The 57,671-nt window shown below is 54.0% G+C and carries 40 protein-coding genes and 1 pseudogene (1 of these 41 running past the window's edge); 8 read left to right on the top strand and 33 right to left on the bottom strand.

Annotated elements, in window-relative coordinates; translation table 11 throughout:
- Nucleotides 1-624 carry the 3' portion of a glycosyltransferase family 2 protein gene (locus I5192_RS22265; RefSeq protein WP_170399560.1) on the top strand. Its footprint begins 342 nt before the window's first position, so only the last 624 of its 966 coding nucleotides appear in the window; its start codon lies beyond the left edge, outside the window; it ends in the stop codon at nucleotides 622-624.
- Between the two features lie 4 nt (nucleotides 625-628).
- Here I5192_RS22265 and I5192_RS22260 read toward each other — a convergent pair whose 3' ends face one another.
- From I5192_RS22260 to I5192_RS22210, 11 genes are all read right to left on the bottom strand, one after another.
- Nucleotides 629-1,996: an oligosaccharide flippase family protein gene (locus I5192_RS22260; RefSeq protein ID WP_170399563.1), complete on the bottom strand. Its 1,368-nt coding sequence runs from the start codon at nucleotides 1,994-1,996 to the stop codon at nucleotides 629-631.
- Nucleotides 1,997-2,034: 38 nt separating this feature from the next.
- On the bottom strand, nucleotides 2,035-3,105 hold the full coding sequence (locus tag I5192_RS22255) for a WavE lipopolysaccharide synthesis family protein (protein WP_170399566.1): 1,071 nt from the start codon (nucleotides 3,103-3,105) through the stop codon (nucleotides 2,035-2,037).
- A 5-nt stretch (nucleotides 3,106-3,110) separates the two neighbouring features.
- Complete coding sequence (locus I5192_RS22250; protein WP_170399568.1) at nucleotides 3,111-3,866, bottom strand: glycosyltransferase family 2 protein; 756 nt, start codon at nucleotides 3,864-3,866, stop codon at nucleotides 3,111-3,113.
- A complete protein-coding gene (locus I5192_RS22245) occupies nucleotides 3,860-4,180 on the bottom strand; it encodes a hypothetical protein (RefSeq protein WP_170399572.1) in 321 nt (106 codons plus the stop codon). The genes I5192_RS22250 and I5192_RS22245 overlap by 7 nt, the downstream gene beginning before the upstream one ends.
- Nucleotides 4,177-4,923 (bottom strand): glycosyltransferase family 2 protein, encoded by a 747-nt coding sequence (locus tag I5192_RS22240; protein ID WP_170399574.1) that lies wholly within the window; start codon nucleotides 4,921-4,923, stop codon nucleotides 4,177-4,179. Before I5192_RS22240 ends, I5192_RS22245 begins: the two co-directional genes overlap by 4 nt.
- Nucleotides 4,920-5,552 (bottom strand): HAD family phosphatase, encoded by a 633-nt coding sequence (locus I5192_RS22235; RefSeq protein WP_170399577.1) that lies wholly within the window; start codon nucleotides 5,550-5,552, stop codon nucleotides 4,920-4,922. The genes I5192_RS22240 and I5192_RS22235 overlap by 4 nt, the downstream gene beginning before the upstream one ends.
- Nucleotides 5,542-6,177, bottom strand: a complete 636-nt coding sequence (locus tag I5192_RS22230) for a hypothetical protein (protein WP_170567797.1) — start codon at nucleotides 6,175-6,177, stop codon at nucleotides 5,542-5,544. The genes I5192_RS22235 and I5192_RS22230 overlap by 11 nt, the downstream gene beginning before the upstream one ends.
- A 3-nt stretch (nucleotides 6,178-6,180) precedes the next feature.
- A complete protein-coding gene (locus I5192_RS22225; protein ID WP_170399583.1) occupies nucleotides 6,181-7,053 on the bottom strand; it encodes a class I SAM-dependent methyltransferase in 873 nt (290 codons plus the stop codon).
- Complete coding sequence (locus tag I5192_RS22220; protein ID WP_170598694.1) at nucleotides 7,050-8,624, bottom strand: hypothetical protein; 1,575 nt, start codon at nucleotides 8,622-8,624, stop codon at nucleotides 7,050-7,052. The genes I5192_RS22225 and I5192_RS22220 overlap by 4 nt, the downstream gene beginning before the upstream one ends.
- Before the next feature lie 75 nt (nucleotides 8,625-8,699).
- Nucleotides 8,700-9,674: a polysaccharide deacetylase family protein gene (locus I5192_RS22215; RefSeq protein WP_170567801.1), complete on the bottom strand. Its 975-nt coding sequence runs from the start codon at nucleotides 9,672-9,674 to the stop codon at nucleotides 8,700-8,702.
- Complete coding sequence (locus I5192_RS22210; RefSeq protein ID WP_170399594.1) at nucleotides 9,671-10,876, bottom strand: glycosyltransferase family 4 protein; 1,206 nt, start codon at nucleotides 10,874-10,876, stop codon at nucleotides 9,671-9,673. Before I5192_RS22210 ends, I5192_RS22215 begins: the two co-directional genes overlap by 4 nt.
- 651 nt (nucleotides 10,877-11,527) lie before the next feature.
- On the opposite strand from I5192_RS22210, the gene I5192_RS22205 reads away from it, so the two are divergent.
- Both I5192_RS22205 and I5192_RS22200 read left to right on the top strand, forming a co-directional pair.
- Nucleotides 11,528-12,607 (top strand): glycosyltransferase, encoded by a 1,080-nt coding sequence (locus I5192_RS22205; protein ID WP_170399597.1) that lies wholly within the window; start codon nucleotides 11,528-11,530, stop codon nucleotides 12,605-12,607.
- Between the two features lie 375 nt (nucleotides 12,608-12,982).
- Nucleotides 12,983-14,041: an acyltransferase gene (locus tag I5192_RS22200; protein ID WP_170399600.1), complete on the top strand. Its 1,059-nt coding sequence runs from the start codon at nucleotides 12,983-12,985 to the stop codon at nucleotides 14,039-14,041.
- Nucleotides 14,042-14,177: 136 nt separating this feature from the next.
- Here the strand turns inward: I5192_RS22200 and I5192_RS22195 are convergent, their stop codons facing one another.
- From I5192_RS22195 to I5192_RS22175, 5 genes are all read right to left on the bottom strand, one after another.
- Nucleotides 14,178-14,915: an SDR family oxidoreductase gene (locus I5192_RS22195; protein ID WP_170399603.1), complete on the bottom strand. Its 738-nt coding sequence runs from the start codon at nucleotides 14,913-14,915 to the stop codon at nucleotides 14,178-14,180.
- On the bottom strand, nucleotides 14,912-16,237 hold the full coding sequence (locus I5192_RS22190; protein WP_170399606.1) for an FAD-binding oxidoreductase: 1,326 nt from the start codon (nucleotides 16,235-16,237) through the stop codon (nucleotides 14,912-14,914). Before I5192_RS22190 ends, I5192_RS22195 begins: the two co-directional genes overlap by 4 nt.
- Complete coding sequence (locus I5192_RS22185) at nucleotides 16,234-16,656, bottom strand: GtrA family protein (RefSeq protein WP_170567805.1); 423 nt, start codon at nucleotides 16,654-16,656, stop codon at nucleotides 16,234-16,236. Before I5192_RS22185 ends, I5192_RS22190 begins: the two co-directional genes overlap by 4 nt.
- Nucleotides 16,653-18,092, bottom strand: coding sequence for a UbiA family prenyltransferase (locus I5192_RS22180; protein ID WP_223118740.1), 1,440 nt, complete (start codon nucleotides 18,090-18,092; stop codon nucleotides 16,653-16,655). Before I5192_RS22180 ends, I5192_RS22185 begins: the two co-directional genes overlap by 4 nt.
- A 641-nt stretch (nucleotides 18,093-18,733) precedes the next feature.
- Nucleotides 18,734-19,420 carry a VPLPA-CTERM sorting domain-containing protein gene (locus I5192_RS22175; RefSeq protein ID WP_170399615.1) on the bottom strand — a complete coding sequence of 229 codons (687 nt, stop codon included), beginning with the start codon at nucleotides 19,418-19,420 and terminating at the stop codon, nucleotides 18,734-18,736.
- Nucleotides 19,421-20,108: 688 nt separating this feature from the next.
- Between I5192_RS22175 and I5192_RS22170 the strand changes: the two genes are divergently transcribed.
- Nucleotides 20,109-20,801 (top strand): sugar transferase, encoded by a 693-nt coding sequence (locus I5192_RS22170; RefSeq protein ID WP_370644482.1) that lies wholly within the window; start codon nucleotides 20,109-20,111, stop codon nucleotides 20,799-20,801.
- Nucleotides 20,802-20,954: 153 nt separating this feature from the next.
- Here I5192_RS22170 and I5192_RS22685 read toward each other — a convergent pair whose 3' ends face one another.
- The 5 genes from I5192_RS22685 to I5192_RS22145 form a co-directional block, all read right to left on the bottom strand.
- Nucleotides 20,955-21,107 carry a transposase gene (locus I5192_RS22685; RefSeq protein ID WP_255612279.1) on the bottom strand — a complete coding sequence of 51 codons (153 nt, stop codon included), beginning with the start codon at nucleotides 21,105-21,107 and terminating at the stop codon, nucleotides 20,955-20,957.
- Between the two features lie 400 nt (nucleotides 21,108-21,507).
- A complete protein-coding gene (locus tag I5192_RS22160; RefSeq protein WP_223118739.1) occupies nucleotides 21,508-21,741 on the bottom strand; it encodes a hypothetical protein in 234 nt (77 codons plus the stop codon).
- Complete coding sequence (locus tag I5192_RS22155; protein ID WP_223118738.1) at nucleotides 21,738-26,408, bottom strand: MupA/Atu3671 family FMN-dependent luciferase-like monooxygenase; 4,671 nt, start codon at nucleotides 26,406-26,408, stop codon at nucleotides 21,738-21,740. The genes I5192_RS22160 and I5192_RS22155 overlap by 4 nt, the downstream gene beginning before the upstream one ends.
- 3 nt (nucleotides 26,409-26,411) lie before the next feature.
- A complete protein-coding gene (locus I5192_RS22150) occupies nucleotides 26,412-27,422 on the bottom strand; it encodes a glycosyltransferase family 2 protein (RefSeq protein WP_170399623.1) in 1,011 nt (336 codons plus the stop codon).
- 2 nt (nucleotides 27,423-27,424) lie between these two features.
- Nucleotides 27,425-33,871, bottom strand: a complete 6,447-nt coding sequence (locus I5192_RS22145) for a type I polyketide synthase (protein ID WP_223118737.1) — start codon at nucleotides 33,869-33,871, stop codon at nucleotides 27,425-27,427.
- Nucleotides 33,872-34,357: 486 nt separating this feature from the next.
- On the opposite strand from I5192_RS22145, the pseudogene I5192_RS22820 reads away from it, so the two are divergent.
- Both I5192_RS22820 and I5192_RS22135 read left to right on the top strand, forming a co-directional pair.
- A pseudogene (locus I5192_RS22820) lies at nucleotides 34,358-34,456 on the top strand (integrase core domain-containing protein); the annotation flags it as partial.
- A gap of 96 nt (nucleotides 34,457-34,552) precedes the next feature.
- Nucleotides 34,553-35,899: a glycosyltransferase family 4 protein gene (locus I5192_RS22135; protein ID WP_170567812.1), complete on the top strand. Its 1,347-nt coding sequence runs from the start codon at nucleotides 34,553-34,555 to the stop codon at nucleotides 35,897-35,899.
- A 34-nt stretch (nucleotides 35,900-35,933) separates the two neighbouring features.
- Here I5192_RS22135 and I5192_RS22130 read toward each other — a convergent pair whose 3' ends face one another.
- The 4 genes from I5192_RS22130 to I5192_RS22115 all read right to left on the bottom strand — a co-directional run bounded on the left by I5192_RS22130 (nucleotide 35,934) and on the right by I5192_RS22115 (nucleotide 42,086).
- Nucleotides 35,934-37,580 (bottom strand): hypothetical protein, encoded by a 1,647-nt coding sequence (locus I5192_RS22130; protein WP_223118736.1) that lies wholly within the window; start codon nucleotides 37,578-37,580, stop codon nucleotides 35,934-35,936.
- A gap of 3 nt (nucleotides 37,581-37,583) precedes the next feature.
- Nucleotides 37,584-38,663 (bottom strand): DegT/DnrJ/EryC1/StrS family aminotransferase, encoded by a 1,080-nt coding sequence (locus I5192_RS22125; RefSeq protein ID WP_170567817.1) that lies wholly within the window; start codon nucleotides 38,661-38,663, stop codon nucleotides 37,584-37,586.
- Between the two features lie 71 nt (nucleotides 38,664-38,734).
- A complete protein-coding gene (locus I5192_RS22120) occupies nucleotides 38,735-39,790 on the bottom strand; it encodes a glycosyltransferase 61 family protein (protein ID WP_223118735.1) in 1,056 nt (351 codons plus the stop codon).
- A 298-nt stretch (nucleotides 39,791-40,088) separates the two neighbouring features.
- A complete protein-coding gene (locus tag I5192_RS22115; RefSeq protein WP_255612278.1) occupies nucleotides 40,089-42,086 on the bottom strand; it encodes an acyltransferase family protein in 1,998 nt (665 codons plus the stop codon).
- 609 nt (nucleotides 42,087-42,695) lie between these two features.
- Between I5192_RS22115 and I5192_RS22110 the strand changes: the two genes are divergently transcribed.
- Nucleotides 42,696-43,817: an acyltransferase gene (locus I5192_RS22110; RefSeq protein WP_223118734.1), complete on the top strand. Its 1,122-nt coding sequence runs from the start codon at nucleotides 42,696-42,698 to the stop codon at nucleotides 43,815-43,817.
- Between the two features lie 61 nt (nucleotides 43,818-43,878).
- Here the strand turns inward: I5192_RS22110 and I5192_RS22105 are convergent, their stop codons facing one another.
- Nucleotides 43,879-47,676: a PA14 domain-containing protein gene (locus I5192_RS22105; RefSeq protein WP_255612280.1), complete on the bottom strand. Its 3,798-nt coding sequence runs from the start codon at nucleotides 47,674-47,676 to the stop codon at nucleotides 43,879-43,881.
- Nucleotides 47,677-47,854: 178 nt separating this feature from the next.
- A complete protein-coding gene (locus I5192_RS22100) occupies nucleotides 47,855-49,009 on the bottom strand; it encodes a PA14 domain-containing protein (protein WP_223118732.1) in 1,155 nt (384 codons plus the stop codon).
- 763 nt (nucleotides 49,010-49,772) lie between these two features.
- On the opposite strand from I5192_RS22100, the gene I5192_RS22095 reads away from it, so the two are divergent.
- Entirely contained in the window at nucleotides 49,773-51,275 is a 1,503-nt protein-coding gene (locus I5192_RS22095; RefSeq protein ID WP_170399743.1) for a hypothetical protein, read from the top strand.
- Here I5192_RS22095 and I5192_RS22090 read toward each other — a convergent pair.
- From I5192_RS22090 to I5192_RS22065, 6 genes are all read right to left on the bottom strand, one after another.
- On the bottom strand, nucleotides 51,268-52,137 hold the full coding sequence (locus I5192_RS22090) for a hypothetical protein (protein WP_170399746.1): 870 nt from the start codon (nucleotides 52,135-52,137) through the stop codon (nucleotides 51,268-51,270). The genes I5192_RS22095 and I5192_RS22090 overlap by 8 nt on opposite strands.
- Nucleotides 52,118-52,504, bottom strand: coding sequence for a GtrA family protein (locus I5192_RS22815; protein ID WP_170598660.1), 387 nt, complete (start codon nucleotides 52,502-52,504; stop codon nucleotides 52,118-52,120). The genes I5192_RS22090 and I5192_RS22815 overlap by 20 nt, the downstream gene beginning before the upstream one ends.
- Nucleotides 52,497-53,489 (bottom strand): glycosyltransferase family 2 protein, encoded by a 993-nt coding sequence (locus tag I5192_RS22080; protein WP_170399752.1) that lies wholly within the window; start codon nucleotides 53,487-53,489, stop codon nucleotides 52,497-52,499. Before I5192_RS22080 ends, I5192_RS22815 begins: the two co-directional genes overlap by 8 nt.
- Entirely contained in the window at nucleotides 53,486-54,628 is a 1,143-nt protein-coding gene (gene rffA / locus I5192_RS22075; RefSeq protein WP_223118731.1) for a dTDP-4-amino-4,6-dideoxygalactose transaminase, read from the bottom strand. The genes I5192_RS22080 and rffA overlap by 4 nt, the downstream gene beginning before the upstream one ends.
- Nucleotides 54,629-55,049: 421 nt before the next feature.
- Nucleotides 55,050-56,033 (bottom strand): ParB N-terminal domain-containing protein, encoded by a 984-nt coding sequence (locus I5192_RS22070; protein WP_170598663.1) that lies wholly within the window; start codon nucleotides 56,031-56,033, stop codon nucleotides 55,050-55,052.
- Nucleotides 56,034-56,052: 19 nt separating this feature from the next.
- Entirely contained in the window at nucleotides 56,053-57,438 is a 1,386-nt protein-coding gene (locus I5192_RS22065; protein ID WP_170399758.1) for an AAA family ATPase, read from the bottom strand.
- Between the last annotated feature and the right edge of the window lie 233 nt (nucleotides 57,439-57,671).

Raw genomic sequence — 57,671 nt, 5'->3', positions numbered from 1 at the left:
GCGGCCGTCGCCTGTGGTCGCCGCCGTGAACGCTTTCCCGAAGCGTCGGTTTACAATCGGCTTATTGACCAGGAGTGGGATACGCCGGTGGGACAGACCAGAGCCTGTGGTGGAGATGCGCTGATGCGCAGCAAAGCCTTGTCGGCTGTTGGCGGTTTTGATCCGGCCCTCATAGCGGGGGAAGAGCCTGAATTATGTGTCCGCCTGCGCGCAGCGGGTTGGTCGATCTGGCGGCTTGATGAGGAAATGACGTTGCACGACGCGGCTCTGACCCGGTTTGCGCAATGGTGGAATCGGAACCGGCGTGCGGGCCACGCATATGGGGAAGGGGCGGCCATGCACGGGTCTCCGCCCGAACGCCACTGTGTGCGGGAGACCCGATCAGCTCTCGCCTGGGGGGCTGTGTTTCCCCTGCTTGTTGTGACGGGTACACTTGTGACATCTTGGTCGCTCGCGTTACTTTTAGTCTGGCCCGCTCAGGTGCTGCGCCTGGTATCGCGTGGTATGGACCCGACCCGTGCCCTGTTTATAACACTGGGTAAGATCCCTGAGGCACAAGGTGTCCTGGGCTATTGGTGGGACCGTTTCCGCGGACGCCGGGCAAAGTTGATAGAGTACAAATAGGATCTTACCGCCCGGCAAAGGGCAGAATGTCAAAAACGCTTGGGTTCATCCAGATTGTAGCCATTACAATTCCACAGGAAGCAATCAGAAAAGCGAGGTCTTGTTTGGGGTACCACCCACTGTAAGGCCGGATAAAATAGACCAGAAATGGATAGGAAAAAATATCAACGATAACAGGAGCCAAAGCTGCACCGATCAGACCAAACTTGCTGACCATAGGCAACAACACCAAGATACGAGCAATTGCGGTGCCTGTTGTGAATATGGTGAAATCGCGCGAGTTTCCATTCGCCAATAGTATCTTATCGTAGCTCATGATGACCTGCCTTGGGATCATCGCCAGACTAAGAAGCACCAGAATTGGCCCTGCAGCGTGGTAACGGGGATCATAGAGAAAAGTTACAGCTAAAACGCCAACCATAGCCAAGACTGCAGCCATTCCAAGTGTTCCCATGGTCAGTAGCATTCGCGCACGTCCAATACTCTTTCGGTTTGCGTCATTGTCTGCGGGCGGTCGGGTACGATAAAGCGGGAACAATATCCGCTCTAGCAATTGCGTGCTGAGTGTGAGCGGGACAGCGGCAAGCATGAAAGCGATGGTGTAGACTGCAAGATCTTCAAGGCTTACATATTTCCCGAGTACCATTCGGTCACCTTGCTGCACAAAGAAGCCTGCAGCAGTCCCAAGGATAATATACTTTCCGAAATGAAAGATTTCCCTAAAAGCGTCGCGCTCCCAAGCAAGTCTGTTTGCGGGCCCGGGCAAGATTGTATGTGAAAGAACAACACGAACGCTGACCCCAACAAGTGCGCCCATTACAAGCGCCCAAACCGAGTTTAGCCAAAGCGCCATAACAATCATGAATACTGTACCAGAAGTTTGTGACGCTAGTTCCATCGCCGTCAAACGGCCTAACGTGAGATGTCGATTAGCGAGATACATTTTCGTCGACTGGAAACCCTGGATGAATGTTGACATCGCCAAAACCGGAATGATGAGACCAAGTTCAGGTTGTTCATAAAATGCGGCAATCGGATTTGAGATAAGACACGCCACAACCCAAAGCACAGCACCTCGAATGACTTGTAACGTCCAGGCGGTGTTCAGGTACTTGGGATCATCGCCTCGCGGACTCCGTACAACGGACGCACCTATGGCCACGTCAGAAAACATTTCGAGCCCGGCGATGACAACCTGCACCAGGGCCATCAGGCCGAACGCTTCAGGAAAAAGAATGCGCGTCAGGATCAGGTTCGACCCCAGGCGGATCAACTGGCTGCTGCCGAAGCCCATGACACTCAGGGCTGTTCCGCGGATTGCCCGCACCTTCAAACCATCACCGCTGAGAACGGACCGGAGCGCTGCTTTCATGATGGCAGCATCCGGAAATCGGGTTGATTTACCATGCCTTAACCGGTTAGCCGTGTCAGATTGATGGATTCCATGAACCGCAGGTCCAGCGCCTGTTCATACTTTTGTGCAGCCTCTGGCAGCACCTGCCCTGAGTGCAGAAGCACCCAATCTGCAAAGGTTAGCTCGTTGCGGGTCCAGATTGTGTCATAGATGTTGATGAACTCGCGGAAAGTTCCTGTCTGTACTTTGTGCCAGAAGAAATCCGTTGTTGCGTAATCGACGAAGGCAAAGCAGTCGCGATAAGCCGTCCAGCTGTCTTCCAGCGTCCAGTTCAACGGACGTCCAATACGTGTGAGGAACGTTGAAGCGATGTAGCTCTCCGCAGCTCCAATCTGGCAAAGCTCACCGATGGGGATTTGGGCATAGATGTCCGACAACGCCTCGGGCCAGTGTTTGGGCAATGGGTCGGTTCGCAGACCGGGCGTCCAGTAGCGCAACATATCCTCCGCATGACCAAAGACGGTCTGATCTGTGACGTGATAGGGCGCGAATTTGAGCGTTCCGTGACCTACGCCGATGATCCGGTGCAGCTGTTCAAATCCGCCTCCGGCCGGAAAGCTGCGCGCAATGGCCGCGAGGAATCCCATGACATTGGGCCGGTACAGCCGCTGATCAGTGCGGGTTTTCATGATCCAGATTGCACCATTCTTATGCGCCTGGATGATCCCGGCACCGGCGCTGACCAGTTGCATGTTGATGTTGAAGAGCCCCGGGGCCGCGGGCTTTTCGGATAACACCACATCGACCCCTTCGGCACGGATGGGGGCAAGATCGGCCTCAGGCGTGTCGTTCCAGGTCGACAGGATTAGCCGCACACCAGGCATGTTGCGGCGATAAATCCGCAGGGTTTCGACAGTGAAATCATCCTGTATGGAGATCGGCCCCTGCATGACGATTGCCATCGGTTCATCCGTGGATTCAGGTTCGGACTGATTGGCGATCTGCCGGCTCAGCTTGGGGCGCTGCGTATATGTTAGAAAATGATCTGATGACCGGGTGATTTGCTCCAGGCTCCACATCAGCAGGCGCCGGGCGACTTTGACCATCACGGTATCGGTCGTATCCATGATGTTTATCCCGCTAGGCCATTGATGGCCTTTTGCGACACTGGTGCCGCCAGGAAGGCATCAAGATCATCCGGTACGCCGATGCCGTGCATCCCGGCGCCAACTCGACCAATGGAATGACAGGCAATCGCCGCACCTTGTTCGATCATTTTCGTGTAAGCAGGAGCCACATAGAACTCTCCGTTCACGCGGATATTGGCGGCGATCATCGCATCTGCGGCAGCCACAAAATCGCGGCCGTGCGCAAAGTTATATATGCCTACCGTCGCCTCGTTCGAAACGACTTCCTTTTCGACCACCTCGGTAACGCGACCGCTGTCATCTCGGCGTATGAAGGACCATTTGTCATCATCAGCCCACATCGTCATAATCAGCCCATCGGCTGTGCCCATATCGACCAAATAGGCATCAATGTCGGCATCAATGTATTGGTCACAATTGGCGATCATCAGCGCATCGTCATTGTTGATGGCAGCACGATTGAGAAGAACGGTGCAGGCCGCCCCTTCAGTCACCGCATCGACATAGGTGATCGTGCAGCCCGGTGCCCAGCCCCGCAGTTTGCCGGCCAAACCATATTCGCTGTCGTGCTCGCGCAGGATCAGGAAATGGAACTGGTGTGGCACAGACGGCGTCAAGTTGGCGATCACAACCTGGATCATTGGAAACCCGTGGATTGGGATCAGGGGCTTGGGCAGATCATAGCCTACATCAGCAAACCGGCTTCCCCGACCGGCCATTGGGACTACAATGTTCAGCATTCGTATTTGTCTCCGGTCACGCTTGGGGTCTTGACGACAACGGTGGTCACATCGGTGAGAGCCTCAAAATCGGTCGCCTCACCCGGTTCGATCAGGATGATGTCGCCAGCGCCGTATTCTATGCCGTTCATTCGGACCCGACCTGTGGCAATCAACGTCACCTCGGGGGCAATCTTGTGCATATGACGAGCTTCTTTCGCGCCTGCTTCGTAGGATTTCATTGCCACTTCGGCATCTCGAGTACGCAGCACCACAGGATCAAAATCGCCGACAAACCACCCCTTGGTCATGTTTTCCAGACGAAATATCTTCATGAAGCTGCCTCTCGCCGGCGGGCGATCAGTTCCTGTTCATAGTCTTCGACCGCCTGCGGTGTTGCCAACGAAATGTATTGCGCGCGATCGACCTGATAGGTGCCGACCGATTTCTGTAACAGGATCAGCTCGTTAAAGGTTGGGCAGACGAAATAGCCTCCGTTCACATCGGCTCCTTTCATGATCATGGTCTGCGCTGCATCCACGAAATCCTGTCCGCGCCTGAAATAATACACCCCCGCCGTGGCATTGCGGCTGATCGGGCGTTTTTCCGCCGCTTCAATGACCATGCCGTTTTCATCGGTTTTCACGAAAGACCAACGGGGATGAACACTGTCGAACACGACCGTCCCGGCGTCCAGCTTGCGCTTGCGAAAATCAGAGATTGCAGCGGCCACGTCGAATGCCAGTATCTGGTCGGCATTGGCGATCAGAAGCTCATCATCATTGGCCACGTGCTCAACCGCCAGCAGTGCCGTGCAAGCCGCTCCAGCGGTGTCACCTTCCGTGCGGACGATATGACAATTGGAGTGCAAAAGCTGCAAAACCTCGCGCAAGTGAAAGCGCAGATCATCTTCCTTGCGAACGATAAAGACAAACTCCACGCCATCGATCACATTCAGGCAGTCAGTGGCATGTTCGATCATCGGGCGTCCGTCGATCTCGATCACCGGCTTGGCAAAAGGAAAACCGTGATTGCGAAACCGCTCATCGCTGCCGGCCATGGGAACCACGATTTTCATACCTCGCCCTCCTCTACACGAGCAATGGCATCCAGGATGCGATCCAGTTGTACATCATAGACGCTTTGTACCACCAGTAGATGGCAACCTGCATCCTCGGCTGCTTTGATGCCGTTTTGATTGTCCTCAACCACTAAACACTGGTCGGGGTGCAGTCCCAACTTGGCAGAAGCCGTCAAATACATGTCAGGATCGGGTTTCGGCTTGGAGACATCTTCGTTCGAAAGCATCACATCAAGATAACCGTCCAGTGCGCTTTTCTGCATCATCAATTCGACGCTGTTCCGCACCGAATTAGAGGCCAGACCCAGTTTGTAGCCACGGGCTTTGAGGTTTGATAGCGCATATTCATGCACAAAGACCGGATGGCAGTTTACATGCACCTGATCGACGGTAAATTTCTGCTTCAGCGTGTTCAGAAACCCGTGCAGTCCTCGCGGCAAACCTCGTTCTTTGGACAGCATCTCCAGCTTGGTGCGCGTTGGCAATCCGTCAAAGGTCGACAGGTGATCGGCCCGTGAAATCGTGTAGCCAAAATGCTCTAGCGCGCGGTTTAAAGCATGATAATGCCATTCTTTAGCGTCTATCAACACGCCATCCATATCAAATATAACCGCCTCAATTTTCATGATTAAAATACTCCTTGGCCGCTTCCGGGTAATCAGTGCAAATCAGAACATCTTCATGTCTGGAGACATCCCATACTGCGAGGCGCTCCCATACTGGTTCATAGGTGCGTTTGTGTAAGTCAGGTGAAACAACACACACGCGTTTTCCCGCATCCAAATGTCGTGAGATGTCATCGCGATCCCACCAGTCGGTCCAGAATGCGTCCAGCCAGACGCCTGCGGCCTCTGAATAAAGAGGTGGTTCCGGTTCGGCATCAGAATGGCGGGTGAAAACCGGGACCCCGGCGTTGAGCCAGTGCAGCGTGTCCGGTACCGACATGTCGAAGACGAAAGCATCGCGCACTTCAAATTGATCCAGTAGATCCCGGACCATCACCTGCAGACCGTCCGCCTTAATGTTTAGCGCCAGTGTCAGTCTCGGGTCTGCCTTAGCGTGGATCGCGAACATCTCTTCGGCCTGCATGGCACCGGCCTTTGGCGGATCGTGCGCAATGGCCAGATCGCCGCCCAAATCGCGGAGGTCGGTTTCGGTACCGAATCCCAGTTCGAATGATCGGGTGAAGGCCACCGGTGCATTCTTTTCCGCCTCGGTCTTCCAATAACCTCTATGACTTAAAATTTGCATGTCCTACTCGGATTTCACATGAAAACAAGTCTCTGTCTCGACCTGCGTGGGAGGGGACGCGTTTTTCAGACCAGCGCGCCGTAGCATCCGTGTCATTGCACTCCTTCCTGGGTAAATCGGGCGAGAGGTGGAAAATCTGTTGCGCGCTGGCACAACCCGCTGCCCCAGCCAGGAATAGCTCAGCGTGTTAAGCGTCGTAATCGTCAGACCTTTCAGCTTTCTCGGATTGGAGGGAAGCTCTGCGACAGTTCCAAAGAAATAAGACCAAAGCGTGCCCCCAATGATGATGGCCTCTCCACTGGAAGCTAGCACACGGTTGATCTCGGCAAAAGCTGGCGCCAGATCGAAATATTGATGGGCCGACACGCACAGGACGAGGTCGAACTCACCATCATCAAATGGTAAAGCCTCGGCCGAACCCTGTTGCACTTCCGGCGGGTCCATACCTTCGCGTTCACAGAAGATGGCACCCATCTGAACATAAGCCTCGATAGGTTCGACGCCCATTACCTTGGCCCCCTGCAATGCAAAGGACATCAGGTTTGTCCCCATGCCGGACCCAATCTCGAGCACGCGGCGCCCGCGAAAGCGCTCAATGGCAAGCTGAGGAGCGACCCCTTCGAAAGGCAGTGCCCTTTGGCGTTCGGTCCAAAATTGGTATTCGCGACAAGAATCTTCAGCGCAAATGCCAAGCTCTGTCCTGTGCCCGTCCGATCCGACCCATTCTAACTCACGGGCCTTGGCCCGGGACTCTGCCCCGTGATCCTCTGAGGCCTTTCCGAGCGCGAGATCGTGCATAAAGCGGATCAGATCATCGCCCTCGTGACCCAAAAGTGCTTCGCGGATATTTTCAATCGCTTGCACGTCGAATTTCATTTGATACGCCCCAGAACACCCAAGTTTAGGGCTGTATCGTGCACGAGCACCTCAAAAGTATAGGAAAAGGTCGTGGCTCCCTGATTTTCGATTTCCAGCCAGGTCAATATTCCCTGCCAATCTGCCAATACTTCAATTGGGCTCTCAAGTACGTAGTTTAGCACATGGCCTTCTGTCAGGATCGCCTGAAGTGCCGCAGGATTGACCTTGCCATCCAGATTGATCGTTCGATCGTGCCAGTATCCCAGTGTCCCTGTTTGCACCGCGCCAACCCATGTTTCGGCATGCACGTTTGCAGTCACCCAGTCGACAACCTGAAAATGCCCCTGATCGCGCACTCCCGGTACAAGGGCACGGCCCAGAAGGCCTAAGCAAAGTGCCAAAGCTGCCAAGCAAAAAAAACTGAACATTGAAGCATGCCGCTCAGGAGTAATACGTCCCACCACTGTCAACAGAACTGATGCCGCAGCGATAATCGTGAAAGGCGCAAAAGGAGCCAGATAGCGACTTAAAAACCAGCCTGCACCGAAATATAGTCCGTAATAGATGCTGAGTACGGTGGCGAATATTAGGAATGCCACGGTCACATACCGCGCCGGACCTCCGCGTTTCCAGGTTTGGATCACAAACACTGCAACGATGAGCAACACCAACAGCAACGCAATGACTTGAAACGCCGGTATAGATTGCAATACCGCCGGGATTGGAAACATCGGAAAAGTATTTTCAAACAGGATAGCGGGCAACAAATCAACGTTCTTGGCAAAGCCGCCACTCAGAGCCTGCGCAGTGCCGCTGACAGGCACGATGGAACCGAAGTTGACATAGTTGTTGATCAGCCACGGTGCCGCAATGATCAGGCTCAGCACACCGGGTGGAAGCAGGTCGGCGACAACTTTAACGAACCTGTCTCGCTGCACGATCAGGTTATGCAGGCCCCAGACAAGGAAGATAGCAGTCACCAGGAAGGCACCGTCATTACGGGCCAGGAAAGTCACGCCGCAGGCCGCGCCCAAGATCATTCGGTCCGCAAAGGTTGCTCCCGGACCCTTTGCCAACACTTCGCCGAACAGAACGAGCGTCAGCGCAATCATAGCGGTGTAAAGTCCGGTCTCCAGCCCGTTCATCGTATGAAACAGCAACAATGGCCCGAGAAACCAAAGGGCCGCCACGAACCAGGGCCAAAGTGGATTGTCGTCTTGCCCCCGCAACAGATCTCGCGCCAATGCGCGAACTGCAAAAAGTCCACCTACCGATATGGCTGCCGCGATCAGGTGCACGCCAGTCAATCCCAAAACCTTGTCGCCGTTGGTCAGCAGATAAGGAACCGAAAACAGGAACGTGGCCAAAGGCTGCACACCATTGCTCGCGGTTGTGCCGTCTGAGACCGACATCCCCAGGCCGATCGCCATATTGCGGGCGATGGTCAGCATCAGATAGCCGTCTTCAGTCATGAAGAATTGGGCCAGCGCTGGGGTGCCCGCCACAACCGGCCACAATCTATAGGCCGTGCCCAGGATCAGAGACGCCACAATAAGGCGAAATGTGGTTTTTTCGGTTAGAATAGTCATGGCCTAGCGCTATTGCCTGAAAAATGTGTCATCAATATTGCTATTGCTTATAACAAACCCAATTTGCGCGAAACCTCACATCCCCACCATCCGCAATCGAAATCTAGCTGTCCCATCATACCGGCCTATACCGATCCGGGGCAGAGCCTGCTGCGGATCGTCAGGCGCCATATGCCTATCCTCCAGGATCGTGGCGCTGACAAAACCCAGATCATAAAGCATTTTCATTAAGTCGGGCGTGTAATTGCCATTGGGGTAGGCGAAATGACGGATCTCTTGCCCGGTCCAGCCCTGCAGCAGATCGCGCGATCGCGCGACGCTGGCGCCTGCGTCATCAAGTGATATCTGGTCCAGCAATTCATGGCTGTGGGTGTGTGATCCGATGGTTACGAGAGGTTCCGCCGAAAGTTCCTGCAACTGTGGGAGGCTCATGGGTTGAAGCGGAGTGAAGCCTTTGGTCTCCTGACCTGTCTGCGCGATAATTTTGTCGGCTAACGCGTCTCTGTCTCTGGTATTTACCGCCTTCAAAGCTTCTAATACCGGGCCGATCTGAGCCCAACGCAGCTTACTGCGGTCAGGTCCGATCTGCCAGGATCCAATGCCATCCAGTTTGATCTTTGTGGTGCCCGCACTCTGCAATGCATTCATCACACGATCGAACCAGAAGGCCCGGCCGGTTTCGATCTGTTTGGTGGCAACATAGACAGTCACCGGCAGGGCTTCAGCTCGGACAATCGGCAACAGGTGCTCGTAGAGCCCCAATTCCCCGTCATCGAAAGTCAGCACCACACGGCGGCGGTCGCTAGTGGTAGGAGCCAATGCATCGTCCAGAGATACGATATCATAGTCCTGCCGCAGCAGATCGATTTGCGCACGAAACGCATCAACCGACAGCGCAGTCCATGCATCCAACTGCTCTCTGGCCGGCCGGAGTGTGTGATAGCACAGAATTGTCACGGGGTTTCCATGAAACGCCCGACGACGTAGCAACCCATAGACTGGTGGCGTGGTCAGCGCCCAAAGCGCTCCCCGTTTCAAAACCGCCTTCATGACCCGAGGGCCTTGAACAAGGCTTTCAACTTGGCAGCTTCGACAGACGCATCGTGGCGCGCACGCACCCGGTCGAATCCGGCTTGACCCATTGCCTCAAGCTTTTCAGCGGGCATGTCTGCGCAGGCCAGCATCGCCATGGTTAGATCCTTCACTTGCCCGGCCGGTACCAACCAACCTGTTTGCCCATCCTGAACCAGTTCCGGAATGCCCGCTATATAAGTCGAAATGACTGGTCGGTACTCGGCCATGGCTTCCATGATCACAACGGGCAAGCCCTCGGTAAAGCTTGGATGCACCAACGCACGGGCACCGCGCAATTCCGCACGCACCTGATCTGATGTCACCCAGCCGGTGATCCTCACCGCTTGCTCAAGGTTCAGCTGTGCAATGTGATCTTCCAGCATCGCGCGCATCGGCCCGTCGCCTGCCAACACCAGCCGCGCCCCGGGGTGAGCGGCATGTACAGCGGCAAAGGCTTCAATCAGCAGTAAATGTCCCTTTTCAGGGCTGAAACGTCCGACGCTCAGGAAAATCGGCGCATCCGGCAAAGGTGTTGCATCGTTGGCAAAGGCCGTGGCCGCCAACCCGCAATGCACAACATTAACTTTTGACCAGAGCGCGGGTGGCACATTGTACATCATCTGGCTGCCAATGTATGCGCAAGAAGTCACCGCAAACCGCGCCCGGTCTACTTTCAGCGGTAGGGCATGGCGTTTGGGATCATCAAAAACTTCTGACCCGTGCGTTGTGAAGCTGAAGCCCGGGCCGCTCAAAGCCTCTACTAAGGCGGCGATTTCCGCTGAGTTAGAGCCGAAATGCGCATGCAAATGGCTCACTTCCTTCCCCTCGAGCCAGGTCATGATCCGGCAAGCATGGGCGAGGTAGATCAGGTGATAGGGCCAGGGGCGAATGGCCCCCTTCGACATCAAAAACGCCAACTTCAGGCCGCGCAAGAATGCCTGCGGATGACGCAGGCCCCAGACAAGCGCCCCCAGTATCAGCCGGGCGGTTCCATCTTTCAGTGTGTGACGGGTCCGGGCCATCTCTTCGCGGTCCAGCGTATCAACAACATCGCTGTCCCAGCCCCTGAGCGCAAAACGTTCGACCTCGACTCCCATGTCCTCCAGGGCCCGGATCTCGCGACGGATGAAGGTATGGCTGATCGCAGGGTATTGGTTAATCAGGTAGGCTACGCGCATCTGGGACTACACCTTGCCGTGGCCGGAAAGGCCCCGAATGCTTTTGCTTATGGACCGAAACCCATGCTTCATTGCGAATTCCAGGAGCTCCCAGGTTGGGGAGAAGTCAGCAAAGGATACCGTAGCTCTACCTGACCGACTGTAGATACGCTTTGCCAAAGGTCTTCGTACGGGCATTGGTGTGCAAGTCCAAAACCTGTTCCCCTAATTAAAAGAATGTGTCTGTTCATGATCTATTGTCTTCAAAAATTGCCGGCAAAGCCTGGCGTTGGACCATGCATAGAATGAAGCCTCTGAATCCAGAACCCTTTCAAGACAGAAATTTTGCAACTGATGTTACCTTGCTTTGCAAAGCCTCTGCCATTGCGTCAAAATTGGTCACGACACCGGCCCGAATTCGATCCTCGCACAAAGGTCCTCGCTTGATCCGCTCCAGTCAATTTGATTTCTGTCTATGTGGATGTGAAAATGACCGCTATTTGATGTTTAGGTTAGGTCATGAAACCACCAGCTGATTCCCCTTATGTCGATATCACTATTATTAGTATCGCCGTGCGCATCCCGGGAGTGATCTCGATTGACACCTATTGACAAACCCGCAAGGCGGGATCGAGCCGAGCACGTGTTAGATGAAAAGGTTAGCGGCACTACATGACTGATTTGACTGAATTTAAGCCGCTGAGCTGGGGCCTGTTGATTGCAACTAACAAACGCCCTGATATTCTCCGGACATGTATAGAGTTGGCGCTGGCGCAAACACGGGCGCCATGTGAAATCATTGTCATTGACACCAGCCCTGACTGGGAAACCCACGCAAGTGCAATCAAAGCATTGATCGAACCAGATTCAGGCATCCGGATGGTTTATAGGACATGTGACATTGGCTCGACAGCGGTGCAACGTAACACAGCAGTATCAGAGGCGCGGGCCGACATTGTGTTTCTTATTGACGACGACTCCCTGATGTATCCGACTTGTGCTTCAGAAATCATGAAGATCTATGAGGCGGATACAAAGGAGCAGATAGGCGGCGTGCAGGCCGCGCTGTCAGACGCGCCTCCTCATCTAATGGAGAGTAGGGGTCCGCAAAAGCAAGACAATCGACAGGAAGCAATAAAAAGCCGCTGGTTCTGGGTGGGGCGGATAAAGTACTTCATCTGGCGTAAGGTCTTCCTGATGCATCAGGAAGAAGTATTCATTCCATATGAAGGAAAATTTCCTGACCTACCGATACCTGTTGAGGTTCAGGGAATGTCGGTTTGGCCCGAGCGGCTCTTTCACGGCTGTCGCATGACCTTCCGTCGTGAAAGCATTCTTCGTGAACCTTTTGAGAACCTGTTGCGTTCTTATAGCCCCGGCGAGGATCTTGATGCGAGCTACCGGATTTCCCGAACGCAAAGTCTGGTCACGGCAGAAAAGGCGCTTCTTAATCATTATAATATCGCGACGGGGCGAATTGACCGCTACAAGACAACTGTTCTGAGCAATATGAACCAGGCATTGCTGGTCACAAAACACGGAAACGCATTGGCAAAACGGCGCTTCCGCCCACTTCTCCGACGAAAACTGCTGGCCGAGTTCTTGAAAGATATTCTTCAAAAGCGGCTGACCCTCCCGCAGGCCAGAGGTATCCTGAGCGCAATACGCCAGTCCCGCCAAATTCCGAATATGCCCCCTGGTGAACTGGAAGCATGGTATCCGGTGTGTCAACAGCGCATACTCGAGACTTAAATTTGCTGTGGCCTCTTGCTAGAAATTTGGAACGCAACCTAGATTGCTCTCTGTTCTGAAGTTCATAACTCGGATTTTCTGCCCGAGTTTTCCGCCGTCAGTTTTTCGGAAAGCTGAGGCTGTTTCCTGACGGACACCTCGGCTTGAATCCGGGAATGTCTGCCACCAGCTTTCGAACTGATATATTAGGCAACTTAAATTAGAAGAGCATTAAAGGTCGTAAGCCATCGCCTCCAAATTCCCGGTCAAAATGTACGAGTCATCGGGACCATTGAGAAAGCCATTCTATAAACTGGAAAACGACAGCGTCTATAGCACTGAAAGCAAACGTCTGATATATGTAACATCCTGAAAACAAATAAATCATAGCGCCCAATGACAGAAAAAGTGGTTAGCCTCCAATGGCTTCGAGCTCTAGCAGCCTGGATGGTCGTTTTTCATCATTACATTCAGGTATATCGAGACTTTGAGCCTGAAAACAAAATAGAGGCGTTCTTTACTTATCACGGAAGCCTCGGCGTCGACATTTTTTTTGTTCTCAGCGGTTTAGTTATGGCCATGTCCATTTCTCGCGGCCATGTCTCAGCGGCACGGTTTTGTCGGGATAGAGCGACCCGCATCATACCGGCCTATTGGCTGGCGACAGTGGTCTTTTTGGCGGTTCTCCCGTTCGCGAATTGGGACGCCGTAAGTTTCCTGCATGGGTCAACCTTGAGGGACGTTTTGTTTTCAATGCTCTTTATCCCTCATGAACACGCATCTGGGATAGGTTACATCCCAGTTCTTACAGTGGGCTGGACACTTAATTTCGAGATGTTTTTTTACGCAATCCTGGCCGTTGCCTTATTGATTAACAAAAAATGGTCTTTGGTGATCGCCGTAGCTGTAGTTTTAGCGTTGCCAATTGGTGGCCGTTTCGGACTTCCAGTCGGACCAATTGCATCTAACATCGTACTCTTTAATTTTGCTTTTGGTGTTTTGATATATTTGGTTGGAATTAAACTCTTCCGTATGCAGGAATGGCCAAGAACGCGTCGCTATACCATCGCTGCTATATGCGCCAGCGTCGCTTTAGCGTCGTTAGAGTTAAGGTTCCCTTGGTACAAAGAGGCTTTTTCAGTCGCGATGGTTGTTGGCTTTTTTCTCACTGAGGATGTGTTTCTTAAACTGTCGTCAGGTGTAGGCAAAATTGGGCCTCACTTGGGTGATCTATCGTATAGCACCTACCTATTTCACGTGCCCGTTTTGCTGTTGGTTGGAGCCCTAATGGATTTTTCACGTGGTAACGATTTTTGGCTGGTCATCGCTGTTTGTACTATAACGTACATTACATCTTTGCTGAGTTATTACATTGTCGAAATGCGTTTCAGAAGGTGGCTAACGACAACCATCGGAAACGTGCACTTTAAAAGTGGTTTTCGTTCTCTAAAATAGCCCGAACCGTCGTCGCGCACAATTTGTTACCCCCCTGCGGTCTTGATCCCGCGCGTATTCACTTTTGCTAAATCTAGAGAAGCGGAGCGGACCCACCAAGGGCTTTTGCTGGCGCGAACTGCACGTGCACAGCGCGTCAAATATCCATCTTCTTAAATACGCCTTCCGGGATCGCACCAATAATCGCCATGATCACAAACCAGATGCGGCGCACGTAGATGATGTTCCGGCCTTTGCGTAAGCCCTTGAAGATCGCATCAGCCACCTCTTCGGGTTCTGCCGTCAGTTTTTCGGGCAGGTCCATACCTGCGGTCATCTGCGTATTCACGAACCCTGGCAGCACCGTCATTACGTGGATCCCGCGTTTGGCCATCCGGTTGCGCAGGCCGGAGAGATAGGAGGTAAAGCCTGCCTTGGCGGAGCCATAGACATAATTCTTGGCCCGTCCGCGATTGCCCGCCACGGAACTGATGCCCACGATCTGCCCGGAACCCCGCGCATCGAACCGTTCCGCCAGAAGACCCAGAATGTGCGCCGGGCCCTCATAGGTGCTCCGCATCACGCGGGTAGCAGCCTCGATGTCACGTTCATTCTCGATCTGATCCCCCATCAGTCCGATGGCGCAGATCACCACGTCCGGCAAGACAGGCAGAGCGTCGACGAACCCGGTATGCGCGGCACTGTCCAGCACGTCAAAGTCGTGTAGGCTTACCTCCACGTTGTGACGCAAAGCCATATCCGTCCGGGTCTTTTCCAGCGCGGTACTATCGCGTGCAGCAAGTTGGATGTCATAGCCTTCTTTGGCAAAGCGATGCGCTGTTGCACGACCGATATCGGAGCGCGCGCCGAGAAGCAGGACTGTTCCTTTGCTCATAGATCCAGCCTTTGTGATTGATGTGACTGAAATGCCTCCGCTGCACCAAGTTGCGTTCGCATCTGCCGGAATTGCTCAGTACGGGGATCGGAGGCATGCAATGTCTGTGCGCTCATGCGGCTGTCCTTGGCGAGATAAAAACGCCCGCCATGTTCCAACGTGATCTCGTCCAGCTTGCACATCAACGCGATCATCTTAGGCGTGGCGGGGAAGTCGAGGGCCAGTGTATAACCCAGCATGGGAAAGGAGAAGGCGCTATCCTGCGGCCCAAACCGTTTGAGTACGGCAAGAAAGGAACCGGCTTTTTCCTGCGAGGTAGTCTTGAGCAGCGCGTGAAGTCCCTTGCGCGATGTCTCCAGCGGCAGAACGCACTGGAACTGCATGAAGCCGCGTCTCCCATAGATCCTGTTCCAGCCGTGGATGGCATCGAGCGGGTAGAAATAGCTGTCATAATCGAGAAAGCTGGTCCCGGATTTGCGGCATCCATTCCAGTAATAAAGCGCGTTAAAAGCCCGAACCGTGAGGCCGTTTAACGGGCTGAAGGGCGGCGCGAAGGGGACGCTGCGCCGCATCTTTTTCGGGATTTCGAACGGGTAGCGTGCCGCGTCATCAGACAACTCTTCCGGTATGGCATGCTCCCCCAGCATCAGAATGGCTCGCCCAAGGGCATCACCAGATTGCAGGCAATCGATCCAGGCAACCGAATAGGTGGCCTCATGTGCCGCTTCAAAAGCAGTGATGACGGCGTCGAGATTGGGAAGGGCCTGCGCGGTCTGCCGGATCCATGCAGAGGGCACCGCTCTCAACCGGATTCCGGCGCGCAAGATAATACCCGTGAGCCCCATGCCACCTATTGTCCACTCGAACAGCTCGGGTTTCTCATTGCGGCTGCAGCGATGCACGACGCCTTCGGTATCCATCACGTCCAGCCAGTCCACGAAGTTGCGGAAACTGCCATCTTTGTGATGGTTTTTGCCATGAACATCCGCTGCGATCATGCCTCCGAGGGTGACAAATTTCGTCCCCGGCGTGACCGGGGGGAACCATCCATGAGGCAAAAACGCCGGGATGATATCACTGAGCAGAACGCCCGCCTCAGCCACCAGAATTCCGCTTTGCCGGTCAAAGCTGAGCATGTGGTTGAACCTGTGCATATTGACCGTGCTGCGCAAGCCAATCGCGCTGTCACCATAGGCCCGCCCATTGCCGCGCGCGATCACCGCCCCAGCCGTGACAGCTTCGACCAATGCAGTCTCGTTCACAGGCTCTGTTGCCACCCCGTAATGTTTGGGAAAACCGCCCCAGCCCGAAAGCTCTGTCATACCGCCGCCGCCTTTTGGGTATTCTGAAAGACAAAGCGTCGATCGAGGAAATATTTGACGACATAACCCACCGAGAGCCCCAACACAGCGCCAAGTTCACGCATCATATCCGTGTCCCAGATCAGCCAAAACGCTGTTTCCGTACCCCAAAAGATCGCTGTCGTGACAATTCCCATGATCGTGTAGAGCGTAAATTTCTGGCCGTGCGCTTTGAGACCTGTACTGAAATCGGCAAAAATCCAGCGTTTGTCGAGGGTATATTTGACGACGAGGCCCGCGAGCGTGCCGCAAAAGACCGCCAGCGCAAAGCCAGTTGCGTCACTGTTCCACGACAGAACCAGCCTCTGGACGCCGAGGTTGATCACTGTCGCGATCACGGCAAACAAGGCATAGAGAACCGCTATACGTATGATGCTCACAACAGCGTCCCACCAGCGGCGACGAGGATGATCAATATAGCACAGATCCGACTTTGCCGATCTCGTGCAGCAAAGACGACCGGGTCCTCGTGCATTTGGCCACGATGCGCCAACAGGATGACCCGGGAGATCCAGTAGAGCAGGATGCCGCAGATGGCGCCCAAAAATTTGGGGTTTGTGTAAAGCTCCGAAACCGAAGGCGACTGGATGTAGAGCGCCATAACCAGGACGGCCACATAGCCGGACGCTACAGCCATCATGACCAGAACAGGTAGGTCATCGACAACATAGCCTCTCCCGGCAGCTTTGAGCTTGCCGCGCGCAGCACTGTCCATCAATTCCGCCTGCCGTTTCACGATGGCCAGCGACAGGAAGAAGAAAATCGAGAAGGCCAGAAGCCACATCGACAGCGTAATACCCGTTGCCACGGCGCCTGCGATGATCCGCGTGGTATAGAGCGCAGCCAATGTGCCGATATCCATGATCGCTTTGCGTTTCAGCCAGAGCGAATAGAGCGTAGTGACAACGACATAGAGCAGCATAATCCCAATGAAGGCTCTACCGAGAAACAGGGACAGGATCAGGCCCAGTCCCATCAACGCGGCGATCAGGTAGGTGGCATGAGCGATCGGGATTGTGCCCGCCGCGAAGGGGCGCTTGCATTTCGTGGGATGCGCCCGGTCGGAGCGCAAGTCGAGCAAGTCATTGAGAACATAGATGCTGGAGGCCACGATAGAGAAGACCACGAAGGCCAGAAGGCTTTGCAGAAAGGTCTCGGCGTCGAGCTGGTGGGCCGCCAACATCGGCAGAAAGACCAAAAGGTTCTTCAGCCATTGATGCACCCGGATCGCCTTGAGATAATCCCGCAGGCCGGGTTGGGCGGTGGACAAATGTTCAACTTCCAACCCCAAACCGTCAACACGTTGGCGCAGGGGCGCAGGTAGGTTGACCGTGACCGCCCTATTTGCGCTCTCCCAGACCGGCAGATCCGCCTCCGCATCCCCCATATAGGCATAGCCACCGCGCCCGAATTGGTCGGTCAAAAAGGCGGCTTTTTCACTGGATTTGAGATTGCGGACCCCGTTCGAGCCGTAGACGCCATCAAAAATATCAAGATGCTGGGCAATCTCTTGGGCAATCGTCTCGTCGGACGCCGTGACCAGAAAAACTGTTCCCCCCTCCGACCGCCATGCATTGATATAATCGATGACCTGCGGGTCATAAGGCAGCGTCGTGACATCTATATCCATCCGCCCCGCGAGACTGCGTTTGAGCGCCGCCCGCCCTCCAGCCAGCGCAAATGCAGCACCCAGAGGCGCGTGCCAGTCCCGGCTGGTCGCTGACCAGAAACTTTCAAACAACATGTCAGACCGCAGAAGCGTGCCGTCGAGATCGACAGCAAGTATGCGCTGGTCTTTCAACTGGTCCAGTTCCATACTGTTAATCTCCTGAATACGCCACGAGAACAAGCCTCCATATTAAAGTGACACGAGGTGGTATCTCAGACAAACGGAGCATTCTTGGTATCCGGTACAGAATGAGGCAAAAGAACCTATACTAAGAGAAATGGGGGGCTGGACGCGATCGCGTAATTCCGCAAATGCCTGTAGTATCGCAATGTTTCCCGTGATTTAAACCCAATCATTGTATAGGCCATGCCTTGAAGTCCTGCAAGATTGCGTCCTTTATCATCGCCATACTTCATGACGCTCGCAAAAGACCTCCAGCGCCACGACTCGCGCTCCATTGTGGGCGAGAACATGGTCGATGGGTGCGCTCAAGCGCCCCAAGACGGCAAAGCCCCAAGCGGAAGACGGCCATTACAAGCAGAAGCGCTAACACAAACCACCCGCGGGTGAGATTGTCGAATAAACGTGCTCCAGCGCTCCATACACTATGTTGAGAGGCAAGTTTCAGAACTGTTCCGACGATCAGACCGAGTATCGATAAAGCCGCCATGGCACCAGTCCAGACCGTCAAATGAAATGTGGCTTTGGAAGTGGAACATACTTCTGAAGCGCCACAAAAGCCAGCTTGTGAAGTGCGCTGGCTTTCAATCAGAATATTGCGCTTTTGGTCAGGCGAATTGACGGCGACGATGCATAAACCCGAGCCCACATAACCCTGTCAAAAGCAGTGCGAGACCAGTAGGCAAGGGCACCGCAGACAACACATTGAACGTGATGCTTTGTAGTGCGAAGTTATCACGCCAGCTGTCAGCGCCGAACCCGATGAGCGAGCCTGTGACCTCTCCTGCGCCAAAGTAATGTGTGTAAGGATTAGAGTTTCCGTCACCTAAGTTTTCTTCGTAAATCACGGCTGTGGCCGGAAGCACAGAGCTGTCATAGGTGCCGAATGCGAACGTATCGCGGCGGTCCCAGTAAGAGAAGGTGACCGATGTCACTTCAACTGTCAGGTCGCCGAAATCAATCAGCGCGAATTCGTCCGGGCCCCGCCCGTCGATCAAATGATTGTCCAAGCACCGGTTTTGCCAGCGGCAGTCATAAACGCCCAATCCACTGCGATTGCTGGCCCCATCCCAGCTTGCAGTCCAGAAATTAGAAGTATTGATGATTGTGCCTGAGTTGTTGACCCGAACACCATCCACGCCGACGGTTACTGATCCATCCGTACTGGTATAATTATTAGAGCCATTGGTATAGCTGCGGTCAACGTTGAAATTTATCGTTGCTGCGCCCGCAGACGTTGCGCACAACAGAACGATAGCGGCGGCGAATCCCGCCCCGATCTGTTTTGTAAACATTTCAATCATTACCCCCTAAAAAACTAGGTACCAGTCGTGAGTTATGTCATTTCGACATTATTATCCTACTATACTGAATGAAATTAGCTTTTTTACGATCATTTTACAAGCCAGTAGGCTTTGTCGGGTTTTATTGCACAAATGGCCTGAGGTGACACATCTTGCGAAACCAGCGTGATGGCTGGAGCGCATGAGCAGCTGGGGGGGCCACAAAGTACAAGACTACGAATTGGTCGTCTTACAATGACGCGTCGAAGCACCGAGGATCGCTGTCGATCTTTAATCATTTCGCTCTGCTTCGGAACTATCGGAAAACATCATCCAATTAACCAAAAACTTGTTTGCGTGCGGCTTGGGAACAATTGAGAATCGTAGCCGATATTCTCAACTCTCCTTTTGTCTCCGCTCGAGCATCAAAAATCGCCAGACGGCCATAAGAGTAGCGAAACCAGAAACATTCATCGCGCCTGGAACTTAGGATTGTTGGAGCGCCGAAAGATTTTTTGATTTGTGGACAATGACTATTTGTGGACCCGAGTTAAAATGTGTTAACGTTGTGGCGTGGCAGAATTTTCGCCATAATTGGGGTCTTTATTGATTTTTTGCGGCCTCGGTTCGATGTGAGTGCTGGTAAGCGTGTTGTAACGAGTATGAATCCACCGTGATTCATGTGTTTGTGAGTTAAAAAGTGACAGTTCAATACACTGATATTCCGAGAGAATCACAACCTGTTATTATTCAGGTCGAACATGGAGTATATCGCTTTCCGCAGGTGGGCGTTTACTCAAACTTCTTTAAACGCATCCTTGATATTGCTCTGATTCTTCTGGCCTTGCCGATCGTCCTGCCGACTCTGTTGTTTTTGGCATTGCTTGTCGCGCGAGATGGAAGCAATCCATTCTACGGACAAACGCGTATTGGCCGTGATGGCAAAGAATTCACCATGTGGAAACTACGCAGCATGGTTCCCAATGCGCATGTTTTGCTGGCAGATCACCTGACGCGAGACCCAACTGCCAAGCGTGAATGGGACGAAACCCAGAAGCTCAAAAACGATCCGCGCGTCACAAAAATCGGTCAATTGATGCGTAAGGCATCATTGGATGAGTTGCCGCAGCTCTGGAATGTTCTGGCCGGTGAAATGAGCCTTGTTGGTCCACGCCCGATGATGCCGGAGCAAAAAAATTTATATCCGGGTAAAGCTTACTATTCTATGCGCCCCGGGCTGACTGGCCTGTGGCAGGTATCTCAGCGTAATGCCAGCAGCTTTGCCAGCCGTGCCGATTTTGACACTTCGTATGCTGGACAACTGTCTTTACGCACTGATCTGGGCATTATATTCGCGACAGTCGGTGTTGTGTTGCGTGGTACCGGATATTGATCCGCACTATTTTTCGGACAAGTGAACCACATACAGGCTGACGTCGGCAGCATCGCGTTTGGACTGTAACTCCTGATGACGTATGATGAAGTCGTCGGTGATATTTTCCGAAGTTGTGGCGAAGTTCCAGCAAACCCGGAACCGCCTTCCCCACTAGCGCTTGAGCAAGTCCGGAAATGCCATCTGAACACGGCGGGATGAGCGCCCCTTGATCCGCTGCATGGCCTTCGACAACGCCAGATGTGGTGGTACCGTTATGAACATATAGGCATGGTCCCGTGCCAAAACGCATTCTACATTATCCACGCGGATGGATTGCAAGTAAGCGGTGCGCCGATCACACGTCTGCAGCGCAATCCCAGGACACCAGACTGCTGATGTCGGATTGCTTATGACCGTTTGCGATGGCGGTCAGGGTGCGAGTGATCCAAGCGACCATCTTCAAGGAACACGGTCAGGCGTCCCAGTGTTGGCAATAAAGCTCAGGGCTCTGCCGATGGGGGATTAGGCAGAGACGCAGGGACACTGTTTCTGAGGTTGAGTTGTAAGCCAAGCCCGCTCCGCCGGGGTGCAAATTACTTCTTCCAAATCAGGATCAAAGGGGTGTGTTGGGTTAGATATCGATACTGCGAACTACCTGATCATTAGCGACGACAGCTTTGCAGGTACCCTCATAATGAGTGATGGAGCCTACTAAGCCCGCAGGTCAGATTAAGCTGCGATCAGGGACCATCAGGACAGAGCTTTCATGGTGGCCGATCTCTGCCATGGTTTGATGGGCCGCCGCACGACCTGCTTTATTTGGGACGGCACGATCTACAGCAGAGGCTTCTTTGGGAAATAACGCGCCTTCGGGCGCCTTGGGATCGGTGACACCGCTCCCAACATCGGGGTCGACCAAGCCACGTAATTCAGCGCGGATCAGATCAAGTTCTGTCACGCCTGCTTTTGACGTCGGGCGCGCATTTCCCGTCGGCGCGACATGGCGTCGCTGCGTTTTGCGGCCTTGTCGGATTGGACAGATCCTTCCGTTGTCGGGGTGGTTTCTGAAGTTGAACCGGTTCCAGCCGCGCCCTCTGTTTTTTCTTCGATCTTGGCAGCTAGTACACCCAACATTGGGAACCGGAAAATATCCGTGATGCTGAGACCCGGAACATTTAGCTCTTTCTTGATTTCCCGATGCGCCTGTACGGCCAGTAGTGAATGCCCGCCAAGGTCAAAGAAATTGTCGCGCGGGCCGATATCCTGAATGCCCAGAATCCGGGACCATATCGCGGCAACCTGTCGAACAGCCGTTCCACCCGATGCTGCTGCGGGTGCGGGGTCGGTGGTTTGCACCACCTGGGTCTGTGTGGTTGGAGCGGCCTTGCGGGGCCGAGGGGCTGGCAACGCCTTACGATCAATTTTCTTGTTGGGCGTCAGTGGAAAGCTGTCCAGCGTAACGAAATGTGCGGGGATCATGAATTCGGGCAGTTGTCCGGTCAGCGTATCCCGCAGCGCCCGTTCATTCAGGTCGCCATCCGCGATCAGATAGCCGACCAACTGGGTCAAGCCCGGAGTGTCTTCGCGGGCCATAACAACGGACTGGCGAATGCCTGATTGGGCATCCAGAACACTTTCGATCTCTCCCAATTCAATCCTGTATCCGCGCAGCTTGACCTGATGGTCCGCCCGCCCCAGGAAATCGAGTCGCCCGTCCGGACGCCAGCGCGCCAGATCTCCTGTCCGGTACATCCGAGCACCGGGTTGGTTGTTGAATGGGTCAGGCACAAAACGCTCGGCCGTTAAGTCTTCACGCTGCCAGTACCCACGGGCAACGCCAGCCCCGCCAATGTAAAGCTCACCCGCGACACCAGTGGGTAGTGGGTTTTGATCTTCGTCCAGAACATAAACCTGAGTATTGGCAATCGGTCGACCGATGTTGACCGTACCCAACACCGGAGTTGCAGTTTCAGTCGTCGACCAGATGGTGGTTTCGGTCGGCCCATACATGTTCTCAACATGTGCCGAGGTGATCTCGGCCAATTCCGAAACCAGTGAGCCGGGTAGCGCCTCGCCCCCGATCATCATGTGCTTGAGGCGCGCCATCGCCTGACGGGCCTCGTCATTCATAACCAGCATCTGCGCCATGCTGGGGGTACACTGCATATGCGTAACCTTGTGGCGATGAATTTGCGCTGCGATCGAGAAATCATCCTCGGCCGGTTCTGTATCCTGATTGGACAGGCGCAGAACTTCGGCCAGAGGTTTAAGCCCCTCAAGCACCTGATCCACCGGGACGCCATAGTCGATCAGACAGGCAATCTCATCCACGCCAATGCGCTTGAGCTCTTCGACGCGCGCCAAGCAGTCTTCGACCGTGCCAAAAAGACCCGAGTCTTCGAAATACCGCAGGAAGGCGAAATCAAGAATGCCCTCAAGTTCTTCTTCTTCAAGCGAGCCCAGGTCCAGTTCGAACGCATTGCTGACGCCCTCGGGTTTCTTGAAGGCGGGGAAGGCCCAGGCATATTGTTTGATCAATCCTGCAGCGGAGCGCAGGTAATCCTTCATCGGTTCGCGCGCCACTTCGCGTACCTCTTCACGATCCGCTCCGACGAATGTATGCAACATCAGGGTGACTGTGTGGTCCTTCGGGTCATGGCCTGCTTCGCGCAATGCGCTGTGGTAGAGACCGATTTTGTCAGCGACTTCATCGACGCTTTGTCCCAGAAGGTGGGTCAGGACATTTGCGCCGATGGCGCCAGCCTCTTTCCAAGTTGCCGGGTTGCCTGCTGTGGTGACCCATACTGGAAGCGTCTTCGAAACCGGCCGGGGCTGAGTGACAACAGCGTGCATTTCTCCGGACTTCTTTGGAAACTCGACGGGCTCTCCCTTCCAGAGTTTGCGCAGGATATCGATGGATTGCAGCATGGCTGGCTTGTTGTCCGGCGGGGTGTTTTCTGGGCGCAGAACGAAATCATCAGGTTGCCAGCCAGAAGCGATCGCCAGCGCCGCACGTCCGTTGGTCAGATTGTCGATGATGGCCCATTCCTCGGCGATCCGGGCCGGATGGTGCAGGGGGGCGACACAGGAGCCCGCGCGGACCGATAGGTTCTCGGTGACGGCTGCGACGGCTGCGCCAGTGACTGATGGGTTCGGATAGGGACCGCCAAAGGCGTGGAAGTGACGCTCGGGCGTCCAGACAGCGCAAAATCCGTGCTTGTCGGCGAATTTTGCCCCCTCTAGCAGGGATTTGTATTTATCGCGCCCGACGCCGTCATCATTACCCCAGTAATAGAGGCTGAAGTCCATGCCACGTCCGGTGCTTCCGCGCGCAGGGGTACTGTCGCCCGCCACAAGGGCGCGGTTATCATCATCGCTCAGAACAACCTTGAAACCGCGGGCCAGTGTCCAGAACAACTCCAGCACGGAAATATCGAAGGACAAGCTGGTGACTGCCATCCAGACACCTGCCGGGTCATGTGAAATACGCCCATCCATGCCGGTGAAGAAGTTCGATACATTGCGGTGTTCGATCATCACGCCCTTGGGTCGTCCGGTCGAACCTGACGTATAGATCACATAGGCCAGATCATCTGCCGTCACGGTGCTGTCGGGGTTGCTGTCAGCCGCAGCAGACAGGCGCGAATCCGCATCGATTGACAGTAGCTGCGCCCCGGATTCCGGCAAGTTCCGGGCGAGATCGGTCTCGGTGATGACAACGGGTGCGGCGCTATCCTGAAGATACAGCGCAGTGCGATCCGCCGGGTAAGAAGGGTCCATCGGCACATAGGCACCGCCAGCTTTGAGAATACCCAGAGCTGCGATCACAAGCTGCGGCGAGCGTTTGACATGCAACCCGACCAAAGTGCCGGGACCAACCCCCATATCCTGCAGAACATGCGCAACCCGGTTGGCCGCACGGTTCAAGGCATCGTAGCTAAAGCTTTGATCTTCGAAAGCCAGCGCAGTGGCGTCGGGCGTCCGGGCGACTTGGGTTTCAAAGTGCTGGTGAATGCAGGTCGTGTGATCATAGTCCGTGTCGGTCGCATTCCATTCCGTCAGGATTTTCACCCGCTCGGCTTCAGACATCAGGGATAGATCGCGGATGGGTTTTCCAACCGTCTCTGGGGTATCCAACTGTGCCATGATGGCCTCAAGCCGGGCGGCGATCAGGGCCAGCGCCTCGGCGCTGATATGGCCACTGTCGGCACAGAGCTGAATCTGACCCTCTACAAGCGACAGGGTCAGGCTGGTGCCGGGGATCAGCTCTGCGTTTGTATCCGTCAAGCCAAGCTGCGGCATAGCAAAATGATCATCTCTGGACCGGGACAGACGCGCGGGCAGGTCAATGGAAAACCCGCCACGTGCCCGGGCCGCAGTGATGACCTGTGTCAGCCCGGCTTGAAGCTCTACCATGGTATTACCCGATGACACGGTGACTGGCACCCAGTCGCTGATATAGTCTGAGGCCGTTTCGGGCAGAGATAGAGCCAGATTCAGAGTATCACCTCCCCCTTGGCGCAGGAAAAGCGCGGCCAGCGCAGTGGCGGCTTTCTCGAATGTGGCGCTTCCATTTACGATATGTGTAATCACCGCGGATGCGGGCGCATTCCGCTCAATCAGTGGCAGATCGGAATGTTTCAGTGTTTCCAATGGTTTCCGCCAGTGAATATCTGCTTTGGCAGTGGGGGTGAGTGTGGCGGTAAGCTCGGCCCGGTCCGCGGCACTGAACAAGGGGAGCACATTGCAATCCGGGGCGATGTCTGCCGCCGTGATCCCTTCGCCAAAACAGTCTCTAAACTGGCTTAATCTGATGGCGTCCTGTCCGGTGGCGATGGTCAAGCTTTCCGCATCGCGGGCCAGAATTGTACCCGGTGCGGCCGGTTCCGATGATTGAACCTCGGCCTGGCCAACCAGATAGATCTGTTCTCCGGTGTCCAGCTTGGGACAGGTCAGCGGGTTCCAGTAGTCTCCATGATCAAGGGCACGTACCAGTGTGGCAATCTGTGTGGCCGGGGCGGTGAAATCAATCTGTGCTCCGGCCCCGGGGCGCGCGTCACGGGCAAAATAACTGCGCTGGCTCAGGTCCTGAAAGTGTGGGTTGGGAACGCCCGCCTCAAGCGCTGCGATGACATCGGGAAAACTGTCCATCGCAGCGCCATAGCATTTGGTGTTGAGCGTCAATGCCGTGTCGTTTACGCCGATATCCACATGACGCTGGGTGATAATGTCGCCTTTATCCACTTCGCATGTGATCAAGTGCCAGCTGATGCCGTGCCGAACTTCTCCATTCAAAAGCGCCCAGACCGGCGCGTTCAGCCCGGCATAGCGAGGCAAGGGACCATCATGGAAATTGACCGCCCCTTTGCGGGCCTGATCCAGAAGCGTCTGCGGCAGAAGATCAAGATTGGCGATACTGAGCAGCCAGTCAAACTCAGTATCAGCGACCCGGTCAGCGAGGTCCGCACCCGGCGCGTGAACCGTCAGCGACTGGCCTTCAGCCCAATTCCGCACATCCGGATTTCGGGTTACAACACCTCGAATATTGTGACCGGCCTCAAGCAGCATTGTTCCGCATTGCACAAGTAAGGATTCATGGCCGATCAACAGGGTTGAAAAGGGCATATGTTACTCTCCAGGAATAGGATCAGGCCGATGTTCTCGCCTATTATTGGGCAGGCAAGCGTACAGGCCAGCCTTTAAATCGTGCCAAGCTAAAGTCGTTAGAAAGAAAGGCGGTACGTCGCGTTTCCTGCGGGTAATCAGACAACGTAGCCAATGCAGAAAACCGCCGCTCAGATGAGCAAGGGTCGCCCCAACCGCATAAAGAGCACCGTGGTTTTTAGTGAAATAGTATAGACGCGAGTCGAACCAATACGTTGGCACTCGGCTCCAGGACTTCATGCCGGTCGATACCGAACCGATATGCATGACGCGACTGTCTCGCAAATAGTATGTCTGATACCCGGCTTTTGCAGCGCGGCGGCATAAATCTGTTTCTTCGAAATACAGAAAGAAGGTCTCGTCAAACAAACCAATTTCATCAAGGAGGCTTTGACGCATCATCAGACTTGCCCCAGCTAGCCAATCGACTGGGCGACTGTGATCGGGGATTGGAATTGGAACAACACGATGCGCCAGAATCCGGCTAACCGGCCCAAAGCGGATTGCGCTTTCAAATTCACTGGCGATCGACGGAAAGCGGAAACTGGTCAGATGCGGATCATCATCTTCGCCGTGAATATAGCTGCCGGCAAAACCAGTTTGTGGGTTGGTATCGAGATGATCACGCAGGATACGGATGGCCTCTTTTTCGGGAAAAGCGTCAGAGTTCAGCACATAAATGTAATCAGGTGCATGCCCATTGCTGAGCTTGGCGCGAATACCAACGTTGTTGCCTGCTCCATAACCACCATTGTGCTCGGATTGCAGTACTCTGACCCTGTTGTTTTTATTCCAACCTTGCGAGGCGGCATGTGCACACATCCGCTCAAATGACCCGTCTTGTGAATTATTGTCGACAAGGATGATTTCGCCTTCGACACCTTCCATTGCCTTGAGGGCTGCTTCGGCTGAGCGCAGGCTCATCTCGGCAGTCTTATAATTCAGAATAATGGTAAGGACGGCAGAACCGGACATTGTTATTCAGCCGCCTCCTGCCGGAGTTGTCGAAGAGGGGTAGAGAGTGCGGATTTGTCTGCGGCTTCCAGACTGCGCCGCATCCGAGCCGCGAGTACTCGTACATTGGGCTCCAACACCATGGAGTCATGATCTCCGGGGACTTCATGTATCTCAAGTTTAGGAGCCCATTCGGTCCAGTCATTATCAGGGCTCAGGTAGTCGCGATCGTCATTGACCAGACGGTCTGGCGCGACCTGCCATTTACCAACAAGTGGCGGGCGGAACAGAGTCAGCGGCCCATCCCAAGGTTTGAGCGGGTAATTGGCGATACTTTCCAAAAACGCAGCTTCAATGGCGGTATCGTGGAAATTTTGACCTGCTGTCGTGGTATCGTCTTCAAGGCGACGCTGTCGTTTCTCGACCTCCCAGGCGATACGGTTTTTTAGCCAAGTTATCGGGTAAGATAACCCCTTCTTCTTCAGCTCAAGCCACTGGATCACCGCTCGATCCCGCGTACTCAACGCCCGGGGGACCGGCAAAGGTGTATCCAGCATGATCAACGCCAGAACTTCCTCACCTGCTTCCGTTAACTGGCGGGCAATCTCGTAAGCGGTAATACCACCGCCGGAAAACCCGCCCAACATATAGGGGCCATGTGGCTGAACCTGACGCATTTCGGCGATATAATCACATGCCGCTTCGCACAGATCACGGTGGGGCTCCTCGTCGCCGTAAAGGCCGCGAGCCTGCAGTCCATAGAAGGGTCGGTCGGATCCGATCAGATGGGCCAGATGGCGCAAGTTGAGCACATTGCCAAACATGCCCGCCACCAAGAAGAAGGGTGTCTTCGATCCACCTTCGCCCGAATGCATCGGCACCAGATGCGTAAAGCGACGTGTAGGTGCGACTGGTGCATTTGCTGGGGTCACTTCCGCAGTGCCCTCGGTGGGGACACCACGTGCGGCGATCAATTCGGCACATTTGCGAATAGTAGGCGCCTCGAACAGCACTGAAATAGGGAAGTCCACATTGTAGGTTTTCCGAATCTGCGCAAAAAGCCGGACGGCGATCAGGGAATGCCCTCCAAGGTCGAAGAAACTGTCCTCGACCCCGATCTGATCAACCCCCAGCAGCTCCTGCCAGAACCCGGCCAATCGACGTTCAATATCATTGTCCGGCGCCACATATTCCCCGTCGAGGTCTGGGCGCTGGAATTTCTGCTCGCTGTCACCGGTGGACGCGCCCGTCTCTGCGGCCTGTTCAATCAGTCCGTTCAGGTCCAATGATGAGAGAATGACCTGCGATTGGTTCAACCTTAGTGCGCGGAAGAAGAGGTCAGCGCCTTCTGTCGAGGAAATACCTTGCGACAAGTTATGACGCAGGCGCTCTTCGGCAGGCGACAGAGGTTGTGCAAGTTCCACATCACCCGTACTCGCGGTGTTTGGTGCTTCACTATGGGCAAAGTCGGCAACGGATTCTATTCGCCGAATGGTGAAGCCTTCGACTTCGACACAGACACTGCCATCAGGCAGGGCAATTATGACATCGAAACTGGCCGTTTCGCCGTCAGCCTGATTGTCACCAGCGCTGCGCACCCAGCTCACGATTTGTGGCCCAAGCGGGTGGTGCACTTTCACCGAGCGATACGAAACGGGCACCCACAGATGGGTAGGTTGATAGCCTTCGATCAACTCCATCGCCCATCCCGTCGCCAAATCCATCAAGCCGGGGTGCAGATCATAGCCTGCGGTCAGATCGTCAGTTAGGCTTCCACGCAGGCTGAGATGGGCGATCCCTTCCTCGGCTCCAAGTGCTGTTTGGGTCAGAACCTGCCAGCGTGGGCCGAACTTCAAATGTGCTTCTTGTGCAGCTGTCAGGCGCGCATTTTCTTCGGCTTTGTACTGCGGAGCGCATCGGGCGATGATAGCAGCAATATCAAGAGGTTCTGGGTTTTCCAGCGGCAAGAGCGACAGGCTGGCCTGCGCGTTCATCTCAAAGCTCGATCCCCCTTCAGGTGCACTCTGTATCACCAGATCATAGCCCATATCGCTGCGTGGCAGGCGCAGTTGCACTTGTTGCCCGGCATCATCGTCAACAGCCAGCGGACGCAGAAAATAAAGGTCGCGAATTTCGAACGGGCCGGTTTCGCCTTGGGCGCGCAGGGCTTCGGAGGCAAGCTCCAGATAGCCTGTGCCCGGCACCAGCGCCTGACCCGCCTTGGTACGGTGATCATCAAGGAACCAGCGCTCCGCCACTTCATACTCTGCGGTAAAAACCCGATTTCCGGACCGGTCAAAAGTGGCGTTGTCCAACATGGGTTGGTCAATCGGTTCAACCGGCGCTTCTTCGGGCCCGATACGCGTTTCCATGGCGTCCGCGGCCATGCCCACATCGGACCAGATGCCCCAGTTTACAGCCAACACCTGTGTTTGATCTTCCGAGCGCGCGCGCGCATAGGCGTTGAGATACTCATTTGCGGCCACATAATCTATCTGCCCAATGGGCGCGGTTGCCGTCGAGGTCGAGGAAAACAAAACCAGCCAGTCAAGCGCCCCGTCAGGAAATACCTGATCAAGCACCTGTGTGCCGTGAATCTTGGGGGTAAAGATGTCTTCAATCTCCATCATGGACTTGGTCATAATGGGCGCGTCATCGATCAAGCCAGCGGCATGAATGACACCATGGATTTCTCCGAACTCTTGCGCGCTGCGCGCAATGATGCGCTGCATGTCTTCGACATTGCTGACGTCCCCAGCAATCGGCAGGACCTTCCCGCCAGCGGCTTCAAGTGTCTGGATGGCGCGGATGTTCCGGACGGTTCGGTCCTGCGGAGCATTCTGATGCAGTATTTGTTCCCAGCTGTCACGCGCAGGCAGAGGGCTACGGGCCATAAGAACGATGTTGGCTCCGGTTTTGCGGATCAGAGCTTCGGACAATGTGAGCCCAATACCTCCGAACCCACCGGTGATCAGATAAGTGCCCCCGTTGCGCAGAGGTAAATCTGCAATGTCAGGCTCAGGCAGAGGCTGCGACCGGTACCCCAGTACATAGCGTTTGCCGCCGCGAATGGCCGCCGTCAGCGTGGCAGGTTCTGCCAGCAGATCCTCAAGCACCTGACCCACCATGTCGCCGGGCAGCGCCGGGCGGCGGCGTTTGCCTTCGGCTTGAGGCAGATCGATATCGAGCAGGGCACATGTCAGGCCGGGAAACTCGCGCGGGATCACCCGCGTAGGACCTGTCAGCGTGGCTTTTTCCGGGTGCGGTAAATCTTCATCCCGAACCTGTAATGCGCCCGAGCTCAGCACATGCATGTGCAGCGGCATTGGTAGGTCTTCTTCGCCAATCGCCTGCGCCAGGAAAAAGAGACTGTAAAAGCCTTGCTCCAGATTGCGATGGAAGAAACTGCTGCCAGGGCGGAAACTTTCACGGTCTGTCAGGGACCAGCCATGCACGATACGTGTGGGCAGGCGGCTCTGATCCGACAAATCCCTGAGCAGCATGTCATAGCCTTCGCGCCCCCGCTCCGGGGCAAGACAGTAGTGATCTTCATGGATGCGCGCAAAACCGTCGCCAGGAACCACCGTGATGACGGCATGGCCAGCACCACGCAGGCGCTCAGCCAATTGACGACACAGCCCCGCTTCATCTTCAAAGACAAGCCAGCTTTCTGGTGGCACATCTTCCAGGCCCTGCGCCACGTCGATATCGCAAGCAGCATAGGTAGGGGTCCAGCTGACACGATACCCCCAGCCAGCGGGATCATCGCTGCGCATCAACCATTGAGTTTCAGCATCTGACTGGGCTTTGCCCGGCTCAATGAAATAAGGCGCGCGTTGGAAGGCGTAGCTGGGCAACACGACGCGATTGCGGCGCGCCTCGCCCCAATACTGGCCCCAGTCAAAATCTCCGCCCAACGCCCAGACCCGACCCAGCATCGCCAGGAAATATGCGTCATCAGCGATGTCATCCTTTGGATGGCGCAAGCTGCCGATAACTTGGTTGGCGTCAACCTTGTCATGCTGACCCGTTAACGAGGCCAGCGCTTTGCCCGGACCAACCTCGATGAAAATCCGTTCGGGGTTTTCTGCCAGTGTGGTGATGCAATCTGCGAAATGAACAGTGTTTCTGAGATGCCCAACCCAGTATTCTGGATCAGTTGCTTCCTCGGTTGTGATCCAGGTGCCGCTCCGGTTCGACGGAAAAGGAATTTGCGGAGCGTTCAGGGTGATACTGCGCAGGTAGTCCCCGAAATCCTGCAGGATCGGCTCTAACATGCGGGAATGGGCGGCGATGTCGATCTGGATACGCTGACAGTCGATGTCCTGCGCCTGCAATCGGTCTGCAAGCGCGTCAAGCGCGGCCTGAGGCCCGGTTGCAATACTCAAACCCGGAGCGTTCACCGCGCCCAAATCCAGATCATCCCCCAGCAGCGGGCGCAACTCATCTGCAGGCAGCGGTACGCTCAGCATGCCACCTGCGGGCACAGTATCAAAAAGCTGGCCGCGCAGATGTACAAGGCCGATGCAGTCTTCAAAGGACATGACACCGGCCACACAAGCAGCGGTGTTTTCCCCCATGGAATGACCGACAAGCGCGGCTGGTTCCACACCCCAACTGATCCAGAGCTGCGCCAGCGCATATTCCGTGATCATGATCAGCGGTAATTGCACCGACGGCGTGGTCAGGCGCGCGTCGGCCTCGGCTTCCTGTCCGGGTTCCGGCAGCCACAATGAACGGATGTCATAATCGATCTTGGGCTGCAAAATCTCCAATCCGCGATCCATCCAATCGGCAAAAACAGGCTCTGTTTCATAGAGATCGCGCGCCATGCCGGCATATTGTGCGCCGCCCCCGGGGAACATGAAGACATGATCGGGATTGTCGGAGATGACGGAATGCGTAAAGACCCGGCGAGGGTCGCCGCCTTCCAGAAGCGCCGCGGCTTCCTCGTGGCTTTCAGCAGCAATCACACGGCGTTTTTCAAATCCCTGGCGGCCTTCTTTGAGGGTCCATGCAATATCAGCCAGATCTTCATCCTGATGCCGACGCAAATGTGCGGCCAGTGCAGCTGAATTGCCCTCAAGCGCCTTTTTGCTGTGCGCAGAAATAGTTAACAACTGGAACGGCCAATCTGATGACTCAGATGCGGCCCGTGCGGGTGCTTCCTCCAGCACCACATGAGCATTGGTACCTCCAACACCCAGCGAGTTCACTCCGGCGCGTCGTGGCCCTTTGTGAGATGCCCATGGGGTCAACTGATCATTGACGCGAAACGGGCTGTCTTCGAAATCGATCGCCGGATTGGGTTTTTCATAGCCCAGGCTTGGTGGGATTTCCTGATGATACAGGGCCAAGGATGCCTTGATCAGACTCGCCACACCGGCGGCTGTATCCAGATGGCCAATATTGGTTTTCACCGATCCAAGCTTGCAAAAACCCGTCTCATCGGTGGTGTCAGAAAAGGCCTGTGTCAGCGCAGCCACCTCGATCGGGTCACCAAGATATGTACCAGTGCCGTGGCATTCCACATAGTCGAGCGTATCTGCCGTAACATCGGCCATGACATGGGCTTCCGATATGGCGGCGGCCTGTCCTTCGACGGAAGGAGCCAGATACCCGGCCTTGTCAGCACCATCATTGTTGATCGCCGTGCCCCTGATCACACCCCAGATGTGATCGCCATCGGCAATTGCATCTGACAAGCGGCGAAGGATAACGGCCCCCGCCCCCGATCCAAAAACCGTCCCCTGCGCCCGATGATCAAAGGCATGGCAATGACCATCCGGCGACAGGACCTCACCTTCTTTGTAGATATAGCCGCGATTTTGCGGCAGCTCGATGGTGACACCCCCGGCAATCGCCATATCACACTCACCGGTCAACAGCGCTTGCGTAGCATAATGTGTTGCCACCAGTGAGGTTGAACAGGCCGTTTGCACATTCACGCTGGGCCCCTTGAGATCAAGAATATGGCTCAGCCGCGTCGAGAGGAAATCCTTGTCATTGCCGGTATGACGCAACAGGAACATGCCCACGTCGTCCACAAGGTCAGCATTCGAGCAAATGTTGAAATAAAAATAGCTGCCCATACCACAACCGGCGAAGACCCCAATCGGACCTGAAAAGCTCTCGGGTGTATGGCCGGCATTTTCCAGAGCCTCCCAGGACACCTCAAGGAATTGGCGATGCTGCGGATCCATGATGGCAGCTTCCTTGGGGGAGAGGCCAAAAAACTCGGCATCAAAACCCTCAAACCCCTCCAGAGGGGCGGCAAAAGGCACATAATCCGGTCGGTTTAGCAAATGCGGAGCTTCACCCGCTGCGCGTAGATCGTCTTCGCTAAGATGGCGGATGGATTCAATGCCGTCCCGCAGGTTGTGCCAATACTCTTCAACCGAGGCCGCCCCAGGCAAATGCGCGGCCATGCCAACAATGGCAATATCGTTTTCCCGAACGGAACTACTCACTTAAATACACCTATGACTGAACCGCATTGATCTTATGCAGTGCGAACAATGTTGCCAAACAAATCTGGCATTTTAAACACTATACAAATTTTGTGAGGATTTTTATCCCAACAGAATGAGACACATTTTTCATAAGCTAAAGGAACTCTCCAGAAAATGCCTTGGTTTGCGCGACCATAAGACGCGTGAAATCTGTTTAACTCAACGATAGACTGTCTGCAAAATGGATACAGAAAGTCGCTTTGGGGCAGTTTTGTTGCGTTATTGTCTGATGTCAGACGCAGGTTAGCAACTGTATTTCTCAAGCGGTCTGAGCGGACCATTTTTGTCTAGATTTGACGAGAACGTAACGGGCGCAACTCTTCTCTATCTCTTGGCAGATGCTGCAGAATCTTTTTCAGTCCTCCGTGGCGTTGAAGTCTTGATCGACCGTTATCTGGCCTAGACGGTATGTTACCGATAATATTCCTGATCGAGTAATAGAAGAAACATTACAACACGAAACGACCACACAGTGCTCTGGGCTACCGCCCTCCGGTCTCAGCATCCATCATCCAGATGGACCAAACGCCAGTCGTGCACTAACAATCAAATTGGACCACTAAAGTGGGGCTGATCAGATCAAAACAGCTTCTTTGAAATCCAGACACTCAGCCAATATGCAAAGAAAGACTAAGTAACATGAGTACTAAGAAACTGCGAGTGCTGGTTATTGCTGAAGCCGCAAACCCTGAGTGGGTGAGTGTCCCCCTTGTTGGATGGTCGCTGTACAACGCACTACGAGAAGTTGCGGATGTTCACCTAGTGACGCAAATACGAAATCGCGAAGCAATAGCGCGGGCGGGGCTACAAGAAGGCACCGATTTCACCGCATTAGATTCCGAGGCACTAGCACGGCCCATGTGGAAAATCGCCAGTGTTTTGCGCATGGGAGAGGGAAAGGGATGGACCACCGAGGCGGCGATTAGTGCCATCGCTTATCCCTATTTCGAAAAACTCGTCTGGAGAAAGTTCGGCAGCCGCATTCGGGAAGGATACTATGACATTGTCCATCGTATTACACCCCTTTCACCAACCGCCCCAAGTTCTTTGGCAAAACGATGTTTAAGGGCAGGCGTCCCATTTGTGCTAGGGCCACTGAACGGGGGCGTGCCTTGGCCTGACGGATTTGATGCAGAGCGAAGACGAGAACGTGAGTGGCTATCTTATGTGCGAGGAGCCTATAAACTCCTGCCCGGAAGAACTGCAACATTGGCTTCGGCAAGTGCTATTTTGACGGGATCAAGATACACTGAAAGCGAGATCCCAAAACAATTTCAAACAAAGTGCATTTATATTCCTGAAAACGCTGTCGATATGACGCGCTTTAACCAAGTCGCTTCTCATTCTGGCAATTTACCTTTGCGCGCATGCTTCATTGGGCGCCTCGTACCGTACAAAGGCCCTGACATGTTAATAGAGGCCGCTGCCCCATTTCTTGCTGACGGACGAATGACACTAGATATCATCGGTGATGGCCCGATGATGCCTGATTTGATAGCGACCACTCAAAACCTTGGAGTTACAGGTTCAGTATTTTTTCATGGCTGGGTTGAACACAAGGATGTCCAAGAAACCGCGAGCAAATGCCAGTTATTAACTTTTCCAAGCATCCGCGAATTTGGCGGAGGTGTGGTATTGGAAGCAATGGCAATGGGACTTGTGCCAGTTATAGTAGACTATGCTGGACCGGGCGAACTGGTAATTTCTGGCACGGGCTACAAGGTCCAGATAGGATCTCGCGACGAGATAATCGAGCGGTTTCGAGATGAGTTGGAGAGCATTTTAAACAAATTGGATGAACTAGTGGAAGTATCAGACGTTATTAGAGAATACGTGAGAAACCACTTTACCTGGCAAGCCAAGGCACAACAGATAAGCGACGTGTACGATTGGGTTACCAAACGCTCAATCGAGAAACCCACCCCATTCCCCGTAAAATTACCCATTGTTGAGCAAAAGATGAAGAAACCTCACTTTTCTTCTTAAAGACTAATTCTCAAGTGTTGGACATCCTATCCAGTTATTCGGCTACTGGCAGAGAACCCTCTAAATGGTTAGGCAGGATCTTCCGAAAAGCACCTGTTTCATCTCCTTCCCAACTTTGGGTGACATAGTCGCGCGCGGCATAAAACGACACTCCAGCGTCGCAAAAAAGATCGTAGGTCGTACGGAATCTTTCGGTCTGGGAAATTTGATCAGAGGCCGCATCTAGATACCCGGAAAGCGGCACCCATTCGGACGGGCACGTGCTGTCGGATGGAAAAATCGGCAACACATCTGGCGGACTCTCCCAAAACACGTTGCTGTTGAACCCATGCTGATTGGGCACGTCTGATCGGTAACCATCATCGGGCGCATGGGCCATTTTCGTCCAGTTCAATCCGAGTAAATCCAGGACTTCGTGATCGTAGGTCATGCGAATGGCACCAGCGGCGAACACACCTATGGAAGGTGTGCCCGGAAGTGCGTTCAGCTTGTCTCCAAGCACACGTCCCGCGTCCGCGATCGCAAATTCTATGATCATATTGCCTTTTGTTTGCACAAAACGGGTTCCAGCCACCAAGGCAATCACGACGAATGGTACAATCAGCAAGGTTGAAATCTGCCACTGCGGCCGATCTGTGGGGACCCAGCTCGCCAACCCAGCCACAATGATGGGCAAAGCCAGCGGCAGAAAATACAGAAACTGCCGATGTGATCCGAAGTGGTCTCCGCCAAGTACGGTATAGACCATTACACCGCCTACGATCAGATAGACCGAAAGCCAGAAGGCCCCCCTTTGCGCCCAGCCCCCACGTGACAGCACCATCGCACCAGACAGACAGAAACTGACGAACAACAAGACATTCTGCGGTTCTTGTAAGTAAGACAACACATAGCGCGCGCCGAGTTCAGCTTGCGCCAGAAGATCAGTCGAGGTTTTGGCATAGAAGGTGTTGGGAACCGGATAACCAAAATAACTCAGCCGCCACGCTGTGGCGGCGGCAAAACTCCCCACGCCTGCCAATCCGATCACAAGCCCGGTCAACAGACCTGGCACAGCAAAAAGTAGCCAGCGCAATACGTAAAACCCCGCAAGCGCCATGGTCAGTGCGATCCCTTCAGGTCGCGTCACAGGCAACAGCGCGGCCAGCACCGCTACCCCCAAAACTAGATTACCGCGCGGCCCTGCCCTGTCGATCCGGCATAAGAGCCAAACCATCACTGCGATCACCATGACCCACAGCGTGACATCCATCAGCGACCAGATCATCCAGCCGAAAAACGCCGGGAAGGCCAGAAAGGCCGCCCCGGTCAGAAGCGCGGGGATCGGCCCACTTTCAGCTGTCAACTCCCGGGTGATCCGCATGGCGCTAAAGAGTGTAACCCAGGCAAACACGGCGCTAAGCGCTGCCAGGCCTATTTCAGGCGTGCTTGAGATCCAGAAGGCCACTGCGTTGATCAGAGTCCAGATAAGCGAGGTTGAGCCTTCGACCCGCTCGCCGCCGATATTGTAGACATAGCCATGCCCCGCCGCGAGGTTGCGACCATAAACCTGCGTGATGTTGGCATCGTCAATGCCAACCGTCGGCATCAGAACCCAATATGCCAGAGCGGCACCTAGCATGGTGATCAGAAGCGCCACCAGCGCCGTCAGTCCATGATCCGAACGTGAAGAATAGGCCATATGTCAATGCTCGAGCAAAAGTTCGATATCCTTTGAAATCTCTGCATCCGTCAGAATGCTCAAATCGGGATGGGTCGGGAAATTGATCAGCCGCTCGTAAATGGCACTGACCTGTGGCAGCGGTGCAAGCGGCGGGTACTGCCGGGCGATATCCACACCAAGCTTCAGGGTGGCAAGACGTGCATGATCAATCGGACGTGGCAACAATACGGGTATGCTGTTGGTGACCGGGGCTCCATCCGTTGGCAAAAGCGATGCGGCGCCCGCGTCCGTGAAGAGGGCGGCAATGCGGGTACGCTGTTCGAGATAACCGGGTTTCCACTTAGCGACGTTTGCAAGCCGCGCAATCAGAAACGCACATGAGATGTCAGAGATTTTGCCATTGTTTAGCCAGTATTCTGGCGCCTCTGGTATCCGGTCGTAGTTGATCAGCAGGCGCAGAAACTGGGCCGCCGAAGCTGGCGATAGCACCATCCCCCCTTCACCCAATCCATAGGGTTTCGTGTGGTGCAGGCTGAAAACCTGCCACGGCCAAGGCGGAATGTTGCGCGCCATCCCTGCAGCGTTGTCTATGATGAGCTGCTTGCCAGTTTGCTTGGCAAAAGCGATGAACCGGTCAAAATCTCGTACCAGACCAAAAGGGTTGGTAACGATAATGCCATCATAGCTGTCGGCCTCCAGCGTCAGGATATCGTCGAGGTCCATGACGCCCTGTTCGTCGCAATCGACGAAAGACATGTCCGAGAAATATCCTCGCCCGAGGTTCTTGAAGCTGAAGGCAGACCCAACCCACCTCAGTTTCGGCACTCCTGTGTCAGCCGCCAAGGCTCGTGCAGCCATCTCCAGCGCGATCCCAGCATTGGCACAAGGCGTCAGCGTCAGTTCAGGACCCAGCGACATATGCGTGGAGTAATCGGCGACCAACTGGTCATAAAGAGGTCCAAAGTTGGCCCATTGGTTCATGGCCGAACAGGTTTCCAACAAGCTGGCGACCAAAGGTATGTCTGGATTCTTCGCCTCAACGAATTTCACAGCTAAGTGTGTCGTGGTGAATTTTCGGGCTTTTTTTTCAGCCTTTTCCATCCCAATTCCCTTGAGGGTATTGCTATAATTTAGCCGCTCTTCAATTGTACGTGCATCTCGAGGAATCTGCTTCAAAGCCTTTCCAATAAGCGTTTCAAACTATCCGGTTCAACTTGAAATCCGTTGTCGACCGGGTCTCCGACAAGGAAAGCGTAAGACAAGCCCATCCTGTCAGTAAACTCTTTATATACCATCGAAAAACGATCTGGTGGCTGTATGATCAAAAAGGCACCACCATCGGCAACGGAAAAAAGCGCGTGGGCGATATGGCTGCCTTCGACACCAGCAACGACACGAGCCCCCATAGACAGTCGGGTAATTTCCTCCCCATCCATTTGGTCAGGGTCGATGATCACGAAGCCCTCGGCCTTCAGTTCTTGGGCAATTTCAGCCTCATTAATCAATTCACGACGCTCGCCACCGCGCCCACGCAGGATATAAACGCCCCGTCGGTCCGGAAGAGGTCCATCAGCACACACAAACCGACGCGCCCGCGCCCGCAGCTCCTGATACCTCGCTGCCCGGAATGCATTTTGTCCGACATCTGAGTAAACGGTCAGATTCCTGACACGGCCACGCATAACCACAGGCGGTGCAGCCATACCGAAGACCTTACGATATCCCTCTTCGTGCCAGCGGGGTAACGCGCATAAGGTGATTGGATGATCATTCGGCCCGGGCAACAACTCCATGGGCAGGTTGTCCCACATGAAATGACCGAAATGCTCACTTCCGACCCTGCAGGTCACAAGTTGTGCACTGTCCAACTCCTGCCATTCTCTCTGGGGCTTCCCAAACAATCTGTCGTTGCCCGCCCCATAGCGCCCCCGCAATGCACCCTTATAAAGATACGCGCCTGAAACCAGTACATCTGACATCTCGTAAGACAAGGTCGGCCCGTGGTCCATTGGCGCGCCCTTGATCAAAACCTGTTCGATATCCCAGCTGCGCCAAGGAGCAATCCTTTGCACTTTTTCCAGGTCTACTTCCGAATACACCGCAGGCTGGCTTGAGGAGCGCTCACCTGGGGCCAGTTCGTGAACACGATCTGCCCTACTCAGAAAGTCGCCCCCGCGCCCCCGTGCCAAGCGCGCGGCCATCCAACGCATTTTGATAGTGTCGATCACCACAAAAGAATCCTCTCTGGTTGGGAAGCCGGCACTTTACAACTGTACAGACAAGGCTTGGCAAGGTCATCAAACATACAGCGATCAGGCAAGGCTCAGTCTTTGAAAAAGTGGATCGCGAGCGGATGACGTTTTAATCAAGGATTTGATCTTTTCACTCTATGAGGAAAGAGCACGCGTGGTCCGCGTCTGGTGATACCAAATTGCGTTTCATCATAAATTTCGGAGCTTATGCCGTTATTTTTGCCTTCTGGCCAGAAGGTTTTCGAAAACAGATTTCCCTCTCGCTAATTCATCCCTATTCAAAAACGGGGGAGAACAGATGTTGCAAACCCAGAGCTGTGGTTATGGTTACGTGGTTGTTGTCGTGATATGCGGCTCTTCCATCCTTCATCGCTGAACAAATGTCGCCCGTACAAAACTCCGGCCAGGTTTCCAGAAGTGTGACATTCGGGCGGCGCAGCACGGGTTCGAGCGCTCGATTAGTGTTGTACATTCGTTGTTTCAAATCTTTGCTTTGAACCAGTGTACGGGCCATAAGTTCGCTGTCATCCATGCCACGTAGCGCCGCATCGCGTGCCAAAAAATATGATAGATAGTTTGAAATTTCTGGCGGATGTTCCAATACGAACACCCTGTCAGATTTATTCTCCAGTTCATCAACGGTAAAATGAAGAGCCTTTGCAAAAAGTTGTGGCTGATCATCCCCAGAAAGCCCGCCAATTGATGGAAACAACTTGGTCGTTGTTCCTTCATCCAAGCCGACGCCCTTACCCTCAACATGATAGGCCCAGCGACTCACTAAAAGCACCGCCTTCAAATCCGGCAATTCTTCCAAGCCTTTCTGAAGAGACGTATTTGCGGTTTCGCATTTCCTGTCTTCTAATTCTGGCTGAAAGCTCTCGTCCTTTCCAATCCCGAACACAGGTGCGCAGCCAAGCTGCCAAACAACCAATGTAGGCACGCCAGCCGATCTTGCGGCAGCCTCTATACCAGCCGACAAAGCAACAAGGTGGCTGTCTCCCCAAATCAATACTTCAGGGTCACCTTCTGGGCCGATGTGGCAAACTGTGCTGCCCGGAAAGGCGTAGCTCTCGGAAAGACGGCAGGTCGGTGTATCCCATCTGAAGTCCTGTGAAGCTTCAATGTGGGTACGTACATCGTGGGGGAAGCGTTCGACTATCCCATCCCCAAGATAGATCACCGCGCCACCGCCTAGGGTGATTATCGAGGCTCCGGCAGCGCCTCCCAAAAGCGCCTGAGGTTTCAGATTGCCAAAACGAACAGGTTTTTCAATGAACCGTAAGGACGCCCAAGCCAATATCACAGAGACGCCGATCAACATCACTCGTACCAGCAGGCTCAATTCCTCACCCGAATAGTATTGGGCCAGCACGATCACCGGCCAGTGCCAAAGGTAGAGGGAATAGGAAATCAACCCGATGAAGACGAGCACCGGATGGTTCAATGCCCAATTGACGGGATTGTCATGTTTACCGTTTCCGATGATCAGAACTGCGCCCAGAACCGGCGCAAGGGGCCAGATCCCCGGGAAACTCTCGTCCGACGGGATCAGCGTCACGGACCCAACAATCAGCAGTAAGCCGATCCAGCTGACAAGCGGATGTATGGACCATCGCCAGCCATAGCGATGCCCAAAGATCGCCAGACAAACACCAGCAAGAAGCTCCCAGGCCCGGAAGGGGAACAGATAGAAAGCCGCGGGCTGAGACAGGGAGGTGAAGCCAATACATGCCACCAATGACACCAGCCCAAGACTAATCAGGATAGCTGGCAGCCATTTTTGGGCACGTCGTAAAAGCAAAAGAAAAAGCGGCAATATGATGTAAAACTGCTCTTCGACCGCCAGTGACCACGTATGTAACAAAAGTTTCTCGTCCGCTGCGGTGTCGAAATATCCCGCAGACAGGTAGAAATAAACGTTGGACAAATAGACCGTAGAAGAGATCAACTCTTTGCCCAGCTCTTGAAACTCGAACGGCAGAAGGACAAACCAGCCGACCACAAGGCAACTGATCGCCATCGTGAAATAGGCTGGTGCCAGTCGCCGTATCCGGCGGAGAAAAAACTGGTCCCATCGGATTCCACCCGTCTGGGTGAGTTCCGACCAAAGCAACCCGCCAATCAGAAAACCGGAGATGACAAAGAAGATATCAACGCCAACAAACCCGCCACCCAGACCGGGGAGCGAAAAATGGAAAAACACAACCGGCAGGATCGCCAAGGCGCGCAAGCCATCGATTTCACGTCTGTAGTCAGATGATGAGACCGTCATCCTTTGTCCCTAGAAGTACTCAATAATCAAATTTACCGATACACCCAACCTTTCGACACAAGATAAACCCAAGCCGCGTTCGTCTGTTATCAGAGCTTTTCAGAACACGTCGGTGATTTCGTACAGTACGATCTGGTTCGGTTTCAGTTTAGGCGACGGCAAATCAGGGCTGCAAGCGTTGTTTTTAGGGTGTCCTTTTCTTGATCTCCTTCCATTTTTAAACTCTGCACAGTTCTGCCGTCGCAGACATCAGCGGGTGTTCGACTGGTGATGTTCTCACTGTGTCGATGAATTGCCTGCAGAAGTCCCTGAGACGACCATAACGAGCATTCGCAACACCGGATGCGCTTTGATATGCGGGCTGAAGTGATCAAATGTTCTCAACACAGAACAGTGTCTATTAGGCGCTTTGGATTTTGAACGACCGTCGCACAATTGCAGCAAGAGCGTCACGGGATCATTATTCTTGCTCCAGCGGCAAAAAAATGTCTCATCCTCTGCGGCCTTCAGCGTGGCCGCCGCTAAACATTTGGCCTAAAACCAAATCCGGCACTGGTTCTTTTGGGGTGTTTCGTAATACTAGCGGCGCAATTTGAGCGGTTATTTTGTATGCAGGCCAAAGATCTATACGACGACTATCTTGCACGAAGGCATTTCGGCTCGCTTGACGGGCTCAGGTGTCTTTGCATCGGCGCAGTACTGTGGCACCACAGCCCGCTCTTTGATCCGGGTCAGGAACCTTTACGCCTGTTGGATCGCGGCTTCCTTGGTGTGGACCTGTTCTTCGTGCTCAGTGGGTTCTTGATTACGACACTTCTACTGCGCGAAGAGGCCCGTAAGGGGCAATTTTCTATTGCGGGCTTCTACTGGCGTCGGGCGCTGCGGATCCTGCCGGTCTATTTCCTGATCGTGACAGCCTTATCGATCTATTACATCGCGTTGAAAGGCGAGACCCAATATGTGCCGTTGGTCAAGTTCTACTATTTTTTTATGGCCAATTTCCTGACCGAAGAAATCCCGCTTCTAGCACCAACCTGGTCACTTTCGGTCGAGGAACAATACTACCTGCTCTGGCCGCTGGTCCTGCTTTTGACCCTGCATATGCGCCATATCCGCAGCTGGCTTTTGGCGGCGGCCATCGTATTTTGTGCCTATGCCCAACAATGGGGGATGTGGCCAGGCCCGCTGCGTACCGAGAACGCGGTCTGGGCACTACCGGGGGGAGCTTATGAGGCCATCTTGTTGGGCTCATTTCTGGCTGTATTGTTGAATAATCGTCGTGGCTACATGGTACTGTCACGCGGCCTTGGTGGTCGATGGAGCGCGCTGATCTGGCTCGGTGTCTTGATAGTTGCTCTGGAATTTCTACCCGTAAACCTGACAGGTTGGCCACAGCTTGTTGTGCATCTGATCATGGCGCTCCTGCTGGGGTCTTTGGTCGTGCGGGAGGACAACGCATTGTCCCCTGTTCTGTCACTACCACCCGTCGCGCGGGTAGGTGCGATCAGTTACGGCGTCTACCTGTATCATCTGATCGGGTTGGATTTCACAACCCGCGGCCTGGCATTTCTGGGCGTCTCCGCGGGTGATCCAAGCTGGTCGCTTCTGGTCACTCTGGCTTATATTCCGATCTCCATCGCAATCGCTGAAATAAGCTTCAGAACCTATGAAAACTACTTCCTGTCATTCAAGCGCCGAAAGCCATTCCTCGGCCTGCTACAGAAGCCCTGATTTCTGTAGAAAAAGGGCGGTAGAGGAATGCTCAACCGCCCTGAGGATCTGAGTGGCCGGTTCAGCCAATCATATAGACCAATTCGGCTTCGTTATAGATTTCCGTCGGCAGGGTATCGGAATGCGGATCATGACCATCTGTCAAGGCCGCCCAAAGTGCAGCGCCATGGTCGTCCATATCACCCTCTTCACCAACATAGGACATATTCACGGAGCCCGAGCCCTCTGTCACCGACAGGGTGATCGTATCATTGGTGTAATCGACCACCAGATCGGCGTCATGGTTGCCTGCCAAACCATTGAAATACACGTCGGAGAACTCCCCGATTATCTCATCGACGGACAACAGCTCATATGTGCCGGCGGAAAGGCCAGAGAGGTCCAGATCAAGCGTACCCAGACCAAGGTTCGCGCCCGAAGCGACGTCCGGGTCGTCACCGAAGGCACCTGAGCGGAACTCCCCGATCCCGCCGATGTCGCCATCCTCGGCCGAGAAGGCCAACGTACCATCTTCGGCAAGGCGCAGCACGGCGGTGTCGCCTGTTTCTCCATCGAAACCGACCTTGGCATCGTTGCCTTCAACATGAAGGATCGCACCAGCCTCGACATCGTAATTGGCACCATCTGTGGCCAAAATCGCCTGACCATCCGTGACGGTGGTCTGGGCACTCCCGCTCATATCACCGGTATTGACGAAACGGCCGCCGTCGACATTGAGCACGAGTGTATCGTCGTCGCCATAGCCATTCATCCACAATTGGCCGACATTGGAGACCTGAATCGTGCCGCCATCTTCGCCGACCGTGGTGTCGCCAGTGACAGTCAGCTTGCCATTACCAACGGTCAGCGTACCGCCGTCGCCCAACTCGAGGTTCGCAATGACAGTTGTGCCACCGTAACTGACCCAATTGCCGCCCAGATCGACACTGTCGCCGGCAACGCTGCCAGGCAGGTCTTCGGTCGTCCAGTTGAGCCTGTTGTCCCAGCGGATACCATCCCCCAGATCGCTGGGCACGAACCGCACGGTTTCAGCGATGACGCGCTCCTCGACGGCCAAGCCAAAGCCGGTCTGGAAGAAGTCAATGATCAGGTCGGCGTCCACATAGTGATCAAGTTCGCCGTCGGCCTGAGCCCGCAGAAACGCCACCAGATCCGGAATATCTGCATTCGGATCGCCCAGAAGTTGCTGGGTGAAATTCTGAATCGTGGTCGCGTTAAGAATGTCCGTGTTGAGACCATCAATATTCTGGTCTGGTTGCTCTTCTCTTGAACCATCCCAGTTATATACGATGGTGTCGTCATAGAAAGGGTTCTGGGTGTGACCAACAGCATAGCCTGCCCATTCCTTATAAGCTATCTCTTCCGGATTGTCGGGGTTGGCCAAGTGCGCGATGATATTGTCTATCATCGTTGTATCCAGACCGTTGTTGTGTATCCCTATAGATGGCGCGCCAGTATGTTCTGCCACGTGATAGCCTGCCGAGGTCACGACGTTGTCTGCAAAAAGTGTATAATTGCCAATGTAGCCCGAACCGTTCCAATTGCCCCCGGCAAAGTTGCCTGCCGCGTTGCTGTTTGCGAGGACGTTGTCCTCGATGAAGCCGCCTGAGCGGATCATCATCGCATTGTTTGCCGCATTCATCACAATGTTGTCGCGGAATGTGACATCCAAGTTGTTGTAGTCAATGTAGACACCGTGACTGAACACACTCGGAGGTTGGCCACCAGAGGTCGACAAATTCGGGTCATAGTCTGGAGCAAACCCATTTTGATCAAACAGAGTATTCTGGATGAGCAGACCATCAGTATTGCTCATTAGAATTCCCGTCGCGCCCTCATAGCCAGTCCAAGACCCGCCCTCCAATGGTGACGTAAGATAAACATCTGTGACTGTTGAGTTATTCAGGGTAAATCCAACGGCACCGTCAACCAGCAGAGTATTGCTGTTGAAATCCACATTGTCGAACAACAGGTGAGATCCAGTTAGAGATTGGACCCCACCGGTCACCTCCAGATCGGAGAAGACAATATAGTCGCTTTGTTCGGCAATGATCGAGATGTTGTCATGAAGGGTTGGGCGGTCTCCGTCACCATAAGCGGTAATATGAATCGGATGCAGGGGGCTCTCACCTTGAGTGCCCCATTCGATGATGCTACCCAGCCCATCATACTCATATCCGCGCTCAAACAGGAGCCAGTGCGAGGACGGCTCGGAGCCGGAACCCGTGATCTGACGCCACAGCATCATCCCGGCCTGACTGTCCAGCGCCATACCTTCACTGCCGCCGTATTCAGGATTGTTGACAAGCCATTGCGCCGTAATCTGGTCAGCACGCAGCCCCTCAATGGCGGCGATATCCGAGATGCTCAGCGCATCATTGCTGCCCGAAACATAGACCTCACGGTGATTGTCACCATGCTCGACAACGACATTCCCGTTCTCATCCTGCTCGAGCATGTAGAAGTCACCTTTTCCCCAGCCATCGCCCTGCGTGGTCGGCTGCACGTTCACAGTGCTACCATGCACTTCGGTGGCACCGCCTGCATAAGTGACTTCATAGGTAAAGTTTATCTGACCCGAAAACTCCTGCTCGTGGCTCATCACCAGCGCCAGTGTATTGTCCGGGTTCACGGTCAGGTTCCCGTGATCCGGGCCTTCCAGAATAGAAATACTTTCAACGGATTCGCTATTTTCCACCTGTAGCGTTGTCACTCGACCGCCAGCCACGGAAAAGGCCGAATCCACGTCTACGGGTGGGATTCCGCCACCATCCGAGTTGTCATCCTGATCACCTGGTGTCGGATCAACAGGTGTCGGATCAACATGATCATCCTCAACGGGATCTTCGTTCACCGGCGTCTCATCGACAGGCGTCTCGTCAACGGGTGTCTCATCGACAGGGGGCGGGGTTCCGTCGCCAGGGCTTGCCACATGATCCCCGGTCAGCAGGACGCGGTTACCACCAGTATCGGGGCCAGCCCACTCGAGCATCAGGGTCGCATCGCCATAGGCCTCGAAGTAGAGCGCCTCAAGGCTATGGGTGCCCGCCGACAGCTCGATCGTGGCGGTCTGTAGCTCAGTCGCATGCAGCCCGTCGTTGTCGATCAGGTCCTGACCATTGAGCCGCAGGCTGGAACCGTCATCCGATAGCAAATAGAACGTGTAACTTCCCGCCTGCTCAATATGCAAATCGGTCGTGGCACGCACGGCAAAGACGTCCTCACGGCCGCCCTCCCAGATCTGAGTGCTCCCATCGTAGTTCAGTGCATTGGTGAGCGTCGTTTCATCCGCTGCAGCAGAAAAATCAATCTGCGACAGTCTCGAAGGCCTGAAATCAAGCGCGAAGAAGGCCATGCGGAAGCCTTCCGAGTTGTCATCCTGATCACCTGGTGTCGGATCAACAGGTGTCGGATCAACAGGATCATCCTCAACGGGATCTTCGTTCACCGGCGTCTCATCGACAGGCGTCTCGTCAACGGGTGTCTCATCGACAGGGGGCGGGGTTCCGTCGCCAGGGCTTGCCACATGATCCCCGGTCAGCAGGACGCGGTTACCACCAGTATCGGGGCCAGCCCACTCGAGCATCAGGGTCGCATCGCCATAGGCCTCGAAGTAGAGCGCCTCAAGGCTATGGGTGCCCGCCGACAGCTCGATCGTGGCGGTCTGTAGCTCAGTCGCATGCAGCCCGTCGTTGTCGATCAGGTCCTGACCATTGAGCCGCAGGCTGGAACCGTCATCCGATAGCAAATAGAACGTGTAACTTCCCGCCTGCTCAATATGCAAATCGGTCGTGGCACGCACGGCAAAGACGTCCTCACGGCCGCCCTCCCAGATCTGAGTGCTCCCATCGTAGTTCAGTGCATTGGTGAGCGTCGTTTCATCCGCTGCAGCAGAAAATCAATCTGCGACAGTCTCGAAGGCCTGAATCAAGCGCGAAGAAGGCCATGCGGAAGCCTTCCGAGTTGTCATCCTGATCACCTGGTGTCGGATCAACAGGTTGTCGGATCAACAGGATCATCCTCAACGGGATCTTCGTTCACCGGCGTCTCATCGACAGGCGTCTCGTCAACGGGTGTCTCATCGACAGGGGCGGGGTTCCGTCGCCAGGGCTTGCCACATGATCCCCGGTCAGCAGGACGCGGTTACCACCAGTATCGGGGCCAGCCCACTCGAGCATCAGGGTCGCATCGCCATAGGCCTCGAAGTAGAGCGCCTCAAGGCTATGGGTGCCCGCCGACAGCTCGATCGTGGCGGTCTGTAGCTCAGTCGCATGCAGCCCGTCGTTGTCGATCAGGTCCTGACCATTGAGCCGCAGGCTGGAACCGTCATCCGATAGCAAATAGAACGTGTAACTTCCCGCCTGCTCAATATGCAAATCGGTCGTGGCACGCACGGCAAAGACGTCCTCACGGCCGCCCTCCCAGATCTGAGTGCTCCCATCGTAGTTCAGTGCATTGGTGAGCGTCGTTTCATCCGCTGCAGCAGAAAAATCAATCTGCGACAGTCTCGAAGGCCTGAAATCAAGCGCGAAGAAGGCCATGCGGAAGCCTTCCGAGTTGTCATCCTGATCACCTGGTGTCGGATCAACAGGTGTCGGATCAACAGGATCATCCTCAACGGGATCTTCGTTCACCGGCGTCTCATCGACAGGCGTCTCGTCAACGGGTGTCTCATCGACAGGGGGCGGGGTTCCGTCGCCAGGGCTTGCCACATGATCCCCGGTCAGCAGGACGCGGTTACCACCAGTATCGGGGCCAGCCCACTCGAGCATCAGGGTCGCATCGCCATAGGCCTCGAAGTAGAGCGCCTCAAGGCTATGGGTGCCCGCCGACAGCTCGATCGTGGCGGTCTGTAGCTCAGTCGCATGCAGCCCGTCGTTGTCGATCAGGTCCTGACCATTGAGCCGCAGGCTGGAACCGTCATCCGATAGCAAATAGAACGTGTAACTTCCCGCCTGCTCAATATGCAAATCGGTCGTGGCACGCACGGCAAAGACGTCCTCACGGCCGCCCTCCCAGATCTGAGTGCTCCCATCGTAGTTCAGTGCATTGGTGAGCGTCGTTTCATCCGCTGCAGCAGAAAAATCAATCTGCGACAAACTCTTGGGCATGAAATCAAGCGCGAAGAAGGCCATGCGGAAGCCTTCCAAGGCTGCCAGACGCGAAGACGAAGGATTTTGAGATGCAGGCATATAGGTGATCCAATGACTAGGTCAGAGTGAGTGGCACGATTCCTAGTTGCGTAAAGGCGTCACAATTAAAGAAGTGAGAACTGTGGGTTCTGAACTCATTACAATCCTATTGGCAACATGGTTTTTGTTTACAACCAGTTGGTCATTTTCGGGCCTTGTTTGTGTTTTTTTTGCGAAAGGCCCCGGAGGCGGCGCCCAACTTTGTGAGTGGTATTGAGATTCTCCCTAGCACGTCGGATTCAGACATTCTTTACTGACCAAGCGTTCTGGGCTTCGGTCGGCAGCATTCTGCTGATCAGCGGATATCTGCAGGCATTTAACAGCCGCCTAGGACGGGAGTCGGGGCTCGTTCGCCAAGTGGGTTTAGGCTCGGGTCCACCAAGGCGTGATGCCGGGCACGGAGCAGTGACTGGAAAGGCCATTGCGCCGGAAACTTGACGCCCGGTGAATTTACGGTCCAATTGAATCAAACCTGAAAGATCCCATGAAGTCTTACCCCGAAACGGAGTGAACTTGATCCCGGTCACGTATCAGAAATCTAAATGGATCACTCCTGCGGAACTGATCAAAAGGTAGCGGCCAGACCCAAAAGCCCTTCTGTGGACTTTGCTCCTCAGCCTACTTTAGGTCACAGGACAAGATTAACAAGCTGCACTCTCTACGTTACAAATACAAACGAAAATCAAAGGCTTAAAAAGTGACTTTAAAATTTAGGTGCTCTTTCGACCGTTTTCTTCTTGTCATAAATTGCTCACTCATTCTTTTGATCTCTCTGATCGCTGTATTCTCATTTTTCGTCGGGATATTTTATGACACAGACCACTTTGCTGACACGTTTTTCATACTTGGAGCGGCCTGGCGTATTTTAGAAGGGCTTCGGCCCGTTATTGACTTTGGCCACTTTTACGGCGGCTTCATATCCGAAACACTTAGCTGGACAATGTATGTGTTCGGGACTCATGCTTCAGTGTTTTACCTACATAGTATTTTCTTAGGTTGCGCACTCATCGCATGTGCATTTCTGTTTTCGAGAACTCATATGTCGCCACTTGGTTTCTCTGGCGTGGCATTAGTCATTCTCACTCTATTGCTGACACGATATCCACTGGAGTTTAATGACCAGGTTATCCGGGTAATCTCAACGCATTCCTTTTTTTATAATCGTTTTGCGCAAGCTGCGATGTTTGTTGTGACGTTGTTTGTATTCTTCAAAAACGATCGTAAACGCCGTGAGGTGTTTGGGGGCGGTGTTTCTGGCATGTTGGTGGGCGCTGTCTGCTTGACGAAATCCACGTTTGTGCTCGTTCTGCCCGGTCTTTTCATTGCGCTGTTGATCATGCGGCGTTGGTTTGCAGCAGGCGGTGCGCTAATTGGATTGGGGCTGTTTGTACTTGTGTTTGACCCCAACCTTCAGCGCTTCTTTGGCTCATTGGATTATGCCCTCGCTCATGTGGGCGAGAGCAACGGCATTATGGGGCTCATAAGGAAAAGTGTACAAATCCCACTTTACCAACCGGTTGCCCTTTGCGCGACTTTGTTTGCCGTTGCCCTTTGTGTCAAAGACGCAACAATACGAGTGCCAGTCGCATCAGCTATTATTCTTGCAGGGACAGTCGTCGGCATGACCGCAACCATGGGCGGCAATGGATCTCTCGGCCAGTTGGCCCTGCCTACTTTCATCGCTTTGTGCATTGGATGCGCGGAACTCGCCCGGAAACACTCTGCCGAACACGAACCCGTTATTCGATATATCTCGGTCATCCTCATCCTGGCTTTTGCCACGCCACATGTTGCGAATATGCTTGGCGCTGCGGCGGAGGGATATTCGCGAAAATCGGAACGCCTGATCGAACATGGACCCTATGCGCGGTATTTGAGTGTACCGGAGCAGCAAGGGGAATCGAGCGGTCCTACCCAATATGAAATGCTTGCGGACGGCATCACCGCTTTGCGCGCATTAGGTGAGCCATCTCAATGGGGTGTCGTTGCAGATTCTGGCATTACTTTTGAACACGCACTTCTGGCCAAGCCCGTTGCCGGTTACCCGCTGTGGCAACGGGCTAGCGCGCCGGAGCTCGGCCCAGATCGCGCGTTGAGCGACGATATCGACATTATTCTTCTTGCACGTGGCGAAGCATTCGGAGCCACCTCAATCCTCAGATCAAAAATGACAGATAAATTCACTGTGTGCACCATTTCTAATTATTGGGAGGTATATGCACACCAAAGGCTTGCGCTTACCAATTGCGCAAAAGGCTCTAATTAACTGGTACAAATTTTGCACGGTCATAGAGCAGGAAGCGCATGAAGCCGTACTCATCCTGTGTATAGCGAGGACGGTAAGTTCTCTCCATCAAGTTAAACTGCGTCACGTTTGCGGTAACCGGATCAAAACTTGAAACATCCAGGAAAGCCTCGACACTGAGGCCCGTCTCTTTAGCGTATTGCGCTTTAAGAGAAGCGAAATTCTTTTGCCTCTGCTCCAAATCAGGATCATCAAATTGCAGTCCTAAATGGGCAGTTATATCTTTGGCAGGGGAACCGGAATAGATATGGTTTTCTTCCAGATCTTTGACAGCAACACTACCGGTCATCAGCATTGAGCGTTTAGCAGCTTTAATGGGCCCCGTAATTGAATGTCCGACGAGCCAAACATCATCTTCCAATATAAGCGAACCAGATGAATTCCATCGACAACCTGCTAGCATATCGCCAAATTTCATATGGCTCCAAAGTTGCGAGTGCGCCCCAGCCCCCACGTTGTTCCCAATTCGCGTGAGACCACCCAAAGAGTCGATGATACAATAATGACCGAACCAGCAATTGTGGCCTATACTGGTTTCGATACCATGGATGATACCTCCATGGTGGATAGTTGTGTAATCCCCAATAGTTAGGTGCTCGACATCGATGTATAAATCACGGCCCAGGAAACAGCCAAATCCAATTGAGATGGTTTTGCAGCTCGGGCCGAAAGTGACATTCTCCCCAATTCGTGTCTGCTTACCAATATCGATCTGTGTCTCTGCGTTTTTCTGTGTATAGAGCATGATCTTTTTTGTTTCCCGCACCTGTAAGTTAACTGGCGTGGCAGCCTTAGAAATAGTTTTAGAACTTTGCTTTGCCAAACCCAAAGAGCCTTAAACAACTATAAATCACTGCAGCCGTTAGGCCAATGTTGAGAAACTGAGCAACCTCGGGCCTTAGAAACTGTGTCAATACAAAGATAAATCCAAGCGTAGCGACAAACCCAACACCATAGGCCAGAAGAAAACGGACCAAATCAGATCGGTGGCCTGCGGTACTTTCAAAGGACCAGCGTCGATTGGCCAAATAGCTTATGCCCAAACCAAATACGTAGCATATTGCAGCGGCCCAAACGGGCGGAACTGCGCCCCAGATCAAGACAACGAAAACACAATATACCACCAGATTTGAGCCTATTCCCACAAGACCGTATCGGTAAAGGCTCCTTGGGATCACAGTGTCACACATCCCGCGCACGAGACAGTGCAGTCTCTTCAAGATCCGTGGTCTCCTGGATCAAGATGCGAGGGCGCCCTTGCACCTCTCGGAAAACACGACCCAGATAAAACCCATGTATTCCCAGAGTGGCCAAGATCAGCCCTGATAAGAACCAGATTGACAAGATGGTACTGGTCCAACCCTGGACTGTGAAGCTTCCCGCCAGCCACATCATAAGCAAGACAAAGGAAATCAACGCAGACATTCCGCTTAGGGCACCGCCCAACAGCACACTCAGTTTCAGAGGGCGGTCAGAGAACCGGATCACAATCGCAACAGCTAGGCGCAAAAGCCGGAGAAAATTATAAGAACTGGAACCCTCATGGCGGGTACCCCGGTCGACTTGATGTTTTGTCGTTGGGTACCCTGTGAGGCTCACCATAATGGGCAAGAAAATCTCTTGCTCGGTAAACAGCAATAATGTGTTGACCATACGGCGGCTGTAGATACCGAAGTTGCCGATATTGTCGATCTTGACCCCGGCGAGCCACTTTACGAGCGCATAGAAAGAGTTTGATGCCATCCGCCGGAGCTTTGAGTCCGACCATGTGCCCCGATCCACAATAACGGCTTCCACATCATCTTGCTGCACAAGACGATAAAGCTCTGGGATAACACTGGGATCATCCTGCAAATCGCAGTCAATCACAACGATGAAATCACCGCGCGCAGCTTCCAGCCCCGCCCAGATCGCGAGGTGTTGTCCATGATTGCGCGCCAACCTGATACCTCGGATACGAGGATCTTTTGCAGACAGCTCTTCTATCACCGGCCAAGGTTGATCTGGGCCGCGATCATCAACGAGCACAAGTTCCCAATCAAGACATTCATCTTGGAAAGCCATCTCTACGCGCTTGGCAAGCTCTGTCAGCGTGCTACGGCATCCATATATTGGAGAGATGACACTGATCAACGTCGCCGACGCATCATGGGCTGTTTGAATGCTATTCGTCATGTATTTTCGAGCGCCCTATTCGCGACCTCAATCACCGTCTCTACGTCGCTTCCAAGGTCAAAGAACATCGGCAAACGAACCAAAGTGTCCGAAATCATATTGGTAACACGTAAGTCACCTGATGTACGGCCAAATTTCTGTCCCCCTGGCGAGCTGTGCAGTGGCACGTAGTGAAAAGGCGTGATCACGCCATTCTGCCTCATAAAATTGATGAACTCAGTCCGCGTGTTCAGCGAGTCCATCAAAAGATAAAACATATGCCCGTTGCCTTCGCAATTTAGAGGCGTATCGGGCAATCTGATCTGTCTTTGCGCCACCTGCGCCTCAAATGCCTCGAAATAAGTGTCAAAGACCGATAATCGCCGCGTTCGGATGGCGTCCTGCGTTTCTATTTGCGCGAGCAAAAAGGCCGCTATTAATTCTCCCGGCAGATAGGAAGACCCAACATCCACCCAAGTATATTTGTCGACAGCACCGCGAAAGAACTGCGACCGGTTGGTCCCCTTTTCTCGGATAATCTCGGCACGCTCCACCCAGTCTGGACGATTGATAACCAACGCACCTCCTTCGCCACTGATGACGTTCTTGGTCTCATGAAAACTGAAGGTGGCAGCGTCACCGAAAGTCCCTGCTTGCTGACCATTATAGGTTGACCCAAACGCTTGGGCAGCATCTTCAACCAAAAACAGATCATGAGCCTTTGCTAACGTAACGAGACGCTCTATGTCCGCCGGAAACCCAGCATAATGCACTGCAAAGATAGCCCGCGTCTTCTCTGTGATTGCCGCTTCAACTGCATCGGGGGCCATGCAGAGGGTCGACACATCAATATCTACAAAAACAGGCGTGGCACCGCGCAGGACAACCGCATTGGCTGTTGAGACAAAGGTGAAAGAGGGCATTATGACCTCATCTCCTGGCGCCAAATCACAAAGCATCGCCGCCATTTCAAGTGCAGCCGTGCAAGAATGTGTCAGTAGTACACTTGGCGCACCCAACTGCGCCTTGAGCAAATTGCAACAGCGCTCAGTGTATGTTCCGTCGCCAGCCAATTGCCCCCGTCGCACGGCATCCCGGACATATTTTATTTCATTTCCAACAAGACTCGGTTTGTTGAATGGGACATCTATTTCGTTCATCTTTATCTTCTAAAAATTGTTTTCAGATAGTAACTTTATTATAATACTACGCAAAGTGAATGTCTTTTGCATTGGCCTCTGTTTACCGTTGATAGCTCGTCCATCCAAACCTTGTTTTTCGTAGCTCATGGCTAGGCACTAAATTCCGGCAACATTGTATTGATGTGGAAATTTCGACGAAGCCATTCTCGGCATTGCTTAGGGCTGCCTTCTTATTGTCGACGAACACACTTCAGATACAAGGATCTCGATTGGAGCTAACTCCTTTTTTCGCATGCGAAAGCGAACGTTCTATCAGACTGTAAATAAGGGAAATTGTATGCTGAGCTGTGGAAACATAAGCACTTCGAGACCCTTTGGGCTGAAACGTCTCAAATGCTCCTCTAGTGTTGGTGCGCGCCACGCATTTTCTGAAAATGTGTTAGGCACGCCGTTTAGCGAGCCACTTACGCAGATCTTCCACCAGTCCAGCGTCCAGCCCCTGCCCTTGCAACACGATCCGCCCTCGTTTGGCTTCCAGGTAAACCCCTTTGGCAACTTCTTCACCGCGCGTTTTAGTTTGCGCAGAGCGCACGCCCTGCCCGTTTGACACTTTCGCCAGCGCGCGTTCCAGCGCGCGGCGTTCGGATATCGAGTCCACGGCCGGTGTCTTGCGCAAACTGTCAGTGAGGCGTTTTCCGAACTCTGGCGTTGTTTCGATGGTTTTGACCAGAGCGAGTCCGAGTTTCTCGGGGATGGCCGCCGGGAAGCGCAGATGTGTGCCCAGAGCGTTGTGCAGACGCATGAACGCAAGGATTTTGGACCGCTTAGACGCGCTGGCATGGGCAAAGAGTCCTTGGACGGCAGCTTCCCCTGAAGCATAGACGCCGATGCGTGCGGCCTCCGAGGCCACACGGGCGCGTTCGTAGAACGACAGGTTGGCGCGGATCTCGTTTTCTTCGACCATCGCGACATAAGCGGCATCGGCGCTCTCCGGAGCCCGGATCAGCGCCAGCACAGAGCCCTGCTTTAGAGCTTTTAGCGCTTCCAGCCGGCGCAGACCCGAGATCAGGCCATATCCGCCATCCGGCAGCGCCACGACTTCAATGGGTGTTTGCTGCCCACGCGCCGCCAGGCTGGCCTGAAGGGCCGCCATTTCATCAGGGTCCAACACGATCCGATCGCGCAGCAGATGATCCACCTTGATGTCATCCACTGGCAGAGACTGGATCAAGCGCCCCTCTTCGCGGGCAGCGCGCATTGCCTCAGCAACCTCTTCAAAAGCACCCTGCCCTGCGGCCTCGCGCGTCACATGGGCGATCGGCGCACGTCCGGGTGCGCCAAGGGCCGCTCCATGGGTCCTGATCTCCTGTGCCGGAGACACATTCTCAGGGTTGGCCGGTTCCAATCGTCTGCGTTTGGCCATGCTCTGTCTCCCTGTCTGGTTACTCAGCCGCCGATGTCGCCTGCGCCAGTTCATCACGGCGCCATGCTCCGATGAGAAGTTGCTTGAATGCGGCATAGGTCTCATCGAAGGTTGCCCGTCCGCGGGCATAGGTGTCGCGGTTAAAGTCGCGGTAATCAGCCTCATAGATACCATGCACCTGCTCGCCCGTCTGACCAATCAGAGCAGTGTAATCTTGCCGGAAGGGAGACAGGCGCCGCCCGAGATAGGCCTGCATGAGCCCTGCCATCTCGGCCTGTTGCGAGGCATCGTAACGGGTGATCACAGTCTGCACCGCATCCCACTCAAATCTTAGCTCGGCACGCCCAAGCGCCCGTGCGGCCATGTTTTCACCTTCTTCAATGGACTCAAAAGCAGAGTGCATCATGTCAAAAAACCGCCCCGTGCTGTCAAACTCCACGAAGGAGGCGCCGGTGGGCACGATCAGGATATCCGCTGCCGCCAGGCCGTTAATTGTCAGATAGCCAAGGGCGGGGGGCGTATCGAGCACGATGAGATCATACTGATCCAGCACGCCATCGGCTTCCAGCGCCTCGGTGAGAGCATCCCAAAGCTTCCAGCTGCGAGCGGCAAGACGCCAGACGGGTATTTGGAATTCGGACCAGTAGAGGTTCAACTGCGCACCGATCAGATCAATGTTGGGCCAATGGGTGGGGCGGATGAGATCCACCGAGCTGATGTCCAGTGCTTCTGTCAGTGTTTCATCAAGTGGCAAGGGAGCTTCGCCTCGGTCCAGCCGCCGCTGGTTTTCGCTGCGCAAATGCATCGCATAATGCCGCGCGATCAGTGGGAAGACCGTCTGCCATTCGTCTTCAACTTGTCCGTTAAGAATTGACGTCATCGACCCCTGGCTGTCGAGATCAATCACCAGCACCTTGTAGCCGTCGAGCGCGGCAGACATTGCGAGATGCGCTGCCGTTGAAGTCTTGCCAACCCCGCCTTTGAAATTGGCCACGGCCGCAATCTTGGCGGGCAGGCTCTCCGGACGATAAGGCAGATATTCTTTGGCCTTAGATCCTTCCGCACCAAAATGCGCCCGCAACCGCAAGACCTCATCAAAGGTAAACCACTTCGCGCCACCCTCTGTCTCAGAGCGCCCCTGTGGCAAGTCAGGATGAGTGCGCAACACACGACGGAAATGAGCGGGAGCTACGGGGATCAGATATTTGGTGATTTCCCACGTGGAGAACAGGCGCAAGTTCTTGGCCCCTGTTGCATCCAGCCCTCGGCTTGCAAGATCTGTGCGCCCCTTTAGACAGGCTTCCGCAATCTCTCTGAAGTCTTGAGTAGACACAGAATTTTGCAATGATGACAAAGCTGCATCGGGAGAGATGTTGAAATAGGGCGGGAGGTCTGCTCTGCTCATAAGCCTCTCCATGTATCACGTTTTTTCCAGAATATCAAAAATCATGGTACATGCAAGAAAACATATGCCCTTCCGACTCTTTCTAAGTAATTTCAGAGATTTGCCTTAATGTGAAAAGGTTTGGTGATTTGCTGGTTTGGTCCCTTAAGCTTGTTAATTTTTAGTTATTATATAGTTACGGAATATCTATGTCTTCGGTAACATATTGATATTGAATATATTTTAGGCACCTC

Source organism: Ruegeria sp. SCSIO 43209 (assembly GCF_019904295.1).
Classification (GTDB): Bacteria; Pseudomonadota; Alphaproteobacteria; order Rhodobacterales; family Rhodobacteraceae; genus Ruegeria.
Note: the sequence above shows the minus strand (reverse complement) of the source record. Positions and strands in the feature narration are given on the sequence as shown.

What these genes read in the sequence shown, in the direction of transcription:
- I5192_RS22100 (WP_223118732.1), bottom strand. Translation starts at nt 49,009, where the DNA reads ATGCCTGCATCTCAAAATCCTTCGTCTTCGCGTCTGGCAGCCTTGGAA.
- I5192_RS22815 (WP_170598660.1), bottom strand. Translation starts at nt 52,504, where the DNA reads ATGTGTGACACTGTGATCCCAAGGAGCCTTTACCGATACGGTCTTGTG.
- I5192_RS22220 (WP_170598694.1), bottom strand. Translation starts at nt 8,624, where the DNA reads ATGACTATTCTAACCGAAAAAACCACATTTCGCCTTATTGTGGCGTCT.
- I5192_RS22125 (WP_170567817.1), bottom strand. Translation starts at nt 38,663, where the DNA reads ATGGAAAAGGCTGAAAAAAAAGCCCGAAAATTCACCACGACACACTTA.
- rffA (WP_223118731.1), bottom strand. Translation starts at nt 54,628, where the DNA reads ATGAACGAAATAGATGTCCCATTCAACAAACCGAGTCTTGTTGGAAAT.
- I5192_RS22200 (WP_170399600.1), top strand. Translation starts at nt 12,983, where the DNA reads ATGACAGAAAAAGTGGTTAGCCTCCAATGGCTTCGAGCTCTAGCAGCC.
- I5192_RS22110 (WP_223118734.1), top strand. Translation starts at nt 42,696, where the DNA reads ATGCAGGCCAAAGATCTATACGACGACTATCTTGCACGAAGGCATTTC.
- I5192_RS22135 (WP_170567812.1), top strand. Translation starts at nt 34,553, where the DNA reads ATGAGTACTAAGAAACTGCGAGTGCTGGTTATTGCTGAAGCCGCAAAC.
- I5192_RS22260 (WP_170399563.1), bottom strand. Translation starts at nt 1,996, where the DNA reads ATGAAAGCAGCGCTCCGGTCCGTTCTCAGCGGTGATGGTTTGAAGGTG.
- I5192_RS22210 (WP_170399594.1), bottom strand. Translation starts at nt 10,876, where the DNA reads ATGCGCGTAGCCTACCTGATTAACCAATACCCTGCGATCAGCCATACC.
- I5192_RS22230 (WP_170567797.1), bottom strand. Translation starts at nt 6,177, where the DNA reads ATGCAAATTTTAAGTCATAGAGGTTATTGGAAGACCGAGGCGGAAAAG.
- I5192_RS22070 (WP_170598663.1), bottom strand. Translation starts at nt 56,033, where the DNA reads ATGGCCAAACGCAGACGATTGGAACCGGCCAACCCTGAGAATGTGTCT.
- I5192_RS22235 (WP_170399577.1), bottom strand. Translation starts at nt 5,552, where the DNA reads ATGAAAATTGAGGCGGTTATATTTGATATGGATGGCGTGTTGATAGAC.
- I5192_RS22175 (WP_170399615.1), bottom strand. Translation starts at nt 19,420, where the DNA reads ATGTTTACAAAACAGATCGGGGCGGGATTCGCCGCCGCTATCGTTCTG.
- I5192_RS22250 (WP_170399568.1), bottom strand. Translation starts at nt 3,866, where the DNA reads ATGCTGAACATTGTAGTCCCAATGGCCGGTCGGGGAAGCCGGTTTGCT.
- I5192_RS22150 (WP_170399623.1), bottom strand. Translation starts at nt 27,422, where the DNA reads ATGTCCGGTTCTGCCGTCCTTACCATTATTCTGAATTATAAGACTGCC.
- I5192_RS22115 (WP_255612278.1), bottom strand. Translation starts at nt 42,086, where the DNA reads ATGACGGTCTCATCATCTGACTACAGACGTGAAATCGATGGCTTGCGC.
- I5192_RS22215 (WP_170567801.1), bottom strand. Translation starts at nt 9,674, where the DNA reads ATGAAGGCGGTTTTGAAACGGGGAGCGCTTTGGGCGCTGACCACGCCA.
- I5192_RS22240 (WP_170399574.1), bottom strand. Translation starts at nt 4,923, where the DNA reads ATGAAAATCGTGGTTCCCATGGCCGGCAGCGATGAGCGGTTTCGCAAT.
- I5192_RS22155 (WP_223118738.1), bottom strand. Translation starts at nt 26,408, where the DNA reads ATGCCCTTTTCAACCCTGTTGATCGGCCATGAATCCTTACTTGTGCAA.
- I5192_RS22180 (WP_223118740.1), bottom strand. Translation starts at nt 18,092, where the DNA reads ATGGAACTGGACCAGTTGAAAGACCAGCGCATACTTGCTGTCGATCTC.
- I5192_RS22245 (WP_170399572.1), bottom strand. Translation starts at nt 4,180, where the DNA reads ATGAAGATATTTCGTCTGGAAAACATGACCAAGGGGTGGTTTGTCGGC.
- I5192_RS22225 (WP_170399583.1), bottom strand. Translation starts at nt 7,053, where the DNA reads ATGAAATTCGACGTGCAAGCGATTGAAAATATCCGCGAAGCACTTTTG.
- I5192_RS22190 (WP_170399606.1), bottom strand. Translation starts at nt 16,237, where the DNA reads ATGACAGAGCTTTCGGGCTGGGGCGGTTTTCCCAAACATTACGGGGTG.
- I5192_RS22195 (WP_170399603.1), bottom strand. Translation starts at nt 14,915, where the DNA reads ATGAGCAAAGGAACAGTCCTGCTTCTCGGCGCGCGCTCCGATATCGGT.
- I5192_RS22130 (WP_223118736.1), bottom strand. Translation starts at nt 37,580, where the DNA reads ATGGCCTATTCTTCACGTTCGGATCATGGACTGACGGCGCTGGTGGCG.
- I5192_RS22255 (WP_170399566.1), bottom strand. Translation starts at nt 3,105, where the DNA reads ATGGATACGACCGATACCGTGATGGTCAAAGTCGCCCGGCGCCTGCTG.
- I5192_RS22205 (WP_170399597.1), top strand. Translation starts at nt 11,528, where the DNA reads ATGACTGATTTGACTGAATTTAAGCCGCTGAGCTGGGGCCTGTTGATT.
- I5192_RS22080 (WP_170399752.1), bottom strand. Translation starts at nt 53,489, where the DNA reads ATGACGAATAGCATTCAAACAGCCCATGATGCGTCGGCGACGTTGATC.
- I5192_RS22065 (WP_170399758.1), bottom strand. Translation starts at nt 57,438, where the DNA reads ATGAGCAGAGCAGACCTCCCGCCCTATTTCAACATCTCTCCCGATGCA.